38 protein-coding genes (1 of these 38 running past the window's edge) are annotated in these 57671 nt (G+C 50.7%); 17 read left to right on the top strand and 21 right to left on the bottom strand.

From position 1 onward, the window contains the following. On the bottom strand, nt 1-1707 hold the 5' portion of the coding sequence (gene aegA, locus D9736_RS00185; protein WP_130257410.1) for a formate-dependent uric acid utilization protein AegA. 273 nt of this gene lie to the left of the window's left edge; only the first 1707 of its 1980 coding nucleotides appear in the window; the start codon lies at nt 1705-1707; its stop codon lies off the left edge, out of view. Nucleotides 1708-1912: 205 nt separating this feature from the next. Between aegA and narQ the strand changes: the two genes are divergently transcribed. Then, nucleotides 1913-3613, top strand: a complete 1701-nt coding sequence (gene narQ, locus D9736_RS00180) for a nitrate/nitrite two-component system sensor histidine kinase NarQ (RefSeq protein WP_130216796.1) — start codon at nt 1913-1915, stop codon at nt 3611-3613. 108 nt (nt 3614-3721) lie between these two features. On the opposite strand, the gene D9736_RS00175 is transcribed toward narQ, so the two are convergent. After that, complete coding sequence (locus D9736_RS00175) at nt 3722-10975, bottom strand: autotransporter outer membrane beta-barrel domain-containing protein (RefSeq protein WP_130257409.1); 7254 nt, start codon at nt 10973-10975, stop codon at nt 3722-3724. 3 nt (nt 10976-10978) lie between these two features. Further along, complete coding sequence (locus tag D9736_RS00170; protein ID WP_276319952.1) at nt 10979-12172, bottom strand: autotransporter strand-loop-strand O-heptosyltransferase; 1194 nt, start codon at nt 12170-12172, stop codon at nt 10979-10981. Nucleotides 12173-13635: 1463 nt separating this feature from the next. On the opposite strand from D9736_RS00170, the gene acrD reads away from it, so the two are divergent. Continuing rightward, nucleotides 13636-16749: a multidrug efflux RND transporter permease AcrD gene (acrD, locus tag D9736_RS00165; protein ID WP_064526280.1), complete on the top strand. Its 3114-nt coding sequence runs from the start codon at nt 13636-13638 to the stop codon at nt 16747-16749. Nucleotides 16750-16841: 92 nt separating this feature from the next. On the opposite strand, the gene ypfM is transcribed toward acrD, so the two are convergent. Then, entirely contained in the window at nt 16842-16901 is a 60-nt protein-coding gene (ypfM, locus tag D9736_RS00160) for a protein YpfM (protein ID WP_001386977.1), read from the bottom strand. Nucleotides 16902-17279: 378 nt separating this feature from the next. On the opposite strand from ypfM, the gene D9736_RS00155 reads away from it, so the two are divergent. The 3 genes from D9736_RS00155 to D9736_RS00145 are packed head-to-tail and all read left to right on the top strand — an operon-like array spanning nt 17280 to nt 18995. Further along, nucleotides 17280-17636: an ArsC family reductase gene (locus D9736_RS00155; RefSeq protein WP_130207437.1), complete on the top strand. Its 357-nt coding sequence runs from the start codon at nt 17280-17282 to the stop codon at nt 17634-17636. 3 nt (nt 17637-17639) lie between these two features. After that, nucleotides 17640-18767: a succinyl-diaminopimelate desuccinylase gene (gene dapE / locus D9736_RS00150; protein ID WP_130214573.1), complete on the top strand. Its 1128-nt coding sequence runs from the start codon at nt 17640-17642 to the stop codon at nt 18765-18767. A gap of 27 nt (nt 18768-18794) precedes the next feature. Then, nucleotides 18795-18995: a YpfN family protein gene (locus D9736_RS00145; protein ID WP_000383836.1), complete on the top strand. Its 201-nt coding sequence runs from the start codon at nt 18795-18797 to the stop codon at nt 18993-18995. 97 nt (nt 18996-19092) lie between these two features. Here D9736_RS00145 and ypfH read toward each other — a convergent pair whose 3' ends face one another. The 6 genes from ypfH to dapA all read right to left on the bottom strand — a co-directional run bounded on the left by ypfH (nt 19093) and on the right by dapA (nt 25780). Continuing rightward, on the bottom strand, nt 19093-19791 hold the full coding sequence (ypfH, locus tag D9736_RS00140; protein ID WP_130222011.1) for an esterase: 699 nt from the start codon (nt 19789-19791) through the stop codon (nt 19093-19095). 73 nt (nt 19792-19864) lie between these two features. Next, entirely contained in the window at nt 19865-21880 is a 2016-nt protein-coding gene (gene tmcA, locus D9736_RS00135; RefSeq protein WP_130257408.1) for a tRNA cytosine(34) acetyltransferase TmcA, read from the bottom strand. Between the two features lie 14 nt (nt 21881-21894). Beyond that, complete coding sequence (locus D9736_RS00130; RefSeq protein ID WP_130214579.1) at nt 21895-22758, bottom strand: neutral zinc metallopeptidase; 864 nt, start codon at nt 22756-22758, stop codon at nt 21895-21897. 167 nt (nt 22759-22925) lie between these two features. Further along, complete coding sequence (gene purC / locus D9736_RS00125) at nt 22926-23639, bottom strand: phosphoribosylaminoimidazolesuccinocarboxamide synthase (protein ID WP_001295467.1); 714 nt, start codon at nt 23637-23639, stop codon at nt 22926-22928. 211 nt (nt 23640-23850) lie between these two features. Next, the gene (bamC, locus tag D9736_RS00120; RefSeq protein WP_130257407.1) at nt 23851-24885 is read right to left on the bottom strand and encodes an outer membrane protein assembly factor BamC; all 1035 of its coding nucleotides are present in this window, start codon (nt 24883-24885) and stop codon (nt 23851-23853) included. A gap of 16 nt (nt 24886-24901) precedes the next feature. Then, nucleotides 24902-25780 carry a 4-hydroxy-tetrahydrodipicolinate synthase gene (gene dapA / locus D9736_RS00115; protein WP_130214581.1) on the bottom strand — a complete coding sequence of 293 codons (879 nt, stop codon included), beginning with the start codon at nt 25778-25780 and terminating at the stop codon, nt 24902-24904. A gap of 146 nt (nt 25781-25926) precedes the next feature. Between dapA and D9736_RS00110 the strand changes: the two genes are divergently transcribed. Both D9736_RS00110 and bcp read left to right on the top strand, forming a co-directional pair. Next, nucleotides 25927-26499: a glycine cleavage system transcriptional repressor gene (locus tag D9736_RS00110; protein ID WP_130207451.1), complete on the top strand. Its 573-nt coding sequence runs from the start codon at nt 25927-25929 to the stop codon at nt 26497-26499. Beyond that, nucleotides 26499-26969, top strand: a complete 471-nt coding sequence (gene bcp, locus D9736_RS00105; protein WP_130207453.1) for a thioredoxin-dependent thiol peroxidase — start codon at nt 26499-26501, stop codon at nt 26967-26969. Before D9736_RS00110 ends, bcp begins: the two co-directional genes overlap by 1 nt. Nucleotides 26970-27077: 108 nt before the next feature. Here the strand turns inward: bcp and D9736_RS00100 are convergent, their stop codons facing one another. Then, the gene (locus D9736_RS00100) at nt 27078-28139 is read right to left on the bottom strand and encodes an AI-2E family transporter (RefSeq protein WP_130214583.1); all 1062 of its coding nucleotides are present in this window, start codon (nt 28137-28139) and stop codon (nt 27078-27080) included. Nucleotides 28140-28351: 212 nt separating this feature from the next. Here D9736_RS00100 and bepA point away from each other — a divergent pair, with 212 nt between their 5' ends. Beyond that, nucleotides 28352-29815: a beta-barrel assembly-enhancing protease gene (bepA, locus tag D9736_RS00095; RefSeq protein WP_130257406.1), complete on the top strand. Its 1464-nt coding sequence runs from the start codon at nt 28352-28354 to the stop codon at nt 29813-29815. 20 nt (nt 29816-29835) lie between these two features. Further along, entirely contained in the window at nt 29836-30195 is a 360-nt protein-coding gene (arsC, locus tag D9736_RS00090) for an arsenate reductase (glutaredoxin) (protein ID WP_130222014.1), read from the top strand. Between the two features lie 114 nt (nt 30196-30309). Here arsC and D9736_RS00085 read toward each other — a convergent pair whose 3' ends face one another. The 3 genes from D9736_RS00085 to upp form a co-directional block, all read right to left on the bottom strand. After that, the gene (locus D9736_RS00085; RefSeq protein ID WP_074399451.1) at nt 30310-31011 is read right to left on the bottom strand and encodes a DnaA inactivator Hda; all 702 of its coding nucleotides are present in this window, start codon (nt 31009-31011) and stop codon (nt 30310-30312) included. 95 nt (nt 31012-31106) lie between these two features. Further along, the gene (uraA, locus tag D9736_RS00080; protein ID WP_130257405.1) at nt 31107-32396 is read right to left on the bottom strand and encodes a uracil permease; all 1290 of its coding nucleotides are present in this window, start codon (nt 32394-32396) and stop codon (nt 31107-31109) included. 88 nt (nt 32397-32484) lie between these two features. Continuing rightward, nucleotides 32485-33111: a uracil phosphoribosyltransferase gene (upp, locus tag D9736_RS00075; protein WP_130207463.1), complete on the bottom strand. Its 627-nt coding sequence runs from the start codon at nt 33109-33111 to the stop codon at nt 32485-32487. A gap of 324 nt (nt 33112-33435) precedes the next feature. Here upp and purM point away from each other — a divergent pair, with 324 nt between their 5' ends. The 4 genes from purM to ppx all read left to right on the top strand — a co-directional run bounded on the left by purM (nt 33436) and on the right by ppx (nt 38898). Continuing rightward, complete coding sequence (purM, locus tag D9736_RS00070) at nt 33436-34473, top strand: phosphoribosylformylglycinamidine cyclo-ligase (protein ID WP_064526256.1); 1038 nt, start codon at nt 33436-33438, stop codon at nt 34471-34473. Then, nucleotides 34473-35114, top strand: a complete 642-nt coding sequence (gene purN, locus D9736_RS00065) for a phosphoribosylglycinamide formyltransferase (protein WP_130222015.1) — start codon at nt 34473-34475, stop codon at nt 35112-35114. The genes purM and purN overlap by 1 nt, the downstream gene beginning before the upstream one ends. A gap of 172 nt (nt 35115-35286) precedes the next feature. Further along, nucleotides 35287-37353, top strand: coding sequence for a polyphosphate kinase 1 (ppk1, locus tag D9736_RS00060; protein ID WP_130207473.1), 2067 nt, complete (start codon nt 35287-35289; stop codon nt 37351-37353). A gap of 3 nt (nt 37354-37356) precedes the next feature. After that, nucleotides 37357-38898, top strand: a complete 1542-nt coding sequence (ppx, locus tag D9736_RS00055; RefSeq protein ID WP_130207475.1) for an exopolyphosphatase — start codon at nt 37357-37359, stop codon at nt 38896-38898. A 44-nt stretch (nt 38899-38942) separates the two neighbouring features. Here the strand turns inward: ppx and D9736_RS00050 are convergent, their stop codons facing one another. Together D9736_RS00050 and D9736_RS23310 are read right to left on the bottom strand one after the other, a co-directional pair. Beyond that, complete coding sequence (locus D9736_RS00050; protein ID WP_130214593.1) at nt 38943-41186, bottom strand: sensor domain-containing phosphodiesterase; 2244 nt, start codon at nt 41184-41186, stop codon at nt 38943-38945. Nucleotides 41187-41367: 181 nt separating this feature from the next. Beyond that, nucleotides 41368-41508 (bottom strand): hypothetical protein, encoded by a 141-nt coding sequence (locus D9736_RS23310; RefSeq protein ID WP_165383135.1) that lies wholly within the window; start codon nt 41506-41508, stop codon nt 41368-41370. A 28-nt stretch (nt 41509-41536) separates the two neighbouring features. On the opposite strand from D9736_RS23310, the gene D9736_RS00045 reads away from it, so the two are divergent. The 3 genes from D9736_RS00045 (at nt 41537) to D9736_RS00035 (ending at nt 43113) form a co-directional block, all read left to right on the top strand. Then, on the top strand, nt 41537-41728 hold the full coding sequence (locus D9736_RS00045; RefSeq protein WP_165382789.1) for a YfgG family protein: 192 nt from the start codon (nt 41537-41539) through the stop codon (nt 41726-41728). Nucleotides 41729-42039: 311 nt separating this feature from the next. Continuing rightward, nucleotides 42040-42558, top strand: coding sequence for a glycine zipper 2TM domain-containing protein (locus D9736_RS00040; RefSeq protein ID WP_165383134.1), 519 nt, complete (start codon nt 42040-42042; stop codon nt 42556-42558). Between the two features lie 15 nt (nt 42559-42573). Then, nucleotides 42574-43113 carry a DUF5384 family protein gene (locus D9736_RS00035; RefSeq protein WP_130214597.1) on the top strand — a complete coding sequence of 180 codons (540 nt, stop codon included), beginning with the start codon at nt 42574-42576 and terminating at the stop codon, nt 43111-43113. A 132-nt stretch (nt 43114-43245) separates the two neighbouring features. Here the strand turns inward: D9736_RS00035 and guaA are convergent, their stop codons facing one another. Both guaA and guaB read right to left on the bottom strand, forming a co-directional pair. Next, a complete protein-coding gene (gene guaA / locus D9736_RS00030; protein WP_000138266.1) occupies nt 43246-44823 on the bottom strand; it encodes a glutamine-hydrolyzing GMP synthase in 1578 nt (525 codons plus the stop codon). 68 nt (nt 44824-44891) lie between these two features. Beyond that, complete coding sequence (gene guaB, locus D9736_RS00025) at nt 44892-46358, bottom strand: IMP dehydrogenase (protein WP_001296289.1); 1467 nt, start codon at nt 46356-46358, stop codon at nt 44892-44894. A 161-nt stretch (nt 46359-46519) separates the two neighbouring features. Here guaB and xseA point away from each other — a divergent pair, with 161 nt between their 5' ends. Further along, complete coding sequence (xseA, locus tag D9736_RS00020; protein WP_130257404.1) at nt 46520-47896, top strand: exodeoxyribonuclease VII large subunit; 1377 nt, start codon at nt 46520-46522, stop codon at nt 47894-47896. 68 nt (nt 47897-47964) lie between these two features. On the opposite strand, the gene D9736_RS00015 is transcribed toward xseA, so the two are convergent. From D9736_RS00015 to sinH, 3 genes are all read right to left on the bottom strand, one after another. Further along, entirely contained in the window at nt 47965-54381 is a 6417-nt protein-coding gene (locus D9736_RS00015; RefSeq protein WP_130257403.1) for a DUF823 domain-containing adhesin, read from the bottom strand. Nucleotides 54382-54543: 162 nt separating this feature from the next. Beyond that, nucleotides 54544-55509 (bottom strand): SinI family autotransporter-associated protein, encoded by a 966-nt coding sequence (locus D9736_RS00010; RefSeq protein WP_130257402.1) that lies wholly within the window; start codon nt 55507-55509, stop codon nt 54544-54546. Nucleotides 55510-55545: 36 nt separating this feature from the next. Next, nucleotides 55546-57671 (bottom strand): intimin-like inverse autotransporter SinH (gene sinH / locus D9736_RS00005; RefSeq protein ID WP_130257401.1); only part of this gene is annotated, 2126 nt, incomplete at its 5' end.

Below are 57671 nucleotides of genomic sequence, written 5' to 3'. Positions count from 1 at the left end.
AAATTCACTGCCCTCAATCGGTACAGGTCGCCGACGCCCTTGTGCATCCGCTTCGCCAAGACGCGTGCGCAGGAAACGAATCCCGCAGACATGACCTTGTTCATTCAGCTCAATCGCCACTGGCTGAACATTAAACTCAAAGTTCGCCCCCTCTTCGCGGGCGTTCTTCACCTCTTTTTTCGAACCTGGCATGTTGGCTTCATCACGACGGTAGGCACAGGTGACGTTGCTCGCGCCGTGGCGCAGCGCAGTACGCACACAATCCATCGCGGTATCCCCACCGCCCAGTACTACCACATTCATCCCTGCGGTATTAATAAATGGCTCTTCCGGTAGCTCTTCAAGTCCCATCACCTGTTTAGTGTTGGCGATGAGGAACGGCAGCGCGTCATAAACGCCCGGCGCATCTTCATTAGGTAAACCCGCTTTCATGGAACGGTAAGTGCCTACGCCAACGAAGACTGCATCGTATTGTTCCAAAAGCGAATCCAAAGAGACATCTTTACCCACTTCACAATTGAGTTCGAAGTGAATCCCCATCGCGCTGAAGATTTCCCGACGGCGTGCCAGCAGGGATTTATCCAGTTTGAAAGAAGGAATGCCGAAAGTGAGCAAGCCACCGATTTCGGGATGGCGATCGTACACCGTCACCGCCACGCCATTGCGGGTCAGAACATCCGCACAGGCCAGTCCTGCCGGACCCGCACCGATAATCGCCACCCGCTTGTCCACTTTGGTGACATGACTTAAGTCAGGACGCCAGCCTTTCGCCAGCGCCTGATCCGAAATGTAGCGTTCAATATTGCCGATAGTTACTGCACCATGCTCATCGCGAATAGTACAGGCACCTTCACACAAACGGTCTTGCGGACAAACGCGTCCGGTAATTTCCGGCAGGGTGTTGGTCTGGTGAGAAAGCTCGACGGCGGCGTCGATGTTTCCGGCTTTCACCAGTTCAATCCACTGCGGAATATGGTTATGCAGCGGGCAGGTCCATTCACAAACGCTGTGCTCGCCGCACTTAAGGCAGCGCGAGGCTTCCCGTTGTGCCTGGTCGGCACGAAACGGCAGATAAATTTCATCAAAACCGGTTTTGCGCGCTTCAATCGCCAGTTTATCCGGCTCGCCACGCGCGGGCGTTGCCTGCATTTGCTCGACTTTACTCATTACTGGCATTTCTTGTGCCGCGGTACTGGCATGCCACGGTTGATGTTCCTGGCGCGCGGTGCGCAGGCGGCGGGATTTCGCCATGCCGGAGAGTGCAGCGTCAGTGACCAGTTGCAGCGCGTCCGCCGGGCAATTCTCGACACAGGCAGGCCCGTTTTCTCGCCCTGCACACAGGTCGCATTTATGCGCGGTGGCTTTAACTTTGCCCGCCGCGACGGGCGTCAGGACGATTTGCATCGTACCAAATGGACAGGCCACTACGCAGGATTTACAGCCAATACACTTTTGCTGATTGACCTGAATGCTGTCATCAACGTGGCTGATCGCGCCATTAGGGCAGCTACGGGCGCAGGGCGCATCTTCACAATGGTGACAGGTCACCGCGCTACGTTGCTGCTGATGTTTAATAACCGTAATTCGGGGGTGAAAATGGTGCTGACTCAACACGTGTTGCTCATCATTGTGAGCCATCACACAGGCCACTTCACAAGCATGGCACCCCAGGCATTGCTGACTGTTGGCCATAATAAAACGATTCATAACGACCTTCTTTTTTGGTTGTAAAAACCTTATTCTTTATATGAGTGTTGTTATTACCCGACTTACAGGGGAATCGGCAATGTTCATGTGCCCAGAAAAAGTAACTATTTCGCTATAAACTGTGGCAGATCAAATAATCCCATTGCTTATCAAATTGAGTTTCAGCGTTCTGGAACATTAATTATTTTATGTGGAGAAGACGCGTGTGATTGTTAAACGACCCGTCTCGGCCAGTCTGGCCCGGGCCTTTTTTTACATTGTGCTGCTGTCGATTCTTTCCACGGGTATCGCTCTGCTAACTCTGGCGAGCAGTTTGCGCGACGCTGAGGCTATAAATATTGCCGGATCGCTGCGTATGCAGAGTTATCGTCTGGGTTACGATCTGCAAAGCGGAAGTCCACAGCTTAACGCACACCGCCAACTGTTCCAGCAGGCACTGCATTCACCGGTATTAACCAATCTCAACGTCTGGTATGTGCCAGAGGCAGTAAAAGCCCGTTATGCGCATCTGAATGCCAACTGGCTGGAGATGAATAATCGGCTCATCAAGGGTGATTTGCCGTGGTATCAGGCCAATATTAATAATTATGTCAATCAGATAGACCTGTTCGTGCTGGCTTTGCAACACTACGCTGAACGCAAAATGCTGCTGGTGGTGGCGATTTCGCTGGCTGGCGGCATCGGTATTTTCACGCTGGTCTTTTTTACTTTGCGCCGCATACGCCATCAGGTGGTAGCCCCGCTGAATCAACTGGTTACCGCCAGTCAGCGTATTGAACACGGGCAGTTCGACTCGCCGCCGCTGGATACCAGCCTACCCAATGAACTGGGCCTGCTTGCAAAAACCTTTAACCAGATGTCGAGCGAGCTGCATAAGTTGTACCGCTCGCTGGAAGCGTCAGTAGAAGAAAAAACTCGCGATCTCCACGAGGCCAAGCGTCGCCTGGAGGTGTTGTATCAGTGTTCGCAGGCACTGAACACCAGCCAGATTGATGTGCATTGTTTCCGCCATATTTTGCAGATTGTTCGCGACAATGAAGCGGCTGAATATCTGGAGCTGAACGTTGGGGATAACTGGCGGATTAGCGAAGGGAAGCCAAACCCTGAGCTGCCAATGCAGATTTTACCGGTCACTATGCAAGAGACGGTTTACGGCGAGTTGCACTGGCAAAATAGCCACGTGTCATCATCAGAACCACTACTTAACAGCGTTTCGTCGATGCTGGGACGCGGTTTGTACTTTAATCAGGCGCAGAAGCATTTTCAGCAGTTACTGTTGATGGAAGAACGTGCGACCATCGCCCGCGAACTACACGACTCGCTGGCCCAGGTGCTTTCTTATTTACGTATCCAGTTGACGTTACTGAAGCGTTCGATACCCGAAGATAACGCCACTGCACAAAGTATCATGGCCGATTTCTCCCAGGCGCTGAATGATGCTTATCGGCAGTTACGCGAGCTGTTAACCACTTTCCGACTGACGCTACAGCAGGCGGATCTCCCCTCTGCACTGCGTGAAATGCTGGATACATTACAAAACCAAACCAGCGCCAAACTGACCCTCGACTGCCGTCTGCCAACCCTGGCGCTGGATGCGCAGATGCAGGTGCATTTGTTGCAAATTATTCGCGAAGCGGTGCTGAACGCCATGAAGCACGCCAACGCCAGCGAAATTGCCGTTAGCTGCGTCACCGCGCCGGATGGCAATCACACAGTTTATATTCGAGACAACGGTATTGGCATCGGTGAACCAGAGGAACCCGAAGGCCATTATGGTCTGAATATCATGCGCGAGCGCGCGGAAAGATTGGGTGGGACGCTGACTTTTTCGCAACCTTCCGGCGGCGGCACGTTAGTGAGTATTAGCTTTCGCTCTGCGGAAGGTGAGGAAAGTCAGCTTATTTGACATCCATGCTCGAAATAAGCCGACTTTAAATAAGGCTCTACGACTCACATAAGCCTGATACATTTACTTACCCGGCGGCGAAACAACTCCGGGTAAGCCCTCTGTATTTTACCAACTGTAACGCAGGTTCAGACCGCCATTAAGATCGTTGTAGTTATGGCTTCCCGTCTCACCAACGACCTGGCCAGTAATACTCCACTGGCTGTCCAGGTTCGCCTGAATCCCTACTTTCGCCTGCGCTCGATTAGACGGGATATCCTGTTTCACCTCCGCGCCATCGAACGAAACTGAAACATCGCCGCTAGTGTACAACCAGTTCACTTCGGCAAACGGCTGGATAATGGATGTTGCGTTCCTGTGCAATTTGCCATCCACACGCAACCCCAGACGGGTGTTCCAGTTATCACTATCCTGATCGTCAATACGAGTGCCGTTGTTGTCGATGACGCTGTCGGCATCGTAACGTTGCCAGACGATCTGTGCCTGTGGCGTAACACTGATAATATTTTGATTTTCCAGCGCAATATCATAACGGTAGCCACCTTCCAGCGATACCGCTTGTGCTGTGGAGTCATATCCTTCTGTACCCACATCGCCATTCTGTACGCTGTTGTTGTAGAAACCATACTGATACCAGCTATCGACATAAGCTCCTTGATGGTTTTGCGCATCAGCAAACCAGGTCGCATATACTCCGAGATTGTAACCATCGACATTCCCTGTTGCACTGAACTGGCTGCCATCTGCACCACGGTTACCTTCGCTGTCCGTATCAGCATTGATGTAACTGGCCATCAGCCCTACTTTCAGACTCTGCTCACCGTTACCCCACGCCAGAATGTCCCCGCCCAACTGGAATTGTGAATAGTTGTTGTCAATATCAACATGACCATCTGCCGCCTGTGACTGCGCATTCCCCGCTTTGAAACGCATCCAGACACTACCGTCCTCGTTGCGGTACTGGCTACCTTCGCGATCATACAACGTCTGCATTTGCAGGTTACGCACCATCCACTGGTTACCCACGTAAACACCAATATCAGGACGATACTGCGGCGTTACCGGGGTATCATCATCATCGGGGACTGGCGGAACATCACCGCCATCATCTGGTTGCGGAGGAACGGTGGATTGCGAACGTAAATACCAGTCGCCACCGTCTTCATAGAGACGATATTCGTACAATCCAATCTGTACCTGATTTCCCTGCTCAAATGTTCCATCTGACTGACCGCCAACGTCGATCACTTCGATACCATTTTTCGTCTGTGCTCCTTTACCATTGACGTTAGCAATATAGACCGTCGTGTTACCAGAAGTATCACCGGAGATGACCAGTTTATCGGTTGGTGAACTGTCATCGCCCAGTTGCGTATTGAGGTACAGATTACCGTTGTCGCCAGTGTAGTTACCGTTGATGGTCAGCGTATTGTCCGTTTCGCCTTCATGGCTCATGGCGATATTGCCACCGTTGTAGACATCGCCGTTCACGACGCCGCTGCCGCCGAAGGTGGCGCCAGAGTCAACATTTACAGCCCCCTGACCAGACGCATCCGGTGCGCCAATTACTCCGGTATCCGTCAGCCACAATGTTCCTTCGCTAACGCGAGTTTCACCGCTGTAGGTATTGGCATTGGCGATAGTAATGGTGTTGGCATCCTGTTTCACCACTTTACCTGCGCTCGCGTCTACGAGATTGTTGCCGTCATACATGGCGTAATCGCTAATCACGTTACCGCTGTTCAGAGTCCAGTCTTCAGTGCCGCCCAGATACAGGGTGCCGCCATCAACAACATTGCCCGTGCCCAACGCCGGGGCGTTCATCACGGTGAGGCTGCTGTCCTTACCGATGGTCCAGGTGCCGCTAAAATCATCGTTGTCGCCGCTGACGGTAAGCGCACTCTTCGCCCAAATGCTACCGTTGCCGCTGAGATTATTACTCAGTTCACCAGCTGGTGCATCCATGTACAACGTCCCGTCAACCACAATGTTTCCGGTGCCGAGAGCCGCATTCCAGCTATACACGTCGGCATACTGCTCGATATCAATTGTCGCACTCAGCCCGCTGAGATCGCTTTCCTCGTCAATATCCAGCGAACCATAGATATCCAGCAAACCACTACCGGTAACTGTCCCTGATATTGCCGAAGTTTGATGAATGTCGCGTCCGAGAACCAGTTCACCGCCATCAAGGTTCAGGGTGCTGCCAACATCGCTGCGCAGATAATCGGAACTCTGACTCATACCATTCAGGTCAAAGGTCGCACCTGACGCCAGCACCAGACCGCCGTCTGTCCCCAGCGCATTATCCGCTCCGGCAATCAGCGTCCCGCCGTTAACATAGGTATCGCCACTATAAGTGTTGGAGGCGTTGAGGATCAGGGTACCTTCACCTGCTTTGGTCAGTGTTTTACCATCCCAACCAGTGGAGCTGTTGGCATCCACATCCGTCAGCGCGGTATTCAGCGTGAAGCTGCCATCCGGGTTGCTCAGGGTAAACGTGCCGTGCGCATCGGTAGCGGCGTTATCCACATCCGCATACCAGGAGAGTGAAGTCGTCAGTTCGTACTGTGTGTCATCCGCAGGGTTAATGCGGCTGTCAACCGTCAGGAAGTCGGTTTCTTTGGCATCGATTCCGGCGACGGTCAGCTCTTCAAAATCACCGCTGATGGCGCTGTCGGCATCAATCAGGGTGAAGGTGTAAGGATCGTGAGTCAGTGGATCTTTAATATTGCCAATGCCGGTGATATTCAGCGTGCCGTCCAGCGAGGCATTGTCAGCGATGACCAGCGGGCTGGTCGCATCCGGCGCCAGGCTGATGTTCAGCGTACTGTCATCCTGTTGAACAAAGGCGTCAACTGCCAGCGTCGAGCCCGCCACCAGCGAGGTGGTACCAGCACTGTATGTCGTAAAGTTCGCCAGCGCGTACTGCCCGACTGCGTTCAGATTCAGCGTGGCATGATTATCCACGTCGCCCACGCCCAGAGCCGCGACATTGTCAGCATTCAGCGTGCCGTCTTCAACCACTGTACCGCCGCTGTAGGTATTGGCATTGGCGATAGTAATGGTGTTGGCATCCTGTTTCACCACTTTACCCGCCTGCATCTCTATGAGTTGCTCACCGTCATAGCTGTAGTAATCGCTAATCACGTTACCGCTGTTCAGAGTCCAGTCTTCAGTGCCGCCCAGATACAGGGTGCCGCCATCAACAACATTGCCTGTGCCCAACGCAGGGGCGTTCATCACGGTGAGGCTGCTGTCCTTACCGATGGTCCAGGTGCCGCTAAAATCATCGTTGTCGCCGCTGACGGTAAGCGCACTCTTCGCCCAAATGCTACCGCTGCCGCTGAGATTATTACTCAGTTCACCAGCTGGTGCATCCATGTACAACGTCCCGTCAACCACAATTTTTCCGGTGCCGAGAGCCGCATTCCAGCTATACACGTCGGCATACTGCTCGATATCAATTGTCGCACTCAGCCCGCTGAGATCGCTTTCCTCGTCAATATCCAGCGAACCATAGATATCCAGCAAACCACTACCGGTAACTGTCCCTGATATTTCCGAAGTTTGATGAATGTCGCGTCCGAGAACCAGTTCACCGCCATCAAGGTTCAGGGTGCTGCCAACATCGCTGCGCAGATAATCGGAACTCTGACTCATACCATTCAGGTCAAATGTCGCGCCTGACGCCAGCACCAGACCGCCATCTGTCCCCAGCGCGTTATCCGTTCCGGCAATCAGCGTCCCGCCGTTAACATAGGTATCGCCACTATAAGTGTTGGAGGCGTTGAGGATCAGGGTACCGTCGCCTGCTTTGGTCAGTGTTTTACCATCCCAACCAGTGGAGCTGTTGGCATCCACATCCGTCAGCGCGGTATTCAGCGTGAAGCTACCATCCGGGTTGCTCAGGGTAAACGTGCCGTGCGCATCGGTAGCGGCGTTATCCACATCCGCATACCAGGAGAGTGAGGTCGTCAGTTCGTACTGTGTGTCATCCGCAGGGTTAATGCGGCTGTCAACCGTCAGGAAGTCGGTTTCTTTGGCCTCGATTCCGGCGACGGTCAGCTCTTCAAAATCACCGCTGATAGCGCTGTCGGCATCAATCAGAGTGAAGGTGTAGGGATCGTGAGTCAGTGGATCTTTAATATTGCCAATGCCGGTGATATTCAGCGTGCCGTCCAGCGAGGCACTGTCAGCGATGACCAGCGGGCTGGTCGCATCCGGCGCCAGGCTGATGTTCAGCGTACTGTCATCCTGTTGAACAAAGGCGTCAACTGCCAGCGTCGAGCCCGCCACCAGCGAGGTGGTACCAGCGCTGTATGTTGTAAAGTTCGCCAGCACGTACTGCCCGACTGCGTTCAGATTCAGCGTGGCATGATTATCCACATCGCCAGTGCCCAGAGCCGCGACATGATCAGCATTCAGCGTTCCCTTCTCAATCAGCGTACCGCCACTGTAGCTGTTAGCATTTGTAATAGTGATGGTGTTGGCATCCTGTTTCACCACTTTACCTGCGCTCGCGTCTACAAGGTTGTCGCCATCATACATGGCGTAGTCGCTAATCACGTTACCGCTGTTCAGCGCCCAGTTATCCGTACCGCCCAGATACAGGGCGCCGCCATCAACAACATTGCCTGTACCCAACGCCGGGGCGTTCATCACGGTGAGGCTGCTGTCCTTACGGATGGTCCAGGTGCCGCTAAAATCATCGTTGTCGCCGCTGACAGTGAGCGCACTCTCTGCCCAAATGCTGCCGCTGCCGCTGAGATTATTACTCAGTTCACCAGCTGGTGCGTTCATTTGTAACGTCCCGTCAACCACTATGTTCCCAGTGCCGAGAGCCGCATTCCAGCTATACACGTCGGCATACTGCTCGATATCAATTGTCGCACTCAGCCCGCTGAGATCGCTTTCCTCGTCAATATCCAGCGAGCCATAGATATCCAGCAAACCACTACCGGTAACTGTCCCTGATATTTCCGAAGTTTGATGAATGTTGCGTCCGAGAACCAGTTCACCACCATCAAGTTTCAGGGTGCTGCCAGCATCGCTGCGCAGATAATTGGAACTCTGACTCATACCATTCAGTTCAAAGGTCGCACCTGACGCCAGCACCAGACCGCCGTCTGTCCCCAGCGCGTTATCCGTTCCGGCAATCAGCGTCCCGCCGTTAACATAGGTATCGCCACTATAAGTGTTGGAGGCGTTGAGGATCAGGGTACCTTCACCTGCTTTGGTCAGTGTTTTACCGTCCCAGCCGGTGGTACTGTTGGGGACAACATCAGCCAGCGCAGTGTTCAGCTCAAAACGGTCCCCTGGACCACTGAGAGTAAAGGTGCCGTGGGCATCGGTGGAAAGATGACTGATATCCGCGTACCAGGTCAGCGTACTGGTCAGTACATACTGAGAATCATCAGTGGCGCTGATCTTTCCGCCGATCGTCATAAAATCGACCATCCCCGCATCCATCCCACCAATAGTAATATTGTCAAAATTACCGGTGATACTGTTGTCGGCATCAATCAGGGTGAAGGTATAGGGATCGTGTGACAGAGGAGCGGAGATATTGCCAATACCGGTGATATTCAGCGAACCGTCAATATTTACCGTGTCGGCGGTGATAACAGGGCTGGTGACTCCATTCCCCAGCGTGATATTCAGCGTGCTGCCATCCTGCTGGTTGAGAGAGGTTGCATCAAGCATGGTTCCGGCAGCCAGCGAGGTGACGCCACCGTTGTGTGTGGTGACATCTCCCGCCACATACGTACCGAAGGCGTTGAGGTTAAGCGTGGCGGAGTTATCAATATCACCCGAACCCAACGCTTTCAGGTCATTGGCATTGAGTGTACCGCCACTAATGACTGTGCCACCGCTGTACGTCCCTCCACGGGTCATCGTCAGCGAACCATCTCCGGTTTTCACCAGCGAACCGCTGCCCTGCAATGACCAATTCTGTGTTCCCTGCTCGCCATCCATCGTCAGGATCCCCTGATTGACCACTGCGCTATTTTGGCCCTTCAGCGTACCACCTTCGTTGATGAGTGTGTTCCCTGCCAGGACACCGCCACTGCTGACGCTAAGTGTACCCTTACGGTTTACCGTAGTGTTAGTGGCAGTCCCGCTATTATTAACGCTAAGAGAAGCACTATTTTCCAGTAACACATTACTGGCTGTGTGGCTGGCAGCGTCAATACTAAAAGCACCATTGACGTTAGTTCCCTTCACAGTGGCATCAGTACTGGTAATAAGTCCGGCCCCCACGGCCTGATTGACCTCTGTTGCGGTGCCTCCATCCAGAACAAGTAACATCCCTTTATTGGTCACCTTCGTGGCGGATCCACCTGAACCAACACGCAACTGACCACCGCTGTTATTCAGGGATTCAATTGCAATGCCACCGGCCAAAACCTGTTGATCACTGCCGTTGTTGATTGTGGTATTAATGGCGGTGCCGCCAGAGGAAACAAATTGTCTGGCATTATTTAGCGTGGTGTCTGTCGCGATACTATTTTCATAAATAAACTGAGAGCTATCCACACCATTTAACGTAGTGCCCGTTGCAGTCCCGCCATCAAAGAGATACTGATCACCACCATTTACCGTAGTATCTGCCACAGTTCCGGAAGCATACACATTCTGTTGACCGCCTTTGCTGATTGTCGTGCTTGTGGCGCTCCCCCCCGCGGCGAGATGTTGAGTTCCGCCGCTGTTTACCGTGGTATCCGTAGCAAATCCGCCTGAGGAAACGAACTGCTCACCTTTGTTGTTTATTGTCGTCCCTGTGGCGGTACCGCCGGAGTAGATTTCCTGATTACCGCCATTTATCGTGGTATCTGAGGCGATACCATTCTGTGAAATCCGCTGAAAACCATATTCGTTTATGATGGTATTCGTTGCGCTACCACCCCCCGAAACGTACTGATAACCGAAGTCTTCTATCGTGGTACTCGTCGCGATACCACCTGAGAGGATAGTCTGGTGACCGCGGTCTGCCGTGGAACTGATGGCGATACCGCCTGAAGAAACATACTGCCAGCCCCCCGAATTTATCAAAGTCCCCGATGTCGTGCCACCAGAGTAAACTTTCTGAATTCCTTTAGTGTTCACCACCGTGGTGATTGCCACACCGCCGTTGTTGATATTTTGGGTGCCTTGTTCCACAACCTCACTGGTAACTGTTGCATCCGTCACTTCCGCCGTAAAGGCCGCCTGAGCGTTGATCGGGCTTAATGCCAACAGCACCATTGCCGCCACTGACCGTACCTGGGTTTTCATCTGGCTATCGCCACGTGAAAATTCAGAGGCGACAACATACATATTTCGTGCCGCACTCCAGACAATGTTATAGGTTTTATTCATGAATTAGTCCTTTAGGCTAAGGGCGGCGCGTTCGTCGCTCAGGGTTTGATGGAGCCGATGGATAATGCGGTTAACTTGCTGGCCGGTAATAAGTCGAGAACATTCGTATTGCCGGTCGGTACCCTTATGACGCGGGCACCATAAAAAATCTTCGTGGTCAAAATCGATGCTTACGTCATCCCAGCAGCCGTGGCAGCCGTGTGAATTGAATACCCGCCACGGGGTATAGAACTCGCTTTGCGGATCGGTAAAACCACTAATCAACACCACCGGGATGTGACAACTCCATGCCAGCCAACTCAGGCCACTGCTCAGACCGACAAAAAAGTCCGCGTGACGCAGGAGATCTACCCGCTGTTGTAACGGCAGCGCACCGGTAAAATCCTCTGCACCGTGGGGAATGTGGTTCCAGACAAAACCAGAGCCGTAATGTGCTTCCTTATCAATACACAGCACCCGATAACCCAACGTTTTCAGCTCAGCCACCACCTCCGACCAGCCATGACCGTTGTTCCAGTATTTCGCCTGGCAAGAGGACTGGGTGGCGATACAAACGTAGGGTTCATCAATGACACGCGGTGCATCGAGCTTCAGCCGAGGTGGTTCTTCTTGCGGCGGAACGCCGAGGATATAGCCTGCAATGCGGGTAAAACCGACCTGACGAAAATCCAGCGGCTGATGAGTGTCGTTAGCTTCGAAGTACAACCCGATGCGGTAGCTGGCGTAGGGATTATGAGTTTTAATGGTTTCGCGCGTGGAGAACTGTATTTCAGGGTACTGTTCGTGGAGCAGTTCGATAATTTCTGCTCCCATCACACACTCCAGTTGACACTGATGCTGCTGGCGAAAACGTTCGGCATATGGAAACCAGCCAAGGAGATCGCCTAACGTTCCGGTGGGGAAATGAATAATGACCGATTTGTCTCGCAGATCCTGCTCGACATCCAGTACCGGCGTGGATTCATCCTCCTTAAAGACCTGAATACGAAAATCAACGAAGTACTTTTTACCGCTCAATACCCAGCCTTCATTGGACTGGCAGGTAAATAAAACATTACCGGAAGCGTCGTCGATTAAATTAACCAACCAGTTACCCGGAGGGAGTTTGACGCGCGCGCCATCATTGAAATCGTAGCGAATGCCGTGTAGGGATTTTTGAGTGGGGACATAAGGTGCATTAGCAAAAGATTGCAGCAACGCTTTAGTACCTACAAAGGTATCATCATTACTCACTGTAAAATTCCTTTTTAATTAAAGTTCAATAAAACGCCTTATTTTTAGGAAGAAAACAAACTCACCCATTATGATTTTTCATAACAGATAATTTTTATCTCAACACTCAGGTGATAAACATATACTGCACGCAGCATAAATTAATGAAATTAGCGCAATATATCCCCTACCCATGACAAGCATTGAAAAATAGCTAAAGCATTCATCAGAGTAAAATATTTTTTATTTTTTGCGCTAGCACACCCCAACCATTGATATTTAACCAACGACTTAAATTCATTATCATCAACCAGTTATTGATTAGTTGTTTCTATATTAATTTTTCATCTTCCGTTCACTAACCAATAGTAAGCCACTGTTACCCGCCTGATACAATGTGTCAAAAACAGTCTTCATGACGCTTTGAAAAATGAAAAAAATCCAATAAAATCAATAAAATACAAACAATATGATTATTTTTTACATGCCTATAAAATACATGCAATACAAAAATCAATAAAAAAAACCATTACAACCCATGCCAATACACTTTATTAGCAATAATCTACCATGAGCGACACGCCCTCCAGAAAATAGATATTAAAAATAGTGACATTTTATTTAAATAAAGTCATATAGTTTTTATAGATCGATAAATGAAAATCGATCTATAAAATAGATCGATCTATCTGAAGAATAATTCACGTAGTGCTTATGAAGATAGCTGAAATACTTAAAAAGAAAGCTAAAAACATTTACAGCATTACTTACCATATGATTTTTAACCCAAAAAATATGCTTTCCATCTTAAAAACCACAGAGGGAGAAGATACCCGACGTTGATTCATAAGAAAGAGAGAAAGCCATTTTCGTATAAAATTATAAATATCAAGAATACTTCCACACAAACAAAACACAAGAATCATACATGACATCAATTTAATATCTCTATATATTCATATAAATATTAGCAGGAGTCGTAAAATAGTGTTTAGTATGTTGATGGTTGTCAGAAAAAACGAGCTGCTTCCTTACCTATTGCAATGAACCAGGCAAACAAGATGTTCGCTTTTTGCAAACTCTCCGGGCAAAACGATGCCCGGAAACTATTCCGTTAAGAAGAATTTTTGTTAACATCCTGCTGTGGCTTTACATTTGTAAAAGATGCATTTTCGCTAACAGGATTCGAATGATGTTCTTTCCGGCGATGGTCAAATAAAAAATGACTATGTTTTTTATTACAAATCAATAGATTGAGAACACTACTCATTCAGACACTGCAATGGAAAGAGATAGCTGTCGTCACTTTGCGCTTATGCAAACTTTGCTACCGAGTGCTGATAATTTACATTATCTCCTTTTTTTCTCCACGATTGGCTCGTACCTTGCCGCTACAGTGAAGCAAGGCATGCCCATAACGATACGCAGAACTACGAGGTCCTCTTTTAATGGCGAATTTCTTTATTGATCGCCCCATTTTTGCCTGGGTGCTGGCAATTCTGTTGTGTCTGACAGGAACCCTGGCCATTTTCTCATTGCCCGTTGAACAGTACCCGGATCTCGCACCACCGAATGTGCGAGTGACCGCTAACTATCCTGGCGCGTCAGCCCAGACGCTGGAAAACACCGTGACCCAGGTTATCGAGCAGAATATGACAGGCCTCGATAACCTGATGTATATGTCATCACAAAGCAGCGGTACTGGACAGGCGTCAGTAACGCTCAGTTTTAAAGCTGGCACAGATCCGGACGAAGCAGTGCAACAGGTGCAGAACCAGTTGCAGTCGGCCATGCGTAAACTACCGCAGGCGGTGCAAAATCAGGGCGTGACGGTGCGTAAAACCGGCGATACCAACATTCTGACCATTGCCTTCGTCTCTACCGATGGTTCGATGGATAAACAGGATATTGCCGATTACGTTGCCAGTAATATTCAGGACCCGTTAAGCCGCGTGAACGGCGTTGGTGATATCGACGCTTACGGTTCGCAATATTCGATGCGTATCTGGCTGGATCCGGCAAAACTGAACAGTTTCCAGATGACCGCCAAAGATGTCACTGACGCCATTGAGTCGCAGAACGCACAGATTGCGGTTGGGCAGCTTGGCGGTACACCGTCGGTCGATAACCAGGCACTCAACGCCACCATTAACGCCCAATCACTGTTGCAAACGCCAGAACAGTTCCGTGATATCACTCTGCGGGTAAATCAGGACGGTTCGGAAGTGAAACTGGGTGATGTCGCCACCGTCGAAATGGGAGCGGAGAAATACGATTATCTTAGCCGTTTCAACGGTAAACCAGCCTCGGGGCTGGGGGTAAAACTGGCCTCCGGTGCGAACGAAATGGCAACGGCAGAACTGGTGATCAACCGTCTGGATGAACTGGCGCAGTATTTCCCGCCCGGACTGGAGTACAAGGTGGCGTATGAAACCACCTCGTTTGTTAAGGCCTCCATTGAAGACGTAGTGAAAACGCTGCTGGAAGCTATCGCCCTGGTTTTCCTCGTTATGTATCTGTTCCTGCAAAACTTCCGCGCTACGCTGATTCCAACTATCGCCGTGCCGGTAGTGTTGATGGGAACCTTCTCGGTGCTTTATGCCTTCGGCTATAGCGTCAACACCTTAACCATGTTCGCGATGGTGCTGGCAATCGGCCTGCTGGTGGATGACGCCATCGTGGTGGTAGAAAACGTCGAACGTATTATGAGTGAGGAAGGACTCACTCCTCGCGAAGCCACACGTAAATCGATGGGGCAAATCCAGGGCGCACTGGTCGGGATTGCAATGGTGCTTTCTGCCGTATTTGTGCCAATGGCCTTCTTTGGCGGCACCACCGGGGCTATCTATCGCCAGTTCTCTATAACCATTGTTGCGGCAATGGTGCTGTCGGTTCTGGTGGCGATGATCCTGACTCCGGCATTGTGCGCCACGCTACTTAAGCCACTGAAAAAAGGTGAGCATCACGGGCAGAAAGGCTTTTTTGCCTGGTTTAACCAGATGTTCAACCGCAACGCCGAACGCTACGAAAAAGGGGTGGCGAAAATTCTCCACCGGAGCCTGCGCTGGATTTTGATTTACGTCCTGCTGTTAGGCGGCATGGTGTTCCTGTTTCTGCGTCTGCCGACGTCGTTTCTGCCTCTGGAAGACCGTGGCATGTTTACCACCTCGGTACAGTTACCCAGCGGTTCGACTCAGCAACAGACTCTGAAAGTGGTGGAACAGATCGAGAAGTATTACTTCACCCATGAGAAAGACAACATCATGTCGGTGTTTGCCACTGTCGGTTCTGGCCCAGGGGGGAACGGGCAAAACGTGGCACGAATGTTTGTCCGCCTGAAAGACTGGAGCGAACGCGACAGTAAAACAGGCACCTCGTTTGCCATTATCGAACGTGCAACAAAAGAATTTAATAAAATCAAAGAAGCTCGCGTTATCGCCAGTAGCCCGCCTGCTATCAGCGGTCTTGGCAGTTCCGCTGGATTTGATATGGAGTTGCAGGACCACGCCGGGGCTGGTCACGATGCGCTGATGGCCGCGCGTAATCAGCTGCTGGCGCTCGCGGCGGAAAACCCAGAACTTACTCGTGTGCGCCATAACGGTCTGGACGACAGCCCGCAATTGCAGATTGATATCGACCAGCGCAAAGCGCAGGCACTGGGCGTTGCCATTGACGATATTAACGACACGCTGCAAACCGCGTGGGGCTCGAGCTATGTGAATGACTTTATGGATCGCGGTCGCGTGAAGAAAGTCTATGTGCAGGCTGCCGCGCCGTATCGCATGCTGCCAGATGACATTAACCTGTGGTATGTGCGTAACAAAGACGGCGGCATGGTGCCTTTCTCCGCCTTCGCGACCTCTCGCTGGGAAACAGGCTCGCCGCGTCTGGAACGCTATAACGGCTATTCTGCGGTAGAGATTGTCGGGGAAGCCGCCCCGGGTGTCAGTACGGGTACCGCAATGGATATTATGGAATCGTTGGTGAAGCAGCTGCCGAACGGCTTTGGACTGGAGTGGACAGCGATGTCGTACCAGGAACGACTTTCCGGTGCGCAAGCTCCGGCGCTGTATGCCATTTCATTGCTGGTGGTATTCCTGTGTCTGGCTGCACTTTATGAAAGTTGGTCAGTACCGTTCTCGGTAATGCTGGTTGTACCGCTGGGGGTTATCGGCGCACTGCTGGCAACCTGGATGCGTGGGCTGGAAAACGATGTGTACTTTCAGGTTGGCCTGCTAACAGTCATTGGTTTGTCGGCGAAAAACGCCATCCTGATTGTTGAGTTTGCCAACGAGATGAATCAAAAAGGCCACGACCTGTTTGAAGCGACGCTCTACGCCTGCCGTCAGCGTTTACGTCCGATTCTGATGACATCGCTGGCGTTTATCTTCGGCGTATTGCCAATGGCGATCAGCAGTGGTGCCGGTTCCGGTGGTCAACACGCAGTCGGTACTGGCGTAATGGGCGGGATGATTTCTGCCACCATTCTGGCGATTTACTTCGTGCCGCTATTCTTTGTGCTGGTGCGTCGTCGCTTCCCACTGAAGCCTCGACCAGAATAAGCAATAAAAAAGGCGACATACGTATGTGTCGCCTTTTTCAACTCTCTGATAAAGAACCTGACGTCAGGTTCTTTCATTTCCTGTTCTGGAAATTACTTACGAAGCATAACTTCGATAAAGTCTTTCCAGTTCCCCAGTTCACGTTCAATCATAACAACCTCTCTTATAATTATGGGTATTCTACGGAAACAATATACCGTGGTGAAGCTAATTTATTCGATTGCTGTGATTACTACCTCCGGGGCAAAGCCTACGTTAATACTATGGCCCTGTGACAGGGATTTTTATGTGATGAACAGCAACATTTCGACATATTCATACGGATTCTAATACTGAATTAATTCTGTTTAAAATACAAAAATATACCAAGAGGAACATTCTTAATAATGGCATTAAAATTGTTCACAACCATTTAATAATTGTTAAGTTAAATACCTTAATAATGTTATATTGCCTGATAATCATTTGCGGGAAATATGTATTGACCGTTAAATGATTAGTTATTCTTAATAATCGCAAAAGGATTCATTATGGTTACCCTTTACGGTATCAAAAATTGTGACACCATTAAAAAAGCACGCCGTTGGCTGGAAACCAATAACATCGACTTTCGCTTTCACGATTACCGTGTTGATGGCCTGAACAGTGAATTGTTGAACTCTTTTATCAATGAATTAGGCTGGCAAGCGTTACTTAACACCCGTGGCACCACCTGGCGCAAGCTGGACGAAGCCACCCGCAACAATATCACCGATGCGGCCTCCGCTATGGCATTAATGACTGAAATGCCTGCAATCATCAAACGCCCATTGCTCTGTGCGCCAGGGAAGCCTATGCTGCTGGGTTTCAGTGAATCCAGTTATCAGCAATTTTTCCATGAGGTGTAGTCTATGTCGTGTCCGGTTATTGAGCTGACACAGCAGCTTATTCGCCGCCCATCCTTAAGTCCTGATGATGCAGGATGTCAGGCAATCATGATCGACCGTCTGCAGGCAATCGGTTTTACCATTGAACGCATGGATTTTGCGGATACGCAGAATTTTTGGGCGTGGCGTGGGCAAGGAGAAACCCTGGCCTTTGCCGGACATACTGACGTAGTCCCCCCTGGCGATGCCGACCGTTGGATCAACCCACCATTTGAGCCAACCATTCGCGATGGCATGTTGTTCGGGCGCGGCGCGGCTGATATGAAAGGCTCGCTGGCGGCAATGGTAGTGGCAGCAGAACGTTTTGTCGCACAACATCCCAACCATAAAGGCCGACTGGCATTTCTGATCACCTCAGACGAAGAAGCCAGCGCCCACAATGGCACGGTCAAAGTAGTCGAAGCGTTAATGGCGCGTAATGAACGGCTGGATTACTGCCTGGTCGGTGAGCCGTCGAGTATCGAAGTGGTTGGCGATGTAGTGAAAAATGGCCGTCGCGGATCGTTAACCTGCAACCTCACCATTCATGGCGTGCAAGGGCATGTGGCCTACCCGCATCTGGCTGATAATCCAGTACATCGCGCAGCACCTTTCCTTAATGAATTAGTGGCTATTGAGTGGGATCAGGGCAATGAATTCTTCCCGGCGACCAGTATGCAGATTGCCAATATTCAGGCGGGAACGGGCAGTAACAACGTTATTCCGGGTGAACTGTTTGTGCAGTTTAACTTCCGCTTCAGTACCGAACTGACTGATGAGATGATCAAAGCACAGGTGCTTGCCTTGCTGGAGAAATATCAACTGCGTTATACGGTGGATTGGTGGCTTTCCGGGCAGCCATTTTTGACCGCGCGCGGTAAACTGGTGGATGCAGTCGTTAACGCGGTTGAGCACTATAATGAAATTAAACCGCAGCTACTGACCACAGGCGGAACGTCCGACGGGCGCTTTATTGCTCGCATGGGGGCGCAGGTGGTGGAACTCGGGCCGGTCAATGCTACCATTCATAAAATTAATGAATGTGTGAATGCTGCCGACCTGCAGCTACTTGCCCGTATGTATCAACGTATCATGGAACAGCTCGTCGCCTGATGAGTCGTTCTGTAAGAGGAAATAAGCATGGACTGGCTGGCTAAATATTGGTGGATTCTGGTGATTGTCTTTTTGGTGGGCGTCCTGCTGAACGTGATTAAAGATCTCAAGCGCGTCGACCATAAGAAATTTCTCGCCAACAAGCCGGAGCTTCCCCCGCATCGTGATTTCAACGATAAGTGGGACGATGACGACGACTGGCCGAAAAAGGATCAACCGAAGAAGTAAGCTGAGGGGCCGGATAAGGCGTTAACGCCGCATCCGGCAACGGAGAACAATGCCTGATGCGACGCTCACGCGTCTTATCAGGCCTACGCAGCTGTTATTACATCATTTCAATTACATCATCATCGCCAGGCTTACCGCCACTTAGCGCTTCGTCGAAATAATGTTTCGGAATGGTATAACGCAAGTGATCCAGGGCAAATTGCATACTGCGATTGTCGATCGCATGGCCTAAATCCTCCACGATATCCAGCGTCACATCACCACCGGCACTGATTAACGCTTCCTGCGCCGCAACCGCATGCGCCAAATCGATAACCGGATCTTCACCACCATGAATCAAGTGAATTGTCGTGGCTGTAGACGCGGTTTCCGGCAGGCTGGCATAGCGTCCGTTAAAAGCAATGACGCGTGAGGCAAGGCCAGGCTCGGCTTTAATACTCTCCAGCGCCATAATCGCGCCTTGTGAGAAACCGATTAGCGCCGTGGCGTTAGCCCCTACTCCGCTCTGTTTCTGCCAGTAGCGCACCGTCTCAATAAACGTCGGCATGATGGCATCCACACGCGCCTGGCGGTTTTCTTCCGTAATACCCTGCACCGAAAACCACTGGCGCCCCGCCGGATTACCGCTCGGCTCCGCACCACCGACACTCACCACCAGCGCATCCGGGAACAGCGGTGCAAACCAACTGCCGATCTCCCCCATCGCTACCGGGTTATCGCCGACACCGTGAAAAAGCAGCAACAACTGTTGCGCAGGTTTATCCGGGCTTTGAACAACAAAATGGTCATGTTTCATGGCGAACTCCTTAACTGATGTCATTAATTTTACGCCGCTGACTCACAATGACCATGGGATAAAATTGAAGGAGTCAGTGAAAAAATTGCCATTGCGTTATGCGATCGCGCAGGCGTTCAGTGCGGGTATCATCAAGCGCGAATAGCGCCTGTGCCGCCTCTTCACGCTGACGGGCCAACAACGCCTTACGCCCCGAAAGTTTAAGTGTGGTACATAACTGCGCGTCGCTGACGTTTTTCTGCAAGCGCCCACGCAGCGCTGGTAATGTCAGTTCGCTGATTTGCAGCAGACGCATTAAACAGCCTAATGACGTTAAAAGCGGACGATGAGCGAAAGCAAAACCAGCCAGTTCCAGCCAGTCGCCGTCAGTAACCACGATATCGTTAAGCGGATCGACTGGAATAGTTTCGCCATTCCACTGCGCGATAATTTGCGCATCGCGGCGTAAACGAAAATGCTCACGTTCTGCCAGTTGTTTACCCGCTTCGCTAATCGGTAACAACGCCATCGCCGTATAGCAACCGCTGCTGGCTTCGCGATGATTACCCATTCGCACCAGCACAAAACCACAGCGTTGCCAGAAACGCCATAATTCCTCGGTGTAGCCAAAGCTTACCGAAAGGTAGTCGAGGCCAGGCGTATATTGCAAAGCGCTGGCAATGAGCTGTTGCCCAACGCCTTCGCGCTGACGCGCCGGATGGACTGCAATCCGGCTGACCCGCCGTCCGCGCAATGTCGCCGCCTGTGGATTGCTGCCGTGCGCCGCCAGCGACTGGGCCACCAGATTACCCCGCGGGCGACGAAAACCCGCCCATACCGCCTGACTGAGTTTTTGAGATAATCCGCCCTCATCCACCAGCCACAGCGCCCCGGCAATCTCGTTGTCGCCAGCCGCCTGTAAAAAATGTTGCCCTGGTGCATCCATCATCCGGCGTAAATCCAGCGGCGAGGTCCGGTAGTGCGCACCAGACAATAGCTGATATACCTTTAACGGCGTTTCTGGTTCGCTTCGCCATAACGTCTGTTCAAAAGCAGAAATGACAATGTCACCTTGTGGTTCGTGAGTGAAGTTTTCGTCGTCAAAAACCAGTGCCTCACTGACTATTTTTTCCAGCGGGCATCCCTGCGCCCAGCGGATCGGCTGTTGCAGTTCAAAACGGTGTAAATGCGGAAAGCGAGCGCAAAATTTCAGCAAAAAACCACGTCCGGTGCCTTCATAGCCCTGTACCGTTGTAGTTAACAAAGTGCGTGAGAAACGCGATACCAGTTGATGCAACAACGGCGCAGGAATGGCTGCAGCTTCGTCAACCACCAGCCAGTCAGCTTTTTCATCACTGGCTAATAAGGCATCTGGCGCCACAAAGCGATACTTCTCGCCCGCAAACTGCGCCAGCACATCCGTTGCAGCCTTCGCAGGTGCTGTAACAATCGCACTGCCAGAGATACGGGAAATGAGTTGCCCCGCCAGCGCCGACTTACCGCGCCCGCGCGCAGCAGTTACCGCAGCCACGCCCGGCGGCATGGTCAGCAGTTGCTGTAATATGTGCTGTTGTTCTGGTTGCGGCTCGCCAGTAGCAGGACGCCAGTCTGAATAAGGAGCAAAATGTGCCAACCTGAACGGCTGATTTTGTCGCCAGAGGATAGCGTTGTTATCCGCCGCAAGTACGCGTTTGAGATGTTGGACAAAATGCGGAGTCGCAATAGGACCAGGGCAATCACTCCAGCGCAGCGAATCGACATCAGGATGGTTTTCCCATTCTTCCCACGCAGGGAGCAACAACACCAGCCAGCTTCCCGCTTTCAGCGTTCCGCTAAGTGCTGCAAAAGCGGCGGCATCAAAACCCTGGCGGGCGTCGAATACCGCATGCTGGAACTCGCGCCCAAGTAAAGTTTGTAGCGCTGATGGCGGACAGTGGTTTTCAGAAGCTGGCTGCGGCGAAACCCACAGCCAGTCGCCCGGTAATGCGTCACGCAACTTAAGCGCATACTCACCGCACCAGCTTCCTTCGCCGCTCAACACTAACAAGCGGCGAATCCCTTCGCGTTTCATTTGCGCTGTTAATGTGTGAAGCGCAGTCAGTTCAGCCATCCCTGCCCCGGAAGTTAAATGCTTTTACCAAAAGTATTGCATTGTGCCGGATCGCCGCTGTCGAAACCACGTTTAAACCAGCTGTAGCGTTGCTGAGATGTACCATGGGTAAAGCTGTCTGGCACCACCTGCCCCTGACTTTGCTGTTGTAAACGGTCATCGCCGATGGCCTGCGCCGCGTTCAGCGCCTCTTCCAGATCGCCGGTTTCCAGAACGCCTTGCTGCTGCATGCTATGCCCCCAGACACCGGCAAAGCAGTCGGCCTGGAGTTCCATACGCACAGATAAGCGGTTGACTTCCGCTTGCGTCGCGTTTTGTTGCAGTTGACGGACTTTCGGCTCGATGCCTAACAGTTTCTGCACGTGATGACCGACTTCATGGGCGATAACGTACCCTTGAGCAAAATCACCATCCGCGCCCAGTTTGTCTTTCATGTCATCATAGAAGGAGAGATCGATATAGACTGTGCCATCCGCCGGGCAATAAAACGGTCCCATAATGGACTGCCCCGCCCCGCAACCGGTGCGAGTCATTCCACGGTACATGACCAGCTTCGGTTGCTGGTATGTCTTACCCATCTTCTCGAATTGCTGTCCCCAGGTGTCTTCCGTGGTTGCCAGAATCACCGAAGTGAATTTTGCCGCTTCGTCTTCATTTGGGCTAATTGAACGCGTTGATTGCTGTTGGGAAACGGGCTGCCCGGTCATCAATCCAGTTAAATCAACACCATAGTAGCCAGCGACCAACACAACCACCAGTAAAATTAACCCACCTTTACCGGTTGGTAGGCGAAAACCGGGACCGCCCATTGACGGACCACCGGAGCTGTTTCGCCTGTCTTCAACATTGTCACTTTCACGACGCCCTTGCCAGCGCATAGATACCTCAACAATATATTCATTATAGGAATGATCGTAGGTGGTTCAGGGGAAGATTACCACAGGAAAACGGGAGGAAATGATGGAGGAATGAGCGTTCAATGCACATCTTACGAGAGCGGTTGTCTTGCCGTGCCAGCAGCACGGCAAGACGATGAACAGAAAAATCAGTCCAGCTGTACACCCAGGCGGCGGGCGACGGCTTCATAGGCTTCGATCAGGCCACCGAGGCTCTGGCGGAAACGGTCTTTGTCCATTTTCTCCAGCGTTTCTTTGTCCCACAGGCGGCTACCGTCCGGGGAGAACTCATCACCCAGTACCACTTCGCCTTTGTACAGACCAAACTCCAGCTTGAAATCGACCAGAATCAGACCGGCATCGTCGAACAGTTTTTTCAGCACGTCGTTCGCTTTGTAGGTCAGCTCTTTCATGCGCGCCAGGTTCTCTTTGCTTACCCAGCCAAAGGTTTCGCAGTAAGATTCGTTGACCATCGGATCGTGCATGGCGTCGTTTTTCAGGAACAAATCGAACAGCGGCGGGTTCAGCTCAATACCTTCTTCGATTCCAAGACGTTTCACCAGAGAGCCAGCAGCACGGTTACGTACGACACATTCAACCGGCACCATATCCAGTTTTTTCACCAGACATTCGGTATCAGAGAGCAGACGCTCCATTTGAGTCGGGATACCCGCTTCAGCCAGTTTGCTCATAATGAAGTAGTTGAACTTGTTGTTCACCATACCTTTGCGATCAAACTGCTCAATGCGCGCGCCATCCCCTGCTGACGTATCATTGCGGAATTCGAGCACCAACAGGTCCGGGTTTTCCGTGCTGTATACGGTTTTCGCTTTACCACGATACAACTCAGCTTGCTTTTGCATCTTTATCACTCCTGGGTGTGAATTAACGTTTTAAAATCTTTTGCTGTCTGGTGTGCCTGTCGTTTTGTCGGCTGTACCGTGAACACCTTAACCGACCTACGCCGACAAACAAATTTCGTGCGAATTAACGCTAAAATCGCGTTTTTCTGCTGACGCACACGTTTGCGTATCATATCAGAAAAAAGGGCCGGATGACTCCAGCCCTGTATTTTTACTTGCTAAACGCAGCCTGGAAGACAGATACCAGTGCGTCGTTTTGGCTTTGGGTCAGCGTATGACCTTTTGGATCAATAAACTGTAAGCTGCTGCGGTTATCTAAATCACCGACCTGCAGTTTGTAGTCGCCGGATGCCAGTTGAGGATCACGGGCGCCCAGTTCCTGCCAGTCGCTGTCAGACAGTGGCTTGTAAGTTACGGCCATGCTGCCCTGTGAACGAGTGCTGTCGGTCACTTTCATGCCCACTTTTTCCAGCGCAGCAGGCAGACGTTGCCATACTACGTTGAACGGACCACGCACGACCAGCATCGGTAAACCAGTGTCGTCAGCGCCGCTTTGTACATCCATTGTTGTGGAAGCACGGTTTTGCGCCGCATTAGCCGCGTCAGTGACGGATTTATCCAGGCCAGCGGAAATGACGTTCATCATCTCAGCACTGTAACGCTGCATAGACGCCGCATCTGCAACCGGTTTGCCAGCCTGCTCCAGGTTCAGCAATTTCACCGTTACCGCCTGCTGATAACCCTGCGGTTTAACAGAGATTTGATAACGACCACGATACTGCTCGTCTTCGTCCAGACGGTTCCATTGTACCCAATCGGTGGTCAGCGTCTGACCGGCATCATCGCGTTGGGTAATGGTATAGTTTTTCGCCTGCAGCACGCTAACGACCTGCGGCCACAGAGTATTGCCACGACCATTTTCCACCAGCAGCGAAGCGGTATCACCCGTGAACTGGGTACGCGCGCCTGAAACCAGCGCCAGCGGCTGGGCTGGTGGACGAATATCTAACGCTTTGCCAACTGCGCCACTACCGTTAGTTACCGGAATCGCATAGTCGCCGGAGGTCACCGGCAAAATCATTCCTGCCGGGGCGTGAAGTTCTGCAAGCGGTGCCGCTTCCAGGTAGGCTTCATCGCCGCTCACCTGACGCTTATAACGTGAGTCCGAACTACAGGCTGCGAGTAAAAGAACAAGCGAAACACCCGCAACCTTCGCCAGGCGCGACTTTTGTACAGAGTAAGCCATCAAATCTCCCTAAACTTTACAGCAAACCGGCATGCTTAAGCGCCGCTCTGACCGTCTCACGACCACTGTCGGTGATTGGCGTCATTGGCAGGCGTAGCGTATCGGTCGCCACAAGACCCAGTTCCTTACATGCCCATTTCACCGGGATTGGATTGGGTTCGACAAATAGTTTGTTGTGTAATGGCATCAGACGCTGATTAATAACGCGTGCCTCGGCAAAATGCCCTTCTGCCGCCAGTTTGCACATCTGGGCCATATCTCGCGCTGCGACGTTAGCCGTAACGGAAATTACGCCATGACCGCCTAACTGCATGAAGTCCAGCGCGCTCGCATCATCGCCGCTCAGCAGAACAAAATCGTCTGAAACCAGCTCTTTGATCTGGTTTACCCGCGTTAAGTTCCCTGTTGCTTCTTTGATTCCGACAATATTTTTTACTTTCGCCAGACGGCCCACCGTTTCTGGTAGCAGATCGCAACCAGTACGGGACGGCACATTATACAGAATTTGCGGCAGGTCAGTATGTTCAGCGATGGCTTTGAAATGCTGATACAGACCTTCTTGCGATGGGCGGTTGTAATAAGGGGTTACCGTCAGGCAGCCAACAATACCGCTGTCGTTGAAGCGCTGCGTCAGGTTAATGGCTTCTGTGGTGGCGTTAGCACCGGTCCCGGCAATCACCGGAATGCGCCCATCAGCCAGCTCCAGCGTCATCATCACGACATCGACATGCTCGTCATGGTTCAGAGTGGCGGACTCACCAGTAGTACCAACAGAAACGATCGCCGAAGTACCGCTGGCGACATGATAATCAATCAGTTTTTTTAAGCTAGCCCGACAGACATTACCTTTTTCATCCATCGGAGTAACAATCGCGACAATACTTCCCGTGAACATGGGCCATCCTCTGTGCAAACAAGTGTCTCAATGGTACGTTTGGTATGGCATTAAAAGCAAGCAAACAGAACCGTTCTGATTGTTGTATGCATGTTTTTTTTATGCTTTCCTTAGGAACATCTCACCCCCTTAAAGGAATAACCAGTTTGACACTGTCATCGCAACATTATCTGGTGATCACTGCGCTGGGTGCCGATCGCCCAGGAATTGTGAATACCATCACCCGTCATGTCAGTAGTTGCGGCTGTAATATCGAAGACAGTCGCCTGGCGATGTTGGGAGAAGAGTTCACGTTTATCATGCTGCTTTCCGGTTCATGGAACGCCATCACCTTGATTGAATCAACGTTACCGTTGAAAGGCGCCGAGCTGGATCTTTTAATCGTGATGAAACGAACGACCGCTCGCCCACGTCCACCAATGCCCGCATCTGTCTGGGTTCAGGTCGATGTGGCGGACTCCCCGCATTTAATTGAGCGCTTCACAGCACTTTTCGACGCGCACCATATGAACATTGCAGAACTGGTGTCACGCACGCAACCTGCTGAAAATGAAAGGGCTGCGCAGTTGCATATTCAGATCACCGCCCACAGCCCGGCGTCTGCGGACTCAGCAAATATTGAGCAAGCGTTCAAAGCACTATGTACAGAACTCAATGCGCAAGGCAGTATTAACGTCGTCAACTATTCCCAACATGATGAACAGGATGGAGTTAATTAATGAATCCACTGAAAGCCGGTGACATCGCACCGAAATTTAGCTTGCCGGACCAAGACGGAGAACAAGTTAATTTGACCGACTTCCAGGGACAGCGTGTTCTGGTTTATTTCTACCCGAAAGCCATGACCCCCGGCTGTACCGTACAGGCCTGCGGCTTACGCGATAACATGGAAGAGTTAAAAAAAGCGGGCGTTGATGTGCTCGGTATCAGCACCGATAAACCTGAAAAACTTTCCCGCTTCGCAGATAAAGAACTGCTTAACTTTACGCTTCTGTCCGATGAAGACCACCAGGTATGCGAACAATTCGGCGTCTGGGGCGAGAAGTCTTTCATGGGCAAAACCTACGATGGTATTCACCGTATCAGCTTCCTGATCGATGCCAACGGCAAAATCGAACACGTATTTGACGATTTCAAAACCAGCAATCACCACGACGTAGTGCTTAACTGGCTAAAAGAACACGCCTGATTACTTTGCTCCATTCCGTGCTGGCTGCGCTTGCGGCCAGCACATTTCACATCCGGTGATGTAAATCACGCCCTGCGACACTCGTTTCAAAGCCCTTTTCGCTGAAGATTACTCTTGCGGGATTTGACCATCCGGCCAGGCATGGATTACTGCTTTGATTAGCGTTGCCAGTGGGATAGCGAAGAATACGCCCCAGAATCCCCACAGCCCGCCGAAAATCACCACCGATAAAATAATCACCAGCGGATGCAGGTTCACGGCTTCAGAGAACAACACCGGTACGAGTAAGTTACCGTCCAGCGCCTGGATAATCAGATACACCGCGAAGCAGCTCCAGAACTCGGTGCCAGCGCCAAACTGGAATAGCGCCACGCCGACCACCGGAATGGTCACCACAAATGCGCCAATGTACGGAATAAGCACCGAGAAACCGACCAGCACCGCCAGCAGCAGCGAATAGTTCAGCCCGAAGAGTAAGAATCCCAGCCAGGTGGCGATCCCCACCACGATCATCTCCAGTACCTTGCCACGGATGTAGTTGGTGATTTGCTGGTTCATCTCCTTCCACACCTGCCCTGCCAGTCCACGGTTGCGCGGTAGCACCCGACGAACGGCATTCAGCATTTGCTCTTTGTCTTTCAGCAGGAAGAAGACCATCAATGGCACCAGCACCAGATAGACGGCAATGGTCAGCAAACCGACCAACGAGGCGAGGGAGATTTTCACCACTGAATCGCCCATAGTAAGCATCCGGCTACGCATATTGTCAGCCATCGCATCAATAATGCCCGCGTCCATCAACGCCGGATAGCGGCGCGGCAACGTGGCGGCAAAATCAGAAAGCTTATTGAGCATACCCGGCATATCGCGGATTAAATAAATGCCCTGTTGCCAGGCGATAGGCATGACCACAAATGCCATCAGTAGCAGGATGCCAACAAACAGGACCAACACAATCGACGTCGCCCAACGGCGGGAACAGCCAATAGATTGCAGGCGCACAGTGGGCCATTCCAGCAAATAGGCCAGCACAATAGCCACCAGCAACGGCGCGAGTAATCCACTAAAGAAAAAGATAATGCCAAAACCGGCAACTAAAATAACCAGCAAGGCAATCGCTTCCGGGTCGCTAAAACGGCGGCGATACCATTGCATCAACATTTCGAGCATAAAGACCTTCCCTGAACCTCAAGAGGGGGATTGCGATCCGCAATTGTATCGAAATGTCACAAAAAAGACTTCGCTTTTTATGACGGATTAAGGAAACTGAAAAGCCATTTGAGTGAGCTAATCTTCGTCGTTACACTCAAAGGCGGCGCGGTGGGAACGATATTTCACAGTATCGGTCAAATGACTATCTCCAGAAATACAGGACAGAGGTTATGTTCAGGCAGTTGAAAAAAAACCTGGTTGCTACCCTCATTGCTGCTGTGACCCTCGGTCAGGTAGCCCCGGCGTTTGCCGACAGCGCAGACACCTTGCCGGATATGGGAACCTCCGCAGGAAGCACACTTTCCATTGGTCAGGAAATGCAGATGGGCGACTATTATGTTCGCCAGTTACGCGGCAGCGCGCCGTTAATTAATGATCCGCTATTAACGCAATACATTAACTCGCTGGGGATGCGTCTGGTTTCGCATGCCAATTCAGTTAAGACGCCATTCCATTTCTTTCTGATCAATAACGACGAAATTAACGCCTTTGCTTTCTTTGGCGGCAACGTAGTGCTGCATTCTGCCCTGTTCCGTTATTCCGATAACGAAAGCCAACTGGCTTCGGTTATGGCGCATGAAATCTCCCACGTCACCCAGCGCCACCTGGCGCGAGCGATGGAAGATCAGCAACGTAGCGCACCACTCACCTGGGTCGGGGCGTTAGGTTCTATTTTACTGGCGATGGCCAGTCCGCAGGCGGGAATGGCAGCGCTGACCGGTACGCTGGCGGGAACACGCCAGGGGATGATCAGCTTCACCCAGCAAAACGAACAGGAAGCAGACCGCATTGGGATTCAGGTGCTGCAACGCTCGGGGTTCGATCCGCAGGCGATGCCGACCTTCCTCGAAAAATTGCTCGATCAGGCGCGTTACTCTTCGCGTCCGCCGGAAATTTTGCTGACTCACCCGTTGCCGGAAAGCCGTCTGGCTGATGCTCGTAACCGTGCTAATCAGATGCGCCCGATGGTGGTGCAATCGTCAGAAGATTTCTATCTGGCGAAAGCGCGTACTCTAGGGATGTACAATTCCGGACGTAATCAGCTCACCAGCGACTTGCTGGATGAATGGGCGAAAGGCAATATTCGTCAGCAACGGGCGGCACAGTATGGCCGTGCTTTACAGGCGATGGAAGCCAATAAATACGACGAGGCGCGTAAAACGCTGCAACCGTTACTGGCGGCAGAACCGGCTAACGCATGGTTTCTCGATCTGGCAACCGATATTGACCTTGGGCAACACAAAGCCAATGACGCGATCAATAGGCTGAAAAATGCCCGCGATTTACGCACCAGTCCGGTGTTGCAGCTCAACCTGGCAAACGCGTATCTGCAAGGCGGTCAACCGCAGGAAGCGGCCAATATTCTGAATCGCTATACTTTTAATAATAAAGATGACAGCAATGGCTGGGATTTGCTGGCACAGGCGGAGGCCGCGCTTAATAACCGCGATCAGGAACTGGCTGCGCGAGCAGAAGGTTATGCGCTGGCCGGGCGACTCGACCAGGCCATTTCTCTGTTAAGTAGCGCAAGTTCGCAGGTGAAATTAGGCAGCCTACAACAAGCGCGTTACGATGCGCGCATCGACCAGTTGCGCCAGTTGCAGGAACGCTTTAAGCCTTATACCAAGATGTAATTCGCATTAAAGGAAGAACAATGACCAAACAGGTAAAAATCTACCACAACCCACGCTGCTCAAAGAGCCGTGAAACGCTGAACCTGCTGAAAGAAAATGGTGTGGAGCCGGAAGTGGTGCTCTATCTTGAGACACCCGCCGATGCGGCAACGCTACGTAATTTGCTGAAAATGTTGGGTATGAATAGCGCCCGTGAATTGATGCGCCAGAAAGAGGATCTTTATAAAGAGCTGAATCTTGCAGACAGTTCGCTTAGCGAAGAAGTGCTGATTCAGGCGATGGTGGATAATCCGAAGCTGATGGAACGCCCGATTGTGGTCGTGAATGGCAAAGCGCGGATTGGTCGCCCACCGGAGCAGGTGCTGGAAATCGTTGGTTAAGATGTACCCTTTCGGTAGCTAAGGTACATTGCCGGATGCGACGCTTGCCGCGTCTTATCCGGCCTACAAAGACTACGAATACAATGGACGCGCATCCGACAATAAACGTCCTGTCTACAGCTTCAGGATCTCTTTCACAAACGGAATGGTCAATTTACGTTGTGCAGTAATCGATGCGCGATCCAGCTGATCCAACGTCATAAATAGCGTGCGCATCTCTCTGTCGAGCCGCTTCAGCAAGAAACGTCCCACATCTTCCGGCAGTTCAAAACCACGCAAACGGGCGCGTAACTGTAATGCCTGCAATTTGTCTTCATCAGAAAGTGGCTGCAACTTGTAGATCTGCCCCCAGTCGAGACGTGACGCAAGATCCGGTAACCCCAGATTCAACTGACGAGGTGGACGATCACCAGTGATCAGCAACCGTGTTTTACCTGACTCCAGAATCCGATTGTAGAGATCAAAAATCGCCATCTCCCACAACTCATCGCCAGCAATACACTCAATATTGTCGATGCAAACCAGTGACAGTTGTTCCATACCATCGAGCACTTCCGGAACAAACCAGGTGCGTTTATCCAGCGGGACATAACCTACCGCATCGCCACGCTGCGACAATTCCGCGCAAGCCGCGTGCAGCAGATGGCTGCGCCCCGCGCCTTCGCGTGCCCAGAGATAGATGTAACCGCTATGTTCCTGACGCAGCACGTTTTTCATCGCGGCCAGTAAAGAGGAGTTATCCCCCGGCCAGAAACTTGCAAAGGTTTCGTCGTCAGGAAGATAAAGTGGCAAAGAGAGCTGTGCCGGTGTGTTCAGAGATACCTCAACCAGGGATTTCACAAAATCACGAGAAGTTTACCACAGAATTCCATCATGTTTGAACCGGGCAGCATTACTGCCCGGTCGCTACATTATTTTTCTGTTATATCGGCGTCTTCTGCATCCAACACCACTTCTTCCGGACGGATCACGCTAATCAATTTAAAGATCAGGCTTAAGCCAATGCCGACGATGGTCGCCAACGCCATACCTTTCAGCTCTGCCGCACCGATGTTTACCTTCGCGCCGCTGACGCCGATGATCAGGATCACGGAAGTCAGGATCAAGTTCTGTGCTTTGTTGTAGTCCACTTTCGATTCAATAAGTACGCGAATACCAGAAGCGCCGATGACACCGTAAAGCAGCAGCGAAACGCCGCCCATCACCGGCAGTGGGATCATCTGGATAGCAGCAGCCAGTTTACCAACACAGGAGAGCAGAATGGCGAAGATCGCCGCACCACCGATTACCCAGGTACTGTAGACGCGGGTGATCGCCATAACGCCGATGTTTTCCCCGTAGGTAGTGTTTGGCGTGGAACCAAAGAACCCAGAGATAACGGTCGACAGGCCGTTAGCGAACATGGAACGGTGCAGGCCAGGATCGCGCAGCAGATCTTTTTTCACGATGTTAGCCGTTACCACCAGATGCCCCACGTGTTCGGCAATAACCACCAGCGCCGCAGGCAGAATGGTCAAAATGGCAAACCACTCAAAGCGCGGCGTGTAAAAGGTCGGCAGAGCAAACCAGTGAGCATTAATAATCGGCGTGGTATCGACAATACCCATTGCGAAGGAGAGCGCGTACCCCACCAACACGCCAATCAAAATCGGGATAATCGCCAGGAAACCGCGGAACAGAACGGAACCTAAAACCGTAACCGCAAGGGTAGTAATGGAGATAATGATGGTTTTGGAATCTGGCGTTTGCCCTTCAGCCGGGAGTAAGCCAGCCATGCCAGCAGCCACGCCCGCCAGCTCCAGACCGATGACAGCAACGATTGCCCCCATTGCCGCTGGAGGAAACAGCACATCCAGCCAGCCAGTCCCTGCTTTCTTCACAATAAAAGAAACCAGACAGAACAGCACGCCGCACATAATAAAGCCGCCCAGCGCGACTTCATAACCCAACGGCAACAGCAATAACACCGGAGAAATAAAGGCAAAGCTCGAACCAAGATAAGCCGGAATTTTCCCTTTACAGATGAAGAGATACAGCAGCGTTCCGATACCGTTAAATAACAGTACGGTCGCCGGGTTGATATGAAATAAGACGGGCACCAGGACGGTTGCACCAAACATGGCGAACAAATGTTGTAAACTAAGCGGGATTGTCTGTAAAAGTGGCGGTCTTTCACTCACCCCGATAGCACGGCGCGTCATAGTATTATCCTCTGTATATTATGTGTTATAGGCGCTTTACTCAAAAAAAAGCCGACTCTTAAAGTCGGCTTTAATTATTTTTTATTCGTTATTTCGTACCAAAGATTTTATCACCAGCATCGCCGAGGCCCGGGATAATGTATCCGTGCTCATTCAGCCCCTGGTCAATCGATGCGGTATACAGCTCGACGTCCGGATGCGCTTTTTCCAGCGCAGCGATACCTTCTGGCGCAGCCACCAGCACCAGCACTTTAATGCTGCTGCAGCCCGCTTTTTTCAGCAGGTCGATGGTCGCGATAACGGAACCACCGGTTGCCAGCATTGGGTCAACGATCAGCGCCATACGCTCATCGATGTTAGAAACCAGTTTCTGGAAGTACGGTACCGGCTCCAGTGTTTCTTCATCACGGTACATACCGACTACGCTGATGCGCGCGCTCGGAACGTTTTCCAGAACACCGTCCATCATCCCCAGACCCGCACGCAGAATTGGCACCACGGTAATTTTCTTACCTTTGATCTGGTCGATTTCTACCGGGCCGTTCCAACCTTCAATAGTGACTTTTTCCGTTTCGAGGTCGGCGGTCGCTTCGTAAGTCAGCAGGCTACCCACTTCGGAAGCGAGTTCGCGAAAGCGCTTGGTGCTGATATCTTGCTCACGCATCAGTCCCAGCTTGTGTTTGACGAGTGGGTGTTTGACTTCCACGATCTTCATACTCTTTCTCCTTTGAGGGCAGCCACAAAAAAAATCGACGGATTATACCGCCTTTTTTTAAGGCGGCAATATAATTTTCGTTGACTTTAGTCAAATCAACAACTGTTTGATAAAAAAATCATTTCACATTCAAATGGTTATTTATTTCCATTATCTCACAATACAATCATTCAATACGTTTATTTATGCGCTACTACGCTGCCTGGTAGGCTAAAAAAGGCAGAAAAAGGTTGTGTAAAGCAGTCTCGCAAACGTTTGCTTTCCCTGTTAGAATTGCGCCGAATTTTATTTTTCTACCGCAAGTAACGCGTGGGGACCCAAGCAGTGACCGATAAAACCTCTCTTAGCTACAAAGATGCCGGTGTTGATATTGACGCGGGTAATGCTCTGGTTGGAAGAATCAAAGGCGTAGTGAAGAAAACGCGTCGTCCGGAAGTCATGGGCGGTCTGGGCGGCTTCGGTGCGCTGTGTGCATTGCCGCAAAAATATCGTGAACCCGTACTGGTTTCCGGCACTGACGGTGTAGGCACCAAGCTGCGTCTGGCGATGGACTTAAAACGTCACGACACCATTGGTATTGATCTGGTCGCCATGTGCGTTAATGACCTGGTGGTGCAAGGCGCAGAACCGCTGTTCTTCCTCGACTATTACGCAACCGGAAAACTGGATGTTGATACCGCTTCAGCGGTGATCAGCGGCATCGCGGAAGGTTGTCTGCAATCGGGCTGTTCACTGGTGGGTGGCGAAACGGCAGAAATGCCGGGGATGTATCACGGCGAAGATTACGATGTCGCTGGCTTCTGCGTTGGCGTGGTAGAAAAATCAGAAATCATCGACGGTTCTAAAGTTAGCGACGGCGATGTGCTCATTGCGCTCGGCTCCAGCGGCCCGCACTCGAACGGTTACTCGCTGGTACGCAAAATTCTCGAAGTCAGCGGTTGCGACCCGCAAACTACAGAGCTGGACGGAAAACCTTTAGCCGATCATCTGCTGGCGCCAACCCGTATTTATGTGAAGTCAGTGCTGGAATTGATTGAAAAGGTTGATGTTCACGCCATTGCGCACCTGACCGGCGGCGGTTTCTGGGAAAACATTCCTCGCGTATTACCAGAAAACACTCAGGCAGTGATTGATGAATCCTCCTGGCAGTGGCCGGAAGTGTTCAACTGGCTGCAAACGGCAGGTAACGTCAGCCGCCATGAAATGTATCGTACCTTCAACTGCGGCGTCGGGATGGTTATCGCCCTGCCTGCTCCGGAAGTGGACAAAGCTCTCGCCCTGCTCAATGCCAACGGTGAAAACGCGTGGAAAATCGGTATCATCAAAGCTTCTGATTCCGAACAACGCGTGGTTATCGAATAATGAATATTGTGGTGCTTATTTCCGGCAACGGAAGTAATTTGCAGGCAATTATTGATGCCTGTAAAACCAACAAAATTAAAGGCACCCTACGGGCAGTTTTTAGCAATAAGGCCGACGCGTTCGGCCTTGAGCGCGCCCGCAAAGCAGGTATCGCAACGCATACGCTTATTGCCAGCCAATTTGACAGTCGGGAAGACTATGATCGGGAGTTGATGCACGAAATCGACGTGTACGCACCCGATGTAGTCGTTCTGGCCGGTTTTATGCGCATTCTCAGCCCAGCGTTTGTTTCCCACTACGCCGGGCGTTTGCTGAACATTCACCCTTCCCTGCTACCAAAATATCCCGGTTTGCATACCCATCGTCAGGCGCTGGAAAATGGCGATGAAGAACACGGTACATCAGTGCATTTCGTCACCGATGAGCTGGACGGCGGCCCGGTGATTTTGCAGGCTAAAGTTCCGGTTTTTGCTGGTGATATGGAAGATGAAATCACCGCTCGCGTGCAAACTCAGGAACATGCTATTTACCCGTTGGTCATTAGCTGGTTTGTTGATGGTCGTCTGAAGATGCATGAAAACGCCGCGTGGCTGGATGATCAGCGTCTTCCACCGCAGGGCTACGCCGCCGACGACGAGTAATCTTCCGCATATTTTAAGCGCCAGCGCTACTGCTGGCGCTTCTCATTTATCCTGTAAATCGCAGGCTTCAGCAGTTTTTTTCCCCCTTTTCTGGCATAGTTGGACATCTGCCAACATTGCTCGCCATAATATCCAGGCAGTGTCCCGTGAATAAAACGGAGTAAAAGTGGTAATGGGTCAGGAAAAGCTATACATCGAGAAAGAGCTCAGTTGGTTATCGTTCAATGAACGCGTGCTTCAGGAAGCGGCGGACAAATCTAACCCGCTGATTGAAAGGATGCGTTTTCTTGGGATCTATTCCAATAACCTTGATGAGTTCTATAAAGTTCGCTTCGCTGAACTGAAGCGACGTATCATTATTAGCGAAGAACAAGGTTCTAACTCTCATTCCCGCCATTTGCTGGGCAAAATTCAATCCCGCGTGCTGAAAGCCGATCAGGAATTTGACGGCCTTTACAATGAACTGCTACTGGAGATGGCGCGTAACCAGATCTTCCTGATTAATGAACGCCAACTCTCCGTTAATCAACAAAACTGGCTGCGTCATTATTTTAAGCAGTATCTGCGCCAGCACATTACGCCGATTTTAATCAATCCTGACACTGACTTAGTGCAGTTTCTGAAAGATGATTATACCTATCTGGCGGTGGAGATTATTCGTGGCGATACCATCCGTTACGCGCTGCTGGAGATCCCATCGGATAAAGTTCCGCGCTTTGTGAATTTGCCGCCGGAAGCACCACGTCGACGCAAGCCAATGATTTTGTTGGATAACATTCTGCGTTACTGCCTTGATGATATCTTCAAAGGCTTCTTTGATTATGACGCGCTGAATGCCTATTCGATGAAGATGACCCGCGACGCCGAATACGATTTAGTACACGAGATGGAAGCCAGCCTGATGGAGCTGATGTCTTCCAGTCTGAAACAGCGTTTAACCGCAGAGCCAGTACGTTTTGTTTATCAGCGTGATATGCCTAACGCGCTGGTTGAAGTGTTGCGTGAGAAACTGACTATTTCTCGTTACGACTCTATCGTCCCCGGCGGTCGTTATCATAATTTTAAAGACTTTATTAATTTCCCCAATGTAGGCAAAGCGAATCTGGTTAACAAACCACTGCCGCGTTTACGCCATATCTGGTTTGATAAAGCCCAGTTCCGCAACGGTTTTGATGCCATTCGCGAACGCGATGTTCTGCTCTATTACCCTTATCACACCTTTGAGCACGTACTGGAACTGTTGCGTCAGGCCTCGTTCGATCCGAGCGTGCTGGCGATTAAAATCAACATTTACCGTGTGGCAAAAGATTCACGCATCATCGACTCGATGATCCACGCTGCGCACAACGGCAAGAAAGTGACCGTGGTGGTTGAGCTACAGGCACGTTTTGACGAAGAAGCTAACATTCATTGGGCGAAGCGACTAACCGAAGCTGGCGTGCACGTTATCTTCTCTGCGCCGGGGCTGAAAATTCACGCCAAACTGTTCCTGATTTCACGTAAAGAAAACGGTGAAGTCGTGCGTTACGCGCATATCGGGACCGGGAACTTTAACGAAAAAACCGCACGTCTTTATACCGACTATTCGCTGCTGACCGCCGATGCGCGCATCACCAACGAAGTGCGGCGGGTATTTAACTTTATTGAAAACCCATACCGCCCGGTGACATTTGATTATTTAATGGTGTCACCGCAAAACTCTCGCCGTCTGTTATATGAAATGGTAGACCGCGAAATCGCCAACGCGCAGCAAGGGCTGCCCAGCGGTATTACTCTGAAACTGAATAACCTGGTCGATAAAGGACTGGTCGATCGTCTGTATGCGGCATCCAGTTCCGGCGTGCCGGTAAATCTGCTGGTACGCGGGATGTGTTCGCTGATCCCCAATCTGGAAGGCATTAGCGACAATATTCGTGCTATCAGCATTGTTGACCGTTACCTTGAACATGATCGGGTCTATATTTTTGAAAATGGTGGCGATAAAAAGGTTTACCTTTCTTCCGCCGACTGGATGACGCGCAACATTGATTATCGTATTGAAGTGGCTACGCCGCTGCTCGACCCGCGCCTGAAGCAGCGGGTACTGGATATCGTAGATATTCTGTTCAGCGATACGGTGAAAGCACGTTATATCGATAAAGAACTCAGTAATCGCTACGTTCCCCGCGGTAATCGCCGGAAAGTTCGGGCGCAGTTGGCGATCTACGACTACATAAAATCACTCGAACAACCAGAATAACCTATGCCAATACACGACAAATCCCCTCGCCCGCAGGAGTTTGCTGCGGTCGATCTTGGTTCAAACAGTTTCCACATGGTTATTGCCCGTGTGGTGGATGGCGCCATGCAGATTATTGGCCGCCTGAAACAACGGGTACACCTGGCAGATGGTCTGGGGCCAGATAATATGTTGAGTGAGGAGGCGATGACGCGCGGTTTAAGCTGTCTGTCGCTGTTTGCCGAACGCTTGCAAGGTTTCTCTCCTTCTAGTGTTTGCATTGTCGGGACACATACACTGCGCCAGGCGCTGAACGCTACTGATTTTCTGAAACGCGCCGAAAAGGTTATCCCCTATCCGATTGAAATTATTTCCGGCAACGAAGAAGCTCGTCTGATTTTTATGGGTGTGGAACATACCCAGCCGGAAAAAGGTCGCAAACTGGTTATTGATATTGGCGGCGGCTCAACGGAGCTGGTAATTGGAGAAAATTTCGAACCGATTCTCGTCGAAAGCCGCCGGATGGGTTGCGTTAGCTTTGCCCAGCTTTATTTTCCGGGCGGGGTCATCAATAAAGAGAATTTTCAGCGCGCACGCATGGCGGCTGCACAAAAACTGGAAACATTAACCTGGCAATTCCGTATTCAGGGCTGGAACGTTGCAATGGGGGCTTCCGGTACGATTAAAGCCGCCCATGAAGTGTTGCTGGAAATGGGCGAGAAAGACGGCATCATTACACCAGAGCGCCTCGATAAACTGGTGAAAGAAGTATTGCGTCATCGAAATTTCTCGGCGTTAAGTTTGCCGGGTCTGTCGGAAGAACGGAAAACGGTTTTTGTTCCTGGTCTGGCTATTTTGTGTGGTGTCTTTGATGCCTTAGCCATTCGCGAACTGCGGCTTTCTGACGGGGCGCTGCGTGAAGGCGTTTTATATGAAATGGAAGGACGTTTCCGCCATCAGGATGTGCGTAGCCGCACCGCCAGCAGCCTGGCCAACCAGTATCACATTGACAGTGAACAGGCCCGACGGGTGCTCGACACAACTATGCAAATGTACGAACAATGGCGGGAACAGCAACCGAAGCTGGCCCATCCACAACTGGAAGCATTACTGCGCTGGGCCGCCATGCTGCATGAAGTCGGATTAAGCATTAATCATAGCGGCCTTCATCGCCATTCGGCGTATATCCTGCAAAACAGCGACTTGCCAGGATTTAATCAGGAACAACAACTGATGATGGCGACGCTGGTGCGTTATCATCGTAAAGCGATTAAGCTCGACGATCTGCCGCGCTTTACGCTGTTTAAGAAAAAACAGTTCCTGCCGTTAATTCAACTGTTGCGCCTTGGCGTATTACTTAACAATCAACGTCAGGCAACCACGACACCGCCGACATTGACTCTTATTACTGATGACAGCCACTGGACGCTACGTTTTCCACATGACTGGTTTAGCCAGAACGCGCTGGTATTGCTTGATCTGGAAAAGGAGCAAGAATACTGGGAAGGCGTGAGTGGCTGGCGGTTAAAAATTGAAGAAGAAAGCACGCCGGAAATCGCGGCTTAATATGAAATGAAAACGGGCCAACCTGTTGCGTTGGCCCAAATGAATTACGCGCTTTCTCGAACAGGTTCTCTTTCAGCCGTAATCGCAATTAACGGCTGCGGTTCACCAATCAAAGAGCCTTGCAGGTAATCAATACCCAAAGAGTGTACGGCTTTGCGAATCTCTTCATTTTCAACATACTCCGCAACCACTTGCATTTTCTTCATTCGTGCCAGATGACAAATCGATGCCACTATCTGGTAATCCAGGCTATTCGAGGCAATATTACGGATGAAGCTGCCATCAATTTTTAATAAATTGGCATTCACATTTTTTAGCCGTGCATAGCTTGCGTATCCGGTACCGAAATCATCAATAGCAATCTGGCATCCTAACTCCTGCAGATGTTGTAACGTGTTCTGTGCCTGCTTAACATTGGTAAGGGCATTACTTTCGGTGACTTCAAAGATAAGCTGCCACGCCTCTATTTGGTATTTCGCCAATAACTTACTCATTTTAACAGGAAAGCGAGCCTGACAAACTGAAGTTGGCGACAAATTAATCGCAAATCGTTGGGCGGGCATTTTCTCTTTATTTTCCCCCATAAACTGCAATGTATGTTCGATGACCCACATGTCGATACTGGACGATAAACCAAATTCATGTGCAACCGGCAAGAAATTATCAGGATTGATGAGTTCATCATTCTCCCCTCTCATACGCAGCAAAATTTCATGATAGACATCGCCGCGCACTCCAATAATTGGCTGGGCCATAAGGCAAAAATCGTCGTGCTCAAGCGCCTGCTGTAGCCGATTCATCATTGCCACTTTATCTTTTAATTCTCGTTGCAGATACATTGCTCCGCGACGCTGCATATTTTCCGGGGCATTAGTCACTATAGAGAGTTCAGCAACCGTACTTAGCTCACCTAACAGCAAATAAATATGATTCACTGGCGAACGGACATAGCAATAGCTGACACCAATCTGTGGTTGCAATGGCATATCATCCCAAAAGAAACGAAACTGCTTAAGATGGTTATCCAATGCGATAATGCGCTCCTGGTGAGACTCTGTATTCAGTCGCAGCGCGAGATCATTGCCAGAAAGCTGATAAACGTCTTCTCCGGGTTCCAGTAAAGGTGCCAGCCAATGTGAAAGCTTTTGTTTGTATTGGATACGCAACATGATGCCATAGTTCTTTACCAGCATTTCCATACCGGGAATGCGTAAATAACATAGCGCGGACCAGGGCGCATCACGCAGCGCGCGATTCAAAGCGCGGATATTCGGTAGATGAACAACCGGGTCCACGTAAGCCAGTCGCTGAATGCGTCTGGTCACCGCTCGTTGACGCGTTGCCAGAACAGCCATGTAATTGACGATAAAAGAAAATACCAGATAGCTGGAGGAGGTTATGGTGAGTTGAGTGGTATACCCATGATAAAGGGGAATATAATTCTGGTAGCTATGAATACTGATCATCAGCACTATTGCCCAGAGCAACGAGATCAGCTTGTAGCCATAACGCATCGCTCCCCACATCATCAGCGGCAGCAATAACGACAAGGTATAGTTGGTGCTGAAAATTGTGCTTTTTTCATTTAAAGGCATACATAGCAGAAATAACAATGCGCCCAGAGCAAGCAACCACAGCGCGAACTCTTTTTTTGTAACTTTACTGTCAATCTGTTGTTTTAATTGAGAATAATAACTTCGTAAATAAAATGGATTTCGTACAGAACGAATGATGAAGTAGCAAAGCGGGACGCCTATCAGATTACCCACCAGCAAGGCCTGGTAATTGATTAAGGTTCCCAGATTTAAGGGCATGACGCCAACCAGATTTGTTCTGCTCGCCAGTAAACCTACAAACGCAGCAAACTGGAAGAGCACCAGAAACAACGTTGCAGGGAAAACAATCTGCCAAAAAATGCGCTGGGAAATTAAGCGGGTATCACCATGTGAAACGTTGTTACGCCGGGGCGTAAACACCTTATACCCCCCCCAACAAAGAATAATAATGATAATGAAATTAACCGTTAACGAGAGCGTTTCATAAAAACCAAGTTCGGCATACTTACGAACAAAAATCCCTAAAGCAATACCTGGTAATGCTGCCCAGCTAAAAAACATCATCATGCTGATCATCAGCGCAAGCGGCAGATAAAAGAGAAAAACTTCACCAGAAGAAATATGTGCGAAAGTATTTATATGGGCGAAAACAGGCAAGATTATAGACGGCAGGATCAGCGGAAGCCCCCACCATTTATCACGTATATTTATATAAGTTGCATTCAATTTCATAGATGCTCAGCAGAACCCCCTACATCCTGAAAGGGTGTATTCAGACAGGCATCCCACCTGACTTCGATGGATGATTATTCATCGCTATTAAGGAGCATTGATTTTAAGTGTCATATGAAAGTTCCAATTGATATATATCAAACAAAATTACCCTAATTAATGAATTATTACGTTTATAATGTTAGCTCGTCATTATTACATCATTGTTGTAAATAATTAAATTAACTTCCATAACATTAAAACATGTATCAGCTAACGCTTTTTTACATAATGAACAATTGACCATTGCGTCTGGGTATGCCTTAATGTAAGTACCGTCCATGGTATGGACATACCTTGAGGAACCCTTTGTGAGTCAGCCAACCAGTATGCGAAAACGACACCGATTTAACAGTCGCATGACTCGTATCGTATTGCTTATCAGCTTTCTCTTCTTCTTTGGCCGCTTTATCTACTCGTCCGTTGGCGCCTGGCAGCATCATCAGAGCAAAAAAGAAGCTCAGCAATCCACACTCTCTATCGAATCCCCGGTACAACGTTAGCGATTACCTTCGTCACCTTTACTGAACAAGACGGCTCAATGCTGTCAGACACGGTTGCTCTTTGTTGTTATCAAAGCGGCAGGCATTTATTTATCTAAATTTTACCTCTTTGTCCTGATTTCGAATCATTCTGCAATAAGATGCAATGTATATTAGACATAATATATATGTTTTTATTATGCGTTAACGCGTATTTATTTACTCAATGAATTCAAATAAATTTAATCTATTCCTCCATAGTCTATACATTTACTTTCCTCTTTCGATGATCTTAAATGTCTTGTTTTTCGTAAAGTCTATAACAAGGAATAGTGATGAAATTTAAAAAATGTCTTCTGCCTGTGGCAATTTTAGCGTCATCCATGTTGGCAGGATGCCAATCAAATGCTGACGATCATGCCGCCGATGTTTATCAAACTGATCAACTGAATACCAAACAAGAAACCAAAACCGTTAATATCATTTCCATTCTACCTGCGAAAGTAGCGGTAGATAATTCAGAAAATAAAAGGGCAGCACAGACGTTTGGCGCACTGATTGGTGCTGTCGCTGGCGGTGTGATTGGACATAACGTAGGGTCTGGCAGCAATTCAGGTACTACTGCGGGTGCAGTTGGCGGCGGTGCCGTAGGTGCGGCTGCAGGTTCTATGGTGAATGATAAGACGTTAGTGGAAGGGGTTTCGTTAACCTATAAAGAAGGGACCAAGGTGTATACCTCTACTCAAGTGGGTAAAGAGTGCCAGTTCACAACGGGTTTAGCCGTTGTCATTACCACTACGTATAACGAAACTCGCATTCAGCCAAACACAAAATGTCCTGAAAAAAGATAGCAATCAGGAGGACTCATGAAGAAAGTTTTTCTTTGCGCCATTTTAGCCGCTGTTAGTAGCTCGGCTTTCGCCTCTTCATTACAGGATCAACTTTCAGCTGTCGCTGAAGCTGAACAGCAAGGTAAAAATGAAGAGCAAAGACAGCATGACGAATGGGTAGCAGAGCGCAACAGGGAAATTCAGCAAGAGAAACAACGGCGCGCAAACGCTCAGGCCGCCGCCAATAAAAGAGCGGCGGCAGCAGCAGCGGATAAGAAAGCTCGCCAGGATAAACTCGACGCCGAAGTCACTGCGGATAAAAAACGCGATCAAAGTTATGAAGATGAGCTGCGCAGTTTAGAGATTCAGAAACAAAAACTGGCGCTGGCGAAAGAAGAAGCCCGCGTTAAGCGCGAGAACGAATTTATCGATCAGGAGCTGAAGCACAAAGCCGCGCAAACTGATGTCGTGCAATCTGAAGCTGACGCTAACAGGAATGTGACAGAAGGTGGTCGCGATTTGATGAAAAGCGTGGGTAAAGCAGAAGAGAATAAATCGGACAGTTGGTTTAACTAATCGATGTCAGTCACTTCAAGCCTATGATTCGTGAGGATTATAGGCTTTTTTATATTGCTGACTTTAGTCATCAATATAAAAAACCCTCTGTAGCAACAGAGGGTTTTGTTCATTCATAGTGCAGGAATTAAATCATTCCCACTCAATAGTCGCTGGCGGCTTGCCGCTGATGTCATACACCACGCGGGAAATACCGTTCACTTCATTGATAATGCGGTTGGAAACGCGACCGAGGAAATCGTACGGCAGATGCGCCCAGTGTGCTGTCATAAAGTCGATGGTTTCGACAGCACGCAGAGAGACAACCCAGTCATACTTACGACCATCGCCCATTACGCCAACGGAACGTACTGGCAGGAAGACGGTGAACGCCTGGCTGACTTTGTCGTACAGGTCCGCTTTACGCAGTTCTTCAATGAAGATGGCGTCAGCACGGCGCAGCAGGTCACAGTACTCTTTCTTCACTTCGCCCAGCACACGAACACCAAGGCCCGGCCCCGGGAACGGATGACGGTAGAGCATGTCGTACGGCAGGCCCAGTTCCAGACCAATCTTACGCACTTCGTCTTTGAACAGCTCTTTCAGCGGTTCAACCAGGCCCATCTTCATCTCTTTCGGCAAGCCACCCACGTTGTGGTGAGATTTGATGACGTGCGCTTTACCGGTTGCAGACGCGGCAGATTCGATAACGTCAGGGTAGATGGTGCCCTGCGCCAGCCACTTCACGTCTTCCAGTTTCAGCGCTTCCTCATCGAATACTTCAACGAAAACGCGACCGATGATTTTACGTTTTGCTTCTGGATCGTTTTCGCCAGCCAGCGCTGCCAGGAAACGCTCTTCTGCCGGAACGTGAATGATGTTCAGACCGAAACGATCGCCGAACATATCCATTACCTGTTCAGCTTCATTCAGACGCAGCAGACCGTTGTCGACAAATACACAAGTCAGGTTTTTACCGATTGCACGATGCAGAAGCATCGCGGTAACGGAAGAATCCACGCCACCAGAGAGGCCGAGGATCACTTTATCGTCGCCCACCTGCTCGCGAATGCGGGCTACAGCGTCGTCGATAATTTTAGCTGGCGTCCACAGCGCTTCACACTGGCAGATATCGCGCACAAAACGCTCCAGCATACGCATACCCTGACGAGTATGAGTCACTTCCGGGTGGAACTGAACACCATAGAAACGTTTTTCTTCGTTAGCCATGATGGCAAATGGGCAGCTTTCGGTGCTGGCAACGGTAACAAAGCCTTCAGGAATTGCTGTTACCTTATCGCCGTGGCTCATCCACACATCAAGCAGCGGCTTGCCATCTGCGCTTAACGCATCTTCGATACCACGAATCAGCGCACTATCAGTTTGAACTTCAACCTGCGCATAACCAAATTCACGTTCGTTGGAGGCTTCAACGTGACCGCCCAGCTGCATTGCCATGGTCTGCATGCCATAGCAAACGCCAAATACCGGTACGCCTGCTTCAAAGACATACTGCGGCGCACGCGGGCTGTTTTCTTCGGTGGTACTTTCCGGGCCGCCGGAAAGAATAATGCCGCTTGGATTGAAGTCACGAATTTGTGCTTCTGTCACATCCCACGCCCACAGTTCGCAGTAAACGCCCAGCTCACGCACGCGGCGCGCAACCAGTTGAGTATACTGGGAACCGAAGTCCAGAATGAGGATGCGATGCTTATGAATGTTTTCCGTCATTGACGCTTATTCCGAGGCAAGTGAAACAGATAATATAAATCGCCCGACATGAAGTCGGGCGAAGAGAATCAGGAGCCCAGACGGTAGTTCGGGGACTCTTTGGTGATGGTCACGTCGTGAACGTGGCTTTCCTGAATACCCGCACCGCTGATACGTACAAACTCCGCTTTAGTACGCAGTTCATCGATAGTACCACAGCCGGTCAGGCCCATACAGGAGCGCAGGCCGCCCATCTGCTGGTGAATGATCTCTTTCAGACGACCTTTGTAGGCTACGCGACCTTCGATACCTTCCGGCACCAGTTTGTCGGCAGCGTTGTCGCTCTGGAAGTAACGGTCAGAGGAACCTTTAGACATCGCGCCCAGAGAGCCCATCCCACGGTAAGATTTGTAAGAGCGGCCCTGGTAGAGTTCGATTTCACCCGGGGATTCTTCAGTACCTGCCAGCATGGAGCCGACCATCACCGCGCTTGCACCTGCGGCGATGGCTTTCGCGATATCGCCGGAGAAGCGAATACCACCGTCAGCGATAACCGGAATACCGGTGCCTTCCAGCGCTTCAACTGCGTCAGCAACGGCAGTGATCTGCGGAACACCGACACCAGTAACAATACGGGTAGTACAAATTGAGCCTGGGCCGATACCCACTTTAACCGCGCTGCAACCTGCTTCTGCCAGAGCGCGTGCTCCCGCAGCTGTTGCCACGTTGCCGCCAATGATTTGCAGATCAGGATATTTAGCACGGGTTTCACGGATACGTTGCAGAACGCCTTCAGAGTGACCGTGAGAGGAGTCGATCAGCAGAACGTCAACGCCTGCGGCAACCAGCGCATCAACACGCTCTTCGTTACCCGCACCCGCGCCAACTGCCGCGCCAACACGCAGGCGACCTTGTTCATCTTTACAGGCGTTCGGTTTACGTTCCGCTTTCTGGAAGTCTTTCACGGTGATCATGCCAATCAGGTGGAATTCATCATCAACCACCAGCGCTTTTTCAACGCGTTTTTCGTGCATTTTTGCCAGCACAACTTCACGGGCTTCGCCTTCACGCACAGTTACCAGACGCTCTTTCGGCGTCATGTAAACGCTAACCGGCTGGCTCAGGTCGGTCACAAAACGCACGTCACGACCAGTGATGATACCGACCAGTTCGTTTTCTTCGGTAACAACCGGGTAGCCCGCAAAGCCGTTACGTTCAGTCAGTTCTTTCACTTCGCGCAGCGTCGTGGTTGGCAGAACAGTCTGCGGGTCAGTCACCACACCAGATTCGTGTTTTTTCACACGGCGAACTTCTTCAGCCTGGCGTTCAATGGACATGTTTTTGTGGATAAAGCCGATACCGCCTTCCTGAGCCAGAGCAATAGCCAGGCGCGCTTCCGTTACGGTATCCATTGCTGCGGAAAGCATAGGGATATTCAGACGAATGGTTTTCGTCAGCTGGGTGCTGAGGTCAGCAGTATTCGGCAGAACGGTAGAATGAGCAGGAACGAGGAGAACGTCGTCAAACGTCAGAGCTTCTTTAGCGATACGTAGCATGGGCAATATCTCGACCAGAGTGGTTAATAAATATTGCCGCGGCATTATACAGAGCGTAACCGATTGCATCTACCCCTTTTTGCAAATAATGCTTGCGCTCCCCGGTCAGCACGTTACTATCGATTGAATAACCTGCTGATTTAGAATTTGATCTCGCTCACATGTTACCATCTCAATCCCCCGCAATTTTTACGGTTAGTCGCCTGAATCAGACCGTCCGTTTGCTGCTTGAGCAGGAGATGGGGCAAGTGTGGATCAGCGGCGAAATTTCTAACTTTAGCCAGCCCTCTTCCGGGCACTGGTACTTTACGCTCAAAGACGATACCGCCCAGGTACGCTGCGCGATGTTCCGCAACAGCAACCGCCGGGTGACCTTCCGCCCACAACATGGGCAACAAGTTTTAGTTCGCGCCAACATTACGCTCTACGAGCCGCGCGGCGACTACCAGATAATCGTCGAGAGTATGCAGCCTGCCGGTGAAGGGTTGCTGCAACAGAAGTACGAACAGCTCAAAGCGAAATTGCAGGCCGAAGGTTTGTTCGATCTGCAATACAAAAAATCACTCCCCTCCCCTGCGCATTGCGTTGGTGTGATCACCTCAAAAACCGGTGCTGCGCTACATGATATTTTGCATGTGTTAAAACGTCGCGATCCGTCTCTGCCGGTGATCATCTACCCCACTGCCGTTCAGGGCGATGATGCACCGGGGCAAATTGTTCGCGCCATTGAACTGGCGAATAAGCGCAACGAGTGTGACGTATTGATCGTCGGGCGCGGTGGCGGTTCGCTGGAAGATTTATGGAGCTTTAACGACGAACGCGTTGCGCGGGCGATTTTTGCCAGCCGCATTCCGGTAGTCAGCGCCGTCGGGCATGAAACCGATGTGACGATTGCCGACTTTGTTGCTGATCTGCGTGCGCCAACGCCGTCAGCCGCCGCTGAAGTGGTGAGCCGCAATCAACAAGAGTTACTGCGCCAGGTGCAATCGACCCGTCAACGGCTGGAGATGGCGATGGATTATTATCTCGCCAACCGCACGCGTCGCTTTACGCAGATTCATCACCGATTACAGCAACAGCATCCGCAGCTCCGGCTGGCACGCCAGCAAACCATGCTTGAGCGCCTGCAAAAACGGATGAGCTTTGCGCTGGAAAATCAGCTTAAGCGTGCCGGGCAGCAACAGGTGCGATTAACACAGCGGCTGAATCAGCAAAATCCACAGCCGAAGATTCATCGCGTGCAAACACGCATTCAACAACTGGAACATCGTTTAGCAGAAACCCTGCGCGCACAGCTTAGCGCCACACGTGAACGTTTCGGTAATGCGGTGACGCATCTGGAAGCGGTTAGCCCATTGTCAACGCTGGCACGCGGCTATAGCGTCACCAGCGCCGCCGATGGCTCGGTGCTGAAGCAGGTTAAGCAGGTGAAAGCGGGCGATACGATGACCACCCGGTTAGGTGATGGCGTGGTGGTAAGCGTAGTGAGCGACGTGACGAAAACCCGCAAACCACGCAAAAAAGCGGCTAATCCGTAGGTCGGACAAGATGCGCCAACATCGCATCTGGCAATATCACCAAGTCAGCACCAGATACAACCGTGTCATCACTGAAAGCAGGTGATTAAACCTGCTTTATTTTGCAGAACTACACTACAATCCTGCCCCCCAGTGTCTTCAAACATCCCGCATTGCTCGGAAGATAAATAGGGATAGCTTGGCGTAATTGAAGGCCACCCCAACGAGCTAAAACTTGTGTGTAGCGTTTCTAACTCACTGTACGTTGGCGCATTACTCATACTTCCACACTGTTTTGCTATATCCCATTTGCCTGAATCAACTCTGTGTCCCAATGCCCAGGTTTCGTTGACTGCATTTGGTGCCACCACAGCAACCACATCAGAAGGTAATTCTGTTTTCAACAGAGGTCGATGTAATGTTTTACCTTTCACCACTACCGTGTCTGCCATGTGTCCCCAGAAGTGCGCAGAAGAAACATTGGGACTGGTTAATACGGTGAAAATAGTGTCCATCGTTGCTGTCAATGTTGGGTACTCATCCAGTGTTACCGTTAGTGGTGTTTTATAACCTGGCGTATTATCCTGGCGAACCGTAAAGCTTGCCGTGCCGTCTGCCCCCGTCACGCCACTGATCTTGTCCCCACTGGCAGCTAACAGGGTAGCCGCTCCTGATGATGACTGAATGGTAATATCATCCATTGCTGCCACATTACCATACAACGTCGCCCCCGTATTACGCGGCGAAGCATCGCCGCGTTTCAGGGTAAAGGCCACGTTCGGCACCGGTTTCCCGGCGCCGTCTTTGACCGTCACGGTCAACGGCATCGCCTCGCCTTTTTTCACGACCGCCGCCTGATAAGCGGCATCAAACGCCGTCGATGTGAGCGTCACGTTCGATACGGAAACGTGCGGATGCACCAGGCACGCCTGGAAGGCGCGAGATTTATTCGTAGGCAATTGCTCCGTATACAGATCAATTGACTCGCAAGCATTCGTACCGGGCTTCGGAGGACAGGTGGCGTTGGTCCACCACGCATAGCCACCCTGTTTCACCGGCCAGCCAATCGCGTCCACGATGCTGCCATTCGGATAGCGATCGTATAACGATTCAAGTTCATCCAGCGACGGATGGCGCGCATCTTCACACGGGTCAACATCGGGGTTACTTCTTTGTCCTATCGAATAGAGCGCAGGCCAGTCTTCATTATTATATTTCACCGCACTGACATTCATACCTCCGCCAGTGGTTGCGCCTAATTCAGCCAACAGTTTTGGCCGCTCAAACTCTGTACCGTCTGCGCCGCTCACCGTTTCCGGCATATGGCCCCACATGTTTGCCTTCGGAGTATCCGGGCTGGTGACGACGCTGAAAATCACGTCAACCGAGGCGGTTGGCCTCGCACTGCTACCCATTGCCGTGGCGCTTATCGGCGTTTTCAACCCGTTCGAGTTGTCCTGGTGGAGATTCAGCGTTGCCTGCCCCTGTGCATCAGTCTGAATAAACAAATAACTGTCATTGCTCTGCCCGTTCATGGTGGCATTCTGCATAGACTGCGCCGGGGCGAAGGTATCAAATACTAAATCATCGGTGTTAGCGCTACTGGTGGCATCCGCCCCCTGGCGGTTTTTACTGACGCCGCGCATAATGCCCACCGACTCATATGGCGCAGGCGATCCATCGGCGAGCGTAACCTTGATTGTCAGAGAAATCGGCATCCCCTTATGCGCCTTTCCGGCAGACTGCGCGCTGTCCCAATTTTCCGGGGCGACGGACAGGGTAATATTACCCACCGATTCAGCTTCGTTCAGACAGGTCTGAGAATACGTCTCAGAAGAGGTGTAACTTATCAGCCCAACGAGCCCTGCCCTGAGATCGATAAAGTTATAGGAAGGACTGGTCGAGCTTGCACTCGAAGAGACCGTACGCGACCAGAAAAACGGTTTCGAAGGCGCGGATTTATCCAGCGGCCAGCCCTGTTCTGACTCTATCGCTCCTGAGGGATATGCTTCATATAATGATTGCAAATCGTTGATAGTAGGAAGCTTATCTTTACATCCGCCCTGTGCGCCACTCAGCGCATTGTTAATAGTGAGCCGCTGCCAACTCTCGTTATTGATGAGTAAGGAAACCGAAGAACCGGCTTCAGCTCTTAACAACGGTCGATGAAAGACCTTCCCATTTTTCGCGGTTAAGGTTTCCGGCATATGTCCCCAGAAGTTCGCGTCTGGCGTATCCGGGCTGGTCACGGTAGTGAAAATAGCACTCAGGGTGTTTGATGTGATTCCCCGACCGTCATCGATTTCTGCTGTTAGTGGGATACGCGTCCCCTGGCCTTGATACTGCTGCCAGAAAGTCAGAGTGAGCGTACCCTCGCCGTCGGTCATGCTGTAGTACTTCTCACCGTTGTCGAGATAGATACTGGGATTATTGTAGCTATCGTGTATATAAATCAGTGATCCCTGATTGGTGATTTTGCTTTTATTAGTCGAATTAGAAATACGAGGCTCCGTGATAGCATGATTCAGGGTAATCGGCACATCACCTTTAGGATTCCCCTGGGCATCGCGCGTTGTCACCGTCATGGTGATCAGATCGCCAGTCTTTGTGTAGTTGGTTCTGACTTTTACTGCTTCAAAACCATCATATTTCGCCGTCTGGGCTGAACTCAATTCGATGGCGCTCGCCACTGAATTGGCCGTCGTCTGGCAGGTCAGATACCCCATATCGGCTGACGCCAGGCTACTACTGGTGCCGTCATTCAGTTTCACGCTTTTATATTTACGATCGCTGTTGCTCTTCTCATCCGGTGTGCTGGAATCATAATTTTTCAGCACTGGCCAGCCATCAACTTCATGTCCATGCCAACTGCCGGAGAGCGCAACCAGTGCGGAATGAGAAGGAATATAGTCAACGCCGCAGCCATTATTTTTGGTATTTCCTGCCTGAGCTTCGGTAAACATGGCCCAGAATTCATTATCTTCTTCAGGCGATTTGCGTTTTGCCGCAGGGCTACCAGTTAACTCAGCGAACAACAGTGGGCGTTTAAAGGTTAACCCTCCAGCCTCCAGCGTTTCTGGCATATGCCCCCACATTTTGGCTTTTGCGCTATCCGGGCTGGTGACCACGGTGAAGATGGTATCTAGCGTCGCTTTTTTGGTCGGTTCGGAGTAGAGCGCGGCGGTGAGCGTCGTTTTGGTACCGTGAGTATCCGGGCGAGTAATATTGAGAATTTTGCTGCCGTCGCTGCCAGTCATACCGGTATAAACGGTAGTGGTATCGTTTAGCGTCACTTCATCAGGCTGACCGCCATCGACAACCACGGAAGAAACGATGCCATCGCCACTGCCTGCCGTATGGCGCTCGCCGGAACGGGTATAGCCATCGCCGCGCCCGAGGGTAAACGGCATATCCGGCATCGGGTTGCCTGCCGAATCTTTTATCGTCACCCTCACCTGTAGCGTTTCGCCTTTTTTCAGTTTCGCGGCACTCAGAGCGCTGGTCCATTGCGCCTGATCTACTGCCTCCAGAGTAATACTGCTGGCTGAAGGGTTCGCCGTGGTCAGGCAGCTCAGATAAATGGGCAACTCGTTGTTATTCACCACCCTGCCGTCATTCAACCAGTTGGCGTAGAGATGCGGCACTTTATCAGCGGGCGTGCTGCTCCAGTACTCTTCGTCCTGAGTTGGCCATCCGTGAACGGTCTGAATCGCGTTGTTGCTGTTGGCTGCATACAGCGCAGCCAGTTGCGTCCTACGCGGAACTTTATTTATTTCACATCCTCCGGCAGCGGTGTTTTCGATATCCGTCTGCGCCACGCGCACCCACTCTTCGTTATTTTCAGCCTGCGATCTCTGCCCGCCGCTCACTTCAGAGATTAATTTCGGGCGAGTAAAGGTCATAGAGTCAACTTTTATCGTGTCATCCATATGTCCCCACATTTTCGCCCCCGTTACATCGGGGCTGGTAGGTACAGTAAAAATCACATAGTAGTTTACCGTGTTTGGCAGTGCGGAATTGGTGGGGGTAACGATGAGTTTGGTTTTTAAGCCTACCCCCTGTGGCTGCTCAATAACGACCGTCGCCACGCCCCGTGCGTCTGTAATACCGGAGTAAATCATTGAAGACTGCGCAGTGCCATATTGCATACCGTTCAGCGTAATTGCCCCAGAGGTAGGATCGGTATAGCCGGTTGATAGCTCTTCACGGTTCAGACTAATATCTTTGGTAATCGTAAAAGCGGCATAAGGAACAGGGGCATTATTATTAACCCCATTGACGGTATGTACCGTCATGGTGATTTTCTCCCCCACTTTCGCTTTAGCAAGCTGCGAATCCGGCGAAATATCTCTGTCAGTATTCACTACCACGTGTGCCACCAGTTCGTTCGCCGAACAGGTAAGATAATTTGGTTTAAAACCCGAATAGGTGTCGACGTTCCCCGTCGCCAGATCAACAGATGTGTGTGTATCGGGCAACTGTGCCGCAGAGAGATAATCGTAGTTTACCGTTGGCCATCCGAACTCCGTGCCGATAGTGTTACCCTGGTGGCCTGCATATAAACTCTCCAGCGAGATTTGCGACGGAATATGTCCCACGCCACATTCCGCTTGCATGCTGGTTTTCTGGTCAAATAGCGCCCAGTCTTCGTTATTTTCACGCACCGAACCGATTTCATGGGTCGTTTCATCCGCTAACCGCGGACGTTTGTAGAGATTACCAGCTTCGATAATACCTTTACTCATATGTCCCCACATGCGGGCATACTCACTGTCCGGGCTGGTGACAACAGTGAAGATGACATCTTTGGCATCCGTTGCGCTGTAATTACTGCGCATAGCCGCCGTAAGATGCGTTTTTACGCCAACACCATCGGGCTGGCTTAGCGTCAGTGTGGCCTGGCCATTGGCATCTGTAATGCCTTCATAATTATGCACATCGACCTGTCGCAAATTTGCACCACCAGCTATTTGTACCGGATGCGCTTCCCAGGCAGGATCAGATTGATTCTTACGGTTAATACCATCATCCAGATGCAGGGAAAAATAGTAATAGGCTAACGGCTGATCGTTATTTTTACTGTCAGTGATGGTCAGACGCATGACTGCGTTCTCGCCAACATGTGCTTTCATCGCCTGCGCCGTATCGTCAAAATTTGCAGGCGTCAGGACAATTTTCGGCTCCACATCAGGCGCTTCTTTATCGACACAACTGACCAGAAACCGGGCACTGTCTGACATTTGCGACTCGCTGCGATTAGAGACATCTGCCGCATGGTGCTGCCCGGTTATCCCCGCCAGCGACGACCAGTAATAATCCCCCTGCATTGGCCAGCCGGCAACCTCCTGGATTGAAGTCGGAACCACCGTTGCCATCGCGCCAAACTGGCGCATTCCCGGCAGAATCTCGCAATGGTTATCGGCCCCACTCCAGCTGAAGGTTGACCAGGTTTCGTTATGGTCACCAACTGTGCCATCCTCATTACTCACTTCCGCTGCCAGTTTCGGGCGACTGAAGGTGTATTGCTGGGCTTTCAGCGTATCCGCCATATGCCCCCACATATTGGCCTGCGGTACGTCAGGGCTGGTGAATACGGTAAAAATAACTGCCGTTTCGCTGGTTTGAGTAATTCCCGGCAGGCTGACCACCAGCGGCGTTTTCACCCCCGGCCCCGCAGGCTGAGTTACGGTGATGGTCGCAGTACCGTTGACATCCGTCGTACCGCGATACTCCGTCGACGTAGTGGTAAGTTCCGTGCTGTCCAGGATGACCGGATCGTTATTATTTGTCGCCCCCTGTCGGTTTAAGGCGTCTTTCCGTTTAATAACAAAGGGAATCTTTCCTGCCAGGTTACCCTCACAGTTTTTAGTGGTGACTGTTAAGGTTATTGAACTGCCGACGGTGGTTTTTGCTGCCTTTAGCGAATCATCAAAACCGCTGGCGTTCACCGTCACTAAATCGCCCTGGGCTGGGGCAATATTGAGCGTAACCTGCTTTTCATTGAGCAATACCGCGCCCTGATTCGGCACGCCGGTAAAGGTAAAGAGATTCAGCGTCGGGAGCGTTTCTTTAGGGTCAAACTGCGGGATCGCCACCAGCTTATGTCCCGCAAGGTTTTGTGCGCAGAAGGAGCGATCGGGGCGAGGTTGTGGATTAAGTGACACATCAGGTGTGGCAGCCTCTGCCCAGACCAGCGAGACGGCAGGCAACGTCTGGTTTTGCCAGCGCAGCAATGGCGGGTTATTGAACATGTCGCCTTCGGTGTCGCTCGGGTTAATTAACATCATACTGGTCGCGCTGGCGTCAACGCTGAAGCTACTCGGGGTCGCAGCACTGGCGACATCATGCTCTTTGGCGGGATCAAGCTGGACGCTGCCCTGATAAACGGGCACGCTGGCGCTGTCTGCTATGGGAGGAGTACCGTTAATAGCATCGGTTGAAGCATCTGATTGTTGCCACTGCCCGCCTTTTAAGGCCGCCACTGCAGGCGCAATCAGAGATAGCATTAAAACCGCCGTTATCGCTTTTATCAGTTTCAAAGTCCCCCCCCATGATTGAAACCTGCCCGTTTAAAGTTTCGTTTTCACCTCAACCCACTTTGCTTAACGCTGGCTAAGCAAAGTGCGCGGAAAAACACCATTCCCTTACGGGAATGGTGCTGGAAACGATTATTTTCTCTGGTAGTCGATAGATAAACCGTAGCCCTGGACACCATCGTTGCCGAGGACAACGCCACTTCCGGCAAAATCGAACGCGGTTTTCGCTTCGGCATTGGTAACAGGGATAACCAGGTCGCTGTTGTTATAAGTCGGATTAACAAGACCACCGGCTGTGCCCAACTGGAGGCTGGTTCCGGTAAAGCGCCAGCGATAGTTGTACTGGCTGGTAACCTCTTCGCCTGCATCATAAGTACTGTTGTTGTTTTTATCTTTCCACAACATGACTTGATAGGTGGTATTCGTTTTGAGTTTCGTCGCTTTACCCAATAGATTCGTATTGATGTCTTTTTCGTGAATTACGACATGAACTGCATCATCGAACACCGGACCTTCAGGAATATCATCGCTGTCAGAACCACCGCCTGCATTGGTGGAGAGGTCAAGCATCACAACTTGGTCCGCAACGTTCGGATCACCGGTTGTCGTGGTTGGCGTGATCTTCAAGCCTATGTATCGATCAGCATCCGCAGCCGCGATGGTATATGTATCGCTCCCTACGGTACCAATCTCTTTAGGATCCGCGCCTGACTGGTCGCTATAACTCATCCACTGGAGGGTTGCTTTAGTCGCTGTGTTATTGTCATCAAGGTCCCCCTGGGTATCACCAATCGCCCAGCTGGCTGTCAGTGTGTCACCCACATGAAACTGCTTATCACCGTCCGTTGTGACCGTGCGGCTGCCACGATCAATAGCAATAACGACATGTGATTTATCAGCATCGCTCGTTTCTGATGTGCTACGAGTGATCCACGGCACGGTCCCCTGAATGGTGCCGGTACTTTGTGATTCTGACTGCCACTGACCCGCCCTGAGATTACCCTGCCCTTCAGCCATCGCGGCAGGCACTGCACAGTATCCCGCTAAAGCCAGCGCCAGCGCGACTTTCGTCATCGGCCGCGTTAAATGATTGTTCATTCAATTCTCTCCTTGATTAATATCCAGCACGCCGATCTAATGCTTGCTGTAAACCACACGTAATCCATACCCCTGCACGCCATCTTCTTTTTGGGCGCCAAATTTCTGTACGGCCTCTTCGTTAGTAGCAGGGATGACAATATCTTCATTACTGGTATTCGATTGCGCTCCGGTGTAGCCATTGACGCTGTGCCCGGTAAACTCCCACTGGTAGTCGTATTGCGCCATTTCCTCTTCCGTCAGTTTTTCCGACTGCTGGAAAACGCCATCGTTGTTGGCATCGCGCCACAAGACAAAGCGATAGGCATTATCAACAGGCAAATGCTCTTTCTCATTGCCGATAAGATTGACAGGGTTAGTTGCAGATACACGGTAGATAAAGGCATTAACATCATTGCCCCCCGCGCCGAGGAAAGTCACATCAACATAGTTACTGTCGTCATACGGCGCGGCTCTCGCTTTCCAGCGGAAAGTACCGGGTAACGTACTGGAGAGCGTAACGGTGCCTTTTTCTTTATCCTGCTTAGCGATAAAGACGCAGGGATTCTCGGTTGAACAGGGTTTATTGGTGAGCGTAACTTTTTTATCCTGCGCATCGTAAAGCTGCGGCGAAAGGTTATCTTCTGGCAGTGCATTGCCGTTACGGTCAGTGTCATCACCAAAGCTGTCAGTGACGTCGAGATCCATCACCACACCATCGACGCCGTCTGCCTGGGCGCTGGCTTCGTGGCTGTGATTGTTCTCATCCGGCACATCTGCGATGTTATTGACGATCAGCTCAATTTTACGATCCTGCTGCACGGTGATTTCCACCACACCGGAATTCTGCCGATTACCCTTTTCATCTTCCAGCGCCAGACGCACGCGCCAGGTATTGAGCTTTTCCTGTTCGGCGGGATCGGAGCTGTACTGCCAGGCGGGCAGCACCAGATTCCAGTGGTTGTTGTTACCTTCAGTGATGGTATTCGCTTTAACAACAGGCATGACCAGCGTGCGGGAAGCGTTATTTTTCGCCTGCCACGAGGCGGCGACAATTTTGTAATGGTGGTTGATCAGCGCGTTGATGGTCCATTTACATTTTTCCAGGCCAACCGCTTCCTCTGGCGTGTCTTTAATCACGCATTCCGGGTGCTCATTGGTGGCGTCTGCTTTAAGCCACAAGGTGACATCAAGTGGGTCTTTTTCTTTGTATTCCAGCACGATAAAGTTATTACGTTCGACGAAGTCATGGCGGCTGCCCATCAGCGAGTGAGCAACTTTGACGTTATCGCTATTCAGTTGATCTTTTAGCGGAACACCGAACTGATAGTTAATCGTGGCGTTAACACTAAGATCACTGTTATCTCCAGTACCTGCTTTATAGTCCGTCCCGACCGTCAGTAACGGAACGGGTTGATAGTTCACGCCGAGCGTCACTGCATAGGGATCTTTTTCTAAATTATCGGTGCCGAAGAGCGCCACTTCGTCACCATAATATTGCTCGAAAACAATTTTGCCCCCCAGCTGCGGATAAGAAGGTAACCAGGCTTCCGCCCGGACATCCCAGCCACGTGCGGGTCGTTCTAAATAGAAATCAAAATCTTTTGAATCTTTCCAGTCTGAAAGCGGATGATAATAGTTACCAGAAAATTTTAAATAATCCGTCCAGGCTTCTGTTCCTAAGCCTAAACGGCGATGTCCGCGGGTGAAATCATAATCATAAAATATATTTCCCCCCAGAAGCCATTTATCAAAATTATGTCTTACGCCTAAACCTATATTACCTATCGTGCGCTCTTCTTTTCGTTGCGCAGAAAACTGACTGAAATATACCGTACTCTGATTATCATACCAGGGGACAAAATAGTCGATTGAACTGCCGTCCAGATCGCCATCCTGACCGATGGAAAGGTTAGAGCGAACTTTACCATAAGGAGAAAGCGCACCTTCGATATAAGACTGTGCGGATGATGTGATTTGCCCTTGCAGATAGCTTCTCGCCTGGGATTCAAGCGCTTCTGGAGTCAGGTTCTCGAAGCCCTGCTGGGCGGACTCGGTAACGTAATTGGCACCACGTTCCTTGACGGATTTGCCTTTGTTACTTTGTTCTTCTTGTTGAGCAGCTTCGCTTGCCAGATCAGGTAATGAAGATTCGCTTTGCTTAATATTTATCTCCGGTGCTG

The sequence above is a fragment of the Escherichia sp. E10V10 genome, from assembly GCF_004211985.1.
Lineage (GTDB): Bacteria > Pseudomonadota > Gammaproteobacteria > Enterobacterales > Enterobacteriaceae > Escherichia.
The sequence above is the reverse complement of the archived record's forward strand: the minus strand, read 5'-3'. Positions and strand labels throughout refer to the sequence as shown.

Coding starts and splice junctions, on each gene's coding strand:
- D9736_RS00175 (WP_130257409.1), bottom strand. CDS start 10,975: ATGAATAAAACCTATAACATTGTCTGGAGTGCGGCACGAAATATGTAT.
- acrD (WP_064526280.1), top strand. CDS start 13,636: ATGGCGAATTTCTTTATTGATCGCCCCATTTTTGCCTGGGTGCTGGCA.
- D9736_RS00155 (WP_130207437.1), top strand. CDS start 17,280: ATGGTTACCCTTTACGGTATCAAAAATTGTGACACCATTAAAAAAGCA.
- dapE (WP_130214573.1), top strand. CDS start 17,640: ATGTCGTGTCCGGTTATTGAGCTGACACAGCAGCTTATTCGCCGCCCA.
- D9736_RS00145 (WP_000383836.1), top strand. CDS start 18,795: ATGGACTGGCTGGCTAAATATTGGTGGATTCTGGTGATTGTCTTTTTG.
- ypfH (WP_130222011.1), bottom strand. CDS start 19,791: ATGAAACATGACCATTTTGTTGTTCAAAGCCCGGATAAACCTGCGCAA.
- tmcA (WP_130257408.1), bottom strand. CDS start 21,880: ATGGCTGAACTGACTGCGCTTCACACATTAACAGCGCAAATGAAACGC.
- D9736_RS00130 (WP_130214579.1), bottom strand. CDS start 22,758: ATGCGCTGGCAAGGGCGTCGTGAAAGTGACAATGTTGAAGACAGGCGA.
- purC (WP_001295467.1), bottom strand. CDS start 23,639: ATGCAAAAGCAAGCTGAGTTGTATCGTGGTAAAGCGAAAACCGTATAC.
- bamC (WP_130257407.1), bottom strand. CDS start 24,885: ATGGCTTACTCTGTACAAAAGTCGCGCCTGGCGAAGGTTGCGGGTGTT.
- dapA (WP_130214581.1), bottom strand. CDS start 25,780: ATGTTCACGGGAAGTATTGTCGCGATTGTTACTCCGATGGATGAAAAA.
- bcp (WP_130207453.1), top strand. CDS start 26,499: ATGAATCCACTGAAAGCCGGTGACATCGCACCGAAATTTAGCTTGCCG.
- D9736_RS00100 (WP_130214583.1), bottom strand. CDS start 28,139: ATGCTCGAAATGTTGATGCAATGGTATCGCCGCCGTTTTAGCGACCCG.
- bepA (WP_130257406.1), top strand. CDS start 28,352: ATGTTCAGGCAGTTGAAAAAAAACCTGGTTGCTACCCTCATTGCTGCT.
- arsC (WP_130222014.1), top strand. CDS start 29,836: ATGACCAAACAGGTAAAAATCTACCACAACCCACGCTGCTCAAAGAGC.
- uraA (WP_130257405.1), bottom strand. CDS start 32,396: ATGACGCGCCGTGCTATCGGGGTGAGTGAAAGACCGCCACTTTTACAG.
- upp (WP_130207463.1), bottom strand. CDS start 33,111: ATGAAGATCGTGGAAGTCAAACACCCACTCGTCAAACACAAGCTGGGA.
- purN (WP_130222015.1), top strand. CDS start 34,473: ATGAATATTGTGGTGCTTATTTCCGGCAACGGAAGTAATTTGCAGGCA.
- ppk1 (WP_130207473.1), top strand. CDS start 35,287: ATGGGTCAGGAAAAGCTATACATCGAGAAAGAGCTCAGTTGGTTATCG.
- ppx (WP_130207475.1), top strand. CDS start 37,357: ATGCCAATACACGACAAATCCCCTCGCCCGCAGGAGTTTGCTGCGGTC.
- D9736_RS00050 (WP_130214593.1), bottom strand. CDS start 41,186: ATGAAATTGAATGCAACTTATATAAATATACGTGATAAATGGTGGGGG.
- D9736_RS23310 (WP_165383135.1), bottom strand. CDS start 41,508: ATGGACGGTACTTACATTAAGGCATACCCAGACGCAATGGTCAATTGT.
- D9736_RS00035 (WP_130214597.1), top strand. CDS start 42,574: ATGAAGAAAGTTTTTCTTTGCGCCATTTTAGCCGCTGTTAGTAGCTCG.
- guaA (WP_000138266.1), bottom strand. CDS start 44,823: ATGACGGAAAACATTCATAAGCATCGCATCCTCATTCTGGACTTCGGT.
- guaB (WP_001296289.1), bottom strand. CDS start 46,358: ATGCTACGTATCGCTAAAGAAGCTCTGACGTTTGACGACGTTCTCCTC.
- xseA (WP_130257404.1), top strand. CDS start 46,520: ATGTTACCATCTCAATCCCCCGCAATTTTTACGGTTAGTCGCCTGAAT.
- D9736_RS00015 (WP_130257403.1), bottom strand. CDS start 54,381: ATGCTATCTCTGATTGCGCCTGCAGTGGCGGCCTTAAAAGGCGGGCAG.
- D9736_RS00010 (WP_130257402.1), bottom strand. CDS start 55,509: ATGAACAATCATTTAACGCGGCCGATGACGAAAGTCGCGCTGGCGCTG.